Genomic DNA, 56,356 nt, shown 5'->3' on the forward strand with positions numbered 1-56,356 from the left:
GCCCGCACGGTCGGGCTCGCCCAGGCCGCGCAGGGCCGGTCGGCGTCCAACGTTCGCGAGATGTCCGCACTCCAGCGTTTCGGTGACCTGGGCCAGGAAGGTCGCACCCTCGGGATGCTCCTCCTGCGCATGGGCCGCGGCCGCATCGGCCAGTAGGTTCGTAGTAGTTTCACCGACCTTGACGCGGTCGGTGCGTCCGGCCAGACTTCTGGCTCATGCGACGCCCCGCCGCACACGGTCGCCCCGCTCGCATGGAGCAACTCGAGTCGGCTACTTCTGATCTCGAGCCGCCCTTCGCGGTAATCGACCTCGACGCGTTCGACACCAACGCCTCCCGTCTGGTCGCGCGCACCGGCGGTTCGGCCACCATTCGGTTGGCCAGCAAATCAGTCCGCTGTCGCGGCCTCATCGACCGCGCACTGTCCCTGGACGGCTACCGCGGGATTCTCGCGCTCACGCTTCCGGAAGCGATCTGGCTCGCAGACCAGCACGAGGACACTGTCGTCGGATATCCGACCGCGGATCGCGCTGCGTTGACAACGTTGTGCAGTGACGATCGCCTGGCCTCGCGCGTGACGATCATGATCGACTCGACAGACCAGCTCGACTACATCGACGAGGTCGTGCCTTCTGTGCGGTCATCGATTCGCGTCTGCATCGATATGGACGCCTCCCTCGAATTGCTGGGTGGTCGGGTACATCTCGGTCCTCTGCGATCTCCCGTGCACTCGGTTGCTGCTGCCACCGAACTGGCGCGACATCTCGACAAGCGACGCGGCTTCGATCTGGTCGGCGTGATGTCGTACGAGGGACAGATCGCCGGAATCGGAGACGATCAGCCCGGGAATTCTCTTGCTCGCGCAGCACTGCGAGCCGTCCAGGGGACATCCGCCCGTGAACTGCGCACGCGCCGAGCCGAGGCCGTCGCCGCGGTACGAGCGATCGCACCGCTGCAGTTCGTCAACGGAGGCGGTACCGGATCGATCGAGCAGACCGCGTCGGAAGCTGCGATTACCGAGGTCGGCGCCGGGTCGGGTCTCTACGGGCCCGCGCTCTTCGATCACTATCGACGCTTCCGGCCCGAACCCGCCGCATTCTTCGTCAACTCCGTCGTGCGCAAGCCGTCCGCGTCCACCGCCACTGTCCTGGGTGGCGGATGGGTGGCGTCGGGGCCGGTCGGCACGGATCGACTGCCGACGATGGCGTGGCCTCACGGACTGGAGCTGACCAGTCGTGAGGCGGCCGGCGAAGCGCAGACCCCCCTTGTGGGACCGTCGGCCGCGTCGCTTCGGGTAGGAGACCGAGTGTGGTTCCGTCACGCCAAGGCAGGGGAGCTCTGCGAGCGCGTCGATGTCCTGCATCTGGTCTCGGGCGACCGACTGGTCGGCGAGCTACCGACCTACCGTGGGGAAGGCTTCGCGTTTCTCTGAGGGCATTCCTCGATCAGCGGAACGGGCCCACTTTTCCGGCGCGAGACTCGTGCTCGCCGGGGTGCAGGCGGTTCAGAGCAGGCTTCTCGGGCGACGGGATGTCGACCAGGAAGTCGTGCTCGCGCAGTGACGAGGGGCGGTAGGAGCCGCGGAAGGTCACGGTCACCGAGCCGCCACGGACCGACACGATCTCCGAGTTGGCTTCCGGGCCCGTGTTGAACGTTTCGGCGATGTCCCGTCCGTCGCTGCCGACGGTGATGGAGCCGTTGTGCAGGAACTGGATGAAGGTGCCGTTGGTCGCGGCGACGGTGCCGGCGACCTCGGTCTCCCGGTCGGGCGTCAACGCCACGGAGTAGTCGGCAGCAGGCGCCGCAGCGGTGGTGGTCTCGCTCGCAGACAGGGGGCGTCCGACGCCGAGCGTGACGAACTGGCCGAGGGCACTGTGCCTGCCGACCTCGACGATCTCCCAGCGGTGATCCCTCGAGGTGACCTTGATCCGGCCGTCGTGGAAGACGGTGACCGAATCGGCCTCATTGCTCAGTACTGCTCGTTTCGAGTTGGACGCCATGTGGGTCAGTATGAAGCACTGGCGGCCCTCGGACGACCAGCTCCGGCTGTCGATACCTCCGCGAAGACGGCTTTCAGGACGTCATCGCAGCGTTGATCGTGTTCTCGATGCCGCCGGGGTCGTCCACCGTGAGGACGAGTCGGTCGTACTTTCCGGTGCCGTCCAACTCGATGACGACGTTCCGCACGGGGTCGCTGACGTTCCAGAACGTCTTCTCCCCGTCACGGTGGAACGTTCCGGCGTACTTGCCGGGAATCGAGAGGCCGGGGGCGCGGATCCCCTTGGGTTCCCGTTGGACACCGGAATCGGCGGTCGCACCTTTCACCTGCGACAACGGCACGTCGAGTCGGCGAGTGAAGCTCCACAGCTTGTCCAGGCCACGAGGGCTGACGACCAGCCGTCCGCCCTCGATAGTCACGGTGTTCACAGTGTTTCCTCTCGTCTGATGTCGGCGCGGGAGAGCAGTGCGGTGCCGAGTGCGCGCTCGTCGATGCCCCTCTCGGCGAGGGTGGCGGCGAGCTCGCGGCGTAGTGCCGCGTCGGTGGGTGCGAGTTCCATGAGCGCGACGAGGAGAAGGTCCATCGTCGCCCTGTCGGATCGAAGCGCCGTCAGGAACAGTCCGCGCTTGCTCCCGAACGCGTTGTACAGACTGGCCCGCCGGATGTCCGTCGCGGCCAGGATCTGATCGACCGACGCGCCCCGATAGCCGTGCTCGGTGAACACCGCCACGGCAGCGGCCACCACCTCATCGGTGTCGAACGCGCGAGGTCGAGCCATGAGCTCATTTTAGACTGAACAGTCAAGAACGGCTACTCGTGACCGCCGGGACCGGTGCTGGGCTAGTTTCACTGCATGGCCGACGCACCGGGACAGATCGCTTTCATTCAAGCAACATGGCATCGCGCCATCGTCGACAAGGCCCGAGAGGGTTTCACGGACCGGATGCTCGCTCTCGGACACCAGCGCGACAGCCTCGAGTTCTACGAGGTTCCCGGTGCCTTCGAGATTCCGCTGAAGGCCCAGCGACTGGCGCGCACCGGACGTTACGACGCCATCGTCGCGGCAGGTCTGGTGGTGGACGGAGGAATCTACCGACACGAGTTCGTGGCGACGGCCGTGATCGACGGGTTGATGCGCGTGCAGCTCGACACGGACGTGCCGGTCTTCTCGGTGGTGTTGACCCCGCACCATTTCCACGAGCACGAGGAACATCTGACCTATTTCCGCGACCACTTCGTCACGAAGGGTGCCCAAGCGGCCGAGGCCTGCGACGCGATCGTGAAGGTCGAGGCCTGATCCGTCAGTCGGCCACGACGTTTCTCGGCTCCCGCGGGCGTTGTATGTTCCGGCGGGTGGTGCAGTCACCGCGGGAACACGGAACGCCCGCGGGAACGTGAATCACCCGCGACGTAGCGAACGAACGGCGCGGGTGATCACCGCGGCAGTCGCAACCCAGGGTCCGGCGACGATGAACGGGTCCATCCACGCGTGCTTGGTATCCACACGCGTCGTGCCGCGCCGGGCTCCAAGTCCGTTGTGTGTGAACTCCGTTCGCACTCCGGTCTGAGTGATCGGGTTGTCGGGATGCAGGCTGAGGAACGACTGGGCGTGCGATTCGATCGCGTCGACGCGATCGGCTGCAAGGAGCATCAGCCAATGCGCGGCCCTGCCCTCGCTGTATCGATAGGCGAATCGTCGCATGGCTCCGGACGCGCCGCGAAGGGGTGCGGTGGTTCCGAAGACGGGCGTCAGCATCTTGTGCTAGATGGACCGCTCACGCGGGCGGAGCTCCGGTTGCCGTTCGGGGAAGTCCCAGTGCGCACCGGTGCCGGCCGGGTCGATGCGCTCACGGGGGACGGAGGGCCGGTCGGCTGGATCGCGGTCGACGCCCCAGCCGGGGATGCGAGCGCGGAGATCCTCGATATCGGGGGTCGACGGGTGATCGGCGGTGTAGACCATGAGGGCCCTCTCAGCTCGCGTGCGGAAGGATGATCGGCTTGATGCAGTCGTCCAGTTTCGACGAGAAGATGTGATACGCGTCGGCGATGTGTTCGAGCAGAATGCGATGCGTGACAATCTCGCTCGGCTTCAGGTAGCCGTTCTGGATGTGGGAGAACAAGCGTGGCCACTGGCGCTTGACCGGGCACTGGTTCATGCGCAGCGTCAGTCCCTTGTTCATTGCGTCGCCGAACTTGACCGCACTGAACATGGGACCGTACGCGCCCATGACCGATACGGTCCCACCTTTGCGGACGCTGTCGATCGCCCAGTTCAAGGCGATGGGTGAGCCGCCCTGCAGCTTGAACTTCGCGGCGGTGACGTGCTGGAGAAAGTTTCCGTCGGCCTCCGCCCCCACCGCGTCGATGACTCGATCGGCGCCGAGGTGATCCGTCGTCCTCTTCATCGTGACCACGACGTCGTCCTGCTCGGCGAAGTTGATCGTCTCGGCATGCGCGAACGTCCGCGCCTTGGCAAGTCGATTCTCCAGATGATCGATGACGATCACTCGACCGGCTCCCATGAGCCACGCGGACTTCGCCGCGTAGAGGCCGACGGGTCCGGCGCCGAACACTGCGACGGTGTCACCTTCGACGATGTCCGCGAGTTGGGCACCGAAATATCCGGTGGCCAAGGCGTCGGTACAGAGCAGCGCGTCCTCGTCGCTCATCCAGTCGGGAATGATCGAGGGTCCCACGTCCGCGAACGGCACCCGGACGAACTGTGCCTGGCCGCCGTCGTACCCACCGCAGGTATGCGAGTAGCCGTAGATGCCGCCGACGGCAGTCGCGTTCGGGTTCACGTTGTGGCAGTTCGAGTACAGACCGCGTGTGCAGAAGAAACACGAACCGCAGTAGACATTGAACGGCACCATGACTCGATCGCCGCGCTGCAGGTTTTGCACGGACGGACCGACTTCTTCGACGACGCCGATGAACTCATGGCCGAACGTCATCCCGACACGCGTGTCCGGCATCATGCCGTGATAGAGGTGGAGGTCGGATCCGCAGATCGCCGCCATCTCCACGCGCGCGATTGCGTCGTTCGGGTGTTCTACGGTGGGCATGTCCTTGTCCTGGACGCGGACCGTGTACGGGCCGCGGTACGTCATTGCTTTCATGCCGTGCGAACTACCCTGTGATATTGCCCTCAAACAGAACTGCCCCGAAGCATTCATTGGACTCATCGAGATTCGAAAACTTGACACGTCGCCGGACGCGAGGATGGCGCTGCTCCTGCTCAGGTGAGAGCGGTTCGGACCCGCCCCGCCGACGGCGCCGACCGGAAACCGCTGGTCCGCGAGGTGAGCAATGAGTACCGGGAATCTATAACGTCTCATCTCCGAACCGTCGTCGCCGTCCGCGACGGCGTACGAGCGATGTAGGCGGGTCGACGGTGTCACTTCTCGACTACGTGCGGGGGCGCGGGGATTTCCTGGCGTTCCTCACGTACCAACATGCCTCCCTGGCGTTCCAGACAGTCGTCGTCGGCACCCTCGTCGCCGTGGTCGTCGCGGTGGCGGTGTACCGACTACCGGTATTCGCCGCGGTGACTCTCACGACCAGCCGAGTGCTGCTGACCATTCCGTCGCTGGCTCTGCTGGCGCTCCTCATCGTGCCCTTCGGCCTCGGGGTGGTTCCGTCGTTCGTCATGCTGGCGTTCTTCGCAGCACTGCCGGTGATCGGCAACGCCATCGTCGGACTCCGCGCTGTCCCGGCGTCGGTGGTGGAGTCGGCACAGGGAATCGGCTTCTCGCGTCGCCGCATCCTCTTCCAGGTGGAACTGCCCATGGCGTGGCCGGTGATCCTGACCGGAATCCGGGTGTCGACGCAGATGATCGTCGGCGTCGCCGCCATCGTGGCCTACGTTCTCGGCCCCGGCCTCGGCTCGTTGATCTTCAACGGTCTGTCCCGGCTCGGCGGTACCAATTCCGTCGAGATGGCCGCGACCGGAACAATTCTCATCGTCGTCATCGCGCTGGCGTTCGACGCACTTCTCGTCCTCCTCGGACGCTTCACCATCGCAAAGGGACTGTCATGACCGACCGCACGATCACCGGCGCATCCATCCGTCTCGACGGGGTGGTGAAGCAGTACCGCGGCCAGTCGACGCCCGCGGTGAAGCGACTGGACCTCGACATCGCGGCCGGCGACATCGTCGCCTTCGTGGGGCCGTCGGGCTGCGGCAAGACGACGACGCTCAAGATGATCAACCGTCTCATCGAACCGACCGAGGGCCGCATCCTCATCGGTGACCGCGACGTCACCGGCGAGAACCCGGACACGCTGCGTCAGTCCGTCGGGTACGTCATCCAATCGGGAGGATTGTTCCCGCACTGGTCGGTGTCCAAGAACATCGGTGCCATCCCGCGCGTGCTGGGGTGGGACAAGAAACGTATCGACGAGCGCACGGAGTACCTCCTCGATCTGGTGGGCCTGGACGCGGACACCTTCCGAGACAGGTTGCCCAAGGACATGTCCGGCGGCCAGCAGCAGCGTGTCGGTGTGGCCCGAGCGCTCGCCGCGGACCCGCCCGTGCTGCTGATGGACGAGCCGTTCGGTGCCGTCGACCCGATCACCCGCGTCCGTCTGCAGGACTCGCTCATCGCCATCCAGCACGAACTGGCCAAGACCATCGTCATCGTCACCCACGACTTCGAGGAGGCGACCAAGCTCGGCGACAAGGTGCTGGTGTTCTCCGAGGGCGGACACATCGAGCAGTACGCCACCCCGGAGGAGATCCTGGCCAACCCGGCGTCCCCGTTCGTCGAGGAGTTCGTCGGATCGGGTGCCACGCTCGCGCACCTGACTCTGTCGAGGGTCAAGGACGTGCCGCACGACCCGGTGGTCACCGTGCGCGTCGGCGACTCGGCCGGCGAGGTCATCGCTCGTGCGAAGGCCGCCGGCGTGACCTGGGTCGTCGTCGTCGACGAGGACGGGAAGGGTCGCGCCTGGCCCTCGCTCGACGAGGTCGCGACGAAGGAGCGCGTGTCCGACTACGTCGACAAGCGTCTGCCCGTGGTCGCACCGTCGTCCACCCTCAACGACGCTCTGGACACGATGCTCGCCGCCAGTCAGGGAGGTGTGCTGGTGACCGACGGTCGCGGCGCGGTGACGGGAGCCCTGACCATCGCGACGGTCATGTCCGTCATCCGAGGCCAGCTTTCCGACGCGCGGGGCGGCGAGGCCGCCCTGTCCTACAGCGCGCACGACGACGGCTCGGCATCGTCGGTTCCGCAGCAGACGGGCGGCGTGGAGCGGTGAACCGCATCAAGCACGCACCTCTGGACGTGTGGCTCGAGCCCCTGGTCATCCTCGTGCTCGGAGTCGGCTACGCGCTCTGGTACCGATCGGCGACGTTCACCTCCACCGAGGGCGCAGCGTTGGGCTGGGAGAATCTGCAAGCCACGATCGGCGACCACATCGTGTTGACGCTGACGGCCGCCGTGATCGTGGTGCTGATCGGCATTCCTCTGGGGATCCTGCTGACCAGGGAGTCGGCGCAGAAGTTCGAGTCGATCGTGGTCAACACCGCCAACGTCGGCCAGGCAGCTCCGGCGGTGGGACTGATCGTGCTGCTCACCATGTGGCTCGGCACCGGATTCCGCACCGCGGTGGTCGGCCTGGTGGTCTACGCCATCCTTCCCATCCTGCAGAACACGATCGTGGGCCTGCGCGGTGTCGACCGACGCACGGTGGAGGCGGCGCGCGGCATCGGATTCTCCGGACTCCGGACCCTCGTCCAGGTCGAACTGCCGTTGGCCGTACCGGTGATCCTGAACGGGGTGCGCACGGCGCTCGTGATCCTGGTCGGGACCGCGACCTTGAGCACGTTCATCGGTGCTACCAGCCTGGGCACCCTGATCACGACCGGTGTGACCCTGTTCCTCCCGAAACTGTTGGTGTCCGGCGCGATCCTGGTGGCGCTGCTCGCCCTGTCGATCGACTGGATCGGTCGGCTCGTCGAGCTGGTCGCGACTCCCCGAGGTGTGCTGTGAGAAGCCTGGCTGCGCTGGCATCGGCGCTCGTCCTGACGACCGTGGCGGGGTGCGGGCTGGTCAGCTCCTCCGGCACCTTCCAGTCCGCGTCCCTCCCGGACGGCGCGACGCCGCTCGAGGGCGTGCCCCTGGTCGTGACGTCGAAAAGCTTCACCGAAGGTGTTCTGCTGGGCAAGATCACGGCCACCTACCTCGCTGCGGCCGGCGCGGACGTCAGCGATCTGACGGGCGCTCCGGGGTCGGCGTCGTCACGCCAGGCGCAGCTCAACGGCGACGCCGACATCCTGTGGGAGTACACCGGAACCGGGTGGGTGAACTACCACGCCGAGACGGAGGTGATCTCCGACCCCGATGAGCTGTGGGAGCGCGTGCGCGACGTCGAGCAGCGTGATCACGACCTGGACTGGCTGCCGCCGGCCAATTTCAACGACACCTACGCGTTCGCGGCGTCCGCGGAGACGGCGAGCAGGCTGGGCGTGCGCACACTGTCGGACGTCGCCGCCCTGCCCGTCGAGGATCGGACGTTCTGCGTGGACGACGAGTTCTTCTCGCGCGCCGACGGATTCGGACCCATGCTCGACACTTACGGCATCCCGCTCAACGGTCCGAACGGGGTTCCCGCGGACAACGTCACCAGCATGGATGCCGGTGTGGTCTACACGTCGACGGCGTCGAGCTCGCCGTGCAACTTCGGTATGGTCTACACCACCGACGGCAGAGTGAAGAATCTGAATCTGACCGTCCTGGAGGACGATCGGAAGTACTTCCTCCCGTACAGCGGCACCGCCGTCGTACGGGGCAGTGTCCTCCGCGAGCACCCCGCCATCGCCGACCTCATCGCCACCGTGTCCTCGAAACTGACGGACGACCTGATGCAGGAACTCAACGGCAAGGTCGACATCGAGGGAGAGGACCCCTCCGACGTCGCCTACGACTGGCTGAAAAGCGAGAACCTGGTCCAGTGACTCGCAGTGCTCGATCCGGAAGGAATGACGTGCCCCGTCCACGGTCGTATCTCGTGCTGGCCTCCCAGCGCAGCGGAAGCACGCTGTTGGTCGAAAGTCTGCGCAGCACCGGTCATGCCGGTGAGCCGCAGGAGTTCTTCCAGTATCTGCCGCAGTCGTCGGCACCCCCTCAGCCCCGGGAATGGTTCGTCGGTGTCGACGACCCCTCGGTGATCGATCTGCTCGATCCCCTCGAGTCAGGGTCGCCGTGGGCGGAGACGTCGAACCAGTGGCGAGACCGCATCCTGACCGAGGGTCGCTCCGCGAACGGTGTGTGGGGTGGCAAGCTCATGTGGAACCAGACACCGCTGCTGATCGAACGGGCGGACGGTCTCCCGACGCGGGAGCACCGCGGTGGAGATCCCCTCGCCGACGCCGTCGCCGACGTCCTGGGCGAGGTCGCGTTCCTGAAGGTGACGCGGCGCGACGTCGTCCCGCAGGCGGTGTCGTTCTGGCGCGCGGTCCAGACACGAGTCTGGAGGGGTCGAGGTGACCCCGTGAAAGATGCTGCTGCGCAGTATAATCCGAACGGCATTGCCCACCTCGTCGGTGTTCTGCGCGATCAGGAGAAAGGCTGGCGGGCCTGGTTCGACATCGCGGGTGTCACGCCCTACGAGGTGGACTTCGATGCACTCACCGCGGACGTCCCCGGTACGCTCGCCGCCGTACTCGAGCACCTCGGACTCGATCCTGCGCTGGCACCCGCGCCGGCGCTGCGCAAGCAGTCCGATGCGAGGTCGGACGACTGGGTCCAGCGATATCGCGCAGACGCAGAATCTCTCGGACTGCCGACATGACCGCCACGGTTCCCCGTCAGCTGCTGCGCATCGCGACAGCAGGATCCGTCGACGACGGCAAGAGCACCCTGATCGGTCGGCTGCTGCACGACACGGACAGTTTGCCGCTCGACCACCTCGACGCGGTGACGGACGAGGACGGCGTCGTCGACCTTGCCGCGCTCTCCGACGGACTGCGGGCCGAACGTGAGCAGGGCATCACCATCGACGTCGCCTACCGGTTCTTCTCCACCGAATCGCGCAACTACATTCTCGCGGATACGCCTGGCCACGAGCGGTACACCCGCAACATGTTCACCGGTGCATCCAATGCGCACGTCGCCCTGCTTCTGGTGGACGCTCGCACAGGAGTCCTGCGGCAGACGCGTCGGCACGCACGCATCGCGTCCCTGCTGGGGATCGAACACATCGTCGCCGTCGTGAACAAGATCGACCTGATCGGCTTCGACGAAACCCGCTTCACCGCGGTCGCCGACGAGATCCGTCTGCTTGCAGACCGACTCGGCATCACCGACACCGTGATCGTGCCCGTGTCGGCACTGCGTGGCGACAACGTCGTCTCGAGGTCGGCGGACACCGACTGGTACACGGGCCCTACCCTGTCGGAGTACTTCGAATCCCTGGATCTGGTCGCCCCGAACGCCGATGCGGAGCATCTGCGTCTGCCGATCCAATGGGTCTCGCGACCCGCAGGGCCGGAGGAGCGCCGGCGCTACACGGGCCGACTGGCCGCCGGAACCGCCGCGGTGGGCGATCCCGTGGTCGCGCTCCCGTCGGGAACCCGCAGTGTCATCACTGCCCTCGACACCCTGGACGACGCACGTGACGTCGCGGTGGCGCCACTGTCCGTGTCGGTCGAACTCGCCGACGACATCGACGTCGGACGCGGCGACGTCCTGGTCTCGGGAGCCGACGGTGCGCATGTTCCGGTACTGGCTCTTGAACTCGACACCACCGTCTGCTGGTTCGCCGACACGCCGTTGCGGGCGGGGGACAGGTTCGCCCTCAAACATGGGACCAGGACGGTCCGAGCCACGGTGTCCGAACTGCACTCGCGCATCGACCCCGAAACGCTGGCGGAGGAACGGTCACCGTTGGCGTTGGCTCTCAACGACATCGGTACCGTGACCATCCATACGAGCTCCGTCGTGTTGGCGGACCCGTACGACACGGTCCGCGACGGCGGATCGTTCATCGTCGTGGACGAGAACACCAACGACACGGTAGGTGCGGGAACGATTCTCACGGCCCGTGCCGCGAAACCGTCGGGTCGCGTGCGTAACGACGTCAAGTGGCACCCGTCCGCACTCGAACGAGGACATCGCTGGTCGGCCATCGGGCAGGGCGGCGCGACGGTGTGGTTGACGGGTCTGCCGGCGTCGGGCAAATCGACGGTCGCCGTCGCCCTCGAACGTGCGCTGGTCGAATCCGGTCGTGCCGCATACCTGCTCGACGGTGACAACGTCCGCCACGGGCTGTCCGACGACCTCGGGTTCTCTCCGGGTGATCGTGCCGAGAACATCCGTCGTGTCGGGCATCTCACTCGGCTCTTCGCCGACTCGGGCGTCATCGCCATCGCATCCCTCGTCTCGCCGCTGGCGTCGGACCGGGAGATAGCCCGCACGCTCAACGCCGCGGCGGACTTGCCGTTCGTCGAGATCCATGTCGCGACGCCCCTCGCGGAGTGCGAGAGACGTGATCCCAAGCGCCTCTACGCGAAGGCTCGTGCAGGAGAACTGAAGGGCCTGACCGGGATCGACGCACCGTACGAGGCGCCGGAGAATCCCGACCTGGTGATCGACACGACTGGTGCCGACATCGATGCTCTGGTCGCCGAGATCCTCGCCGTGCTGACCGCTCGGGGTCTTCTCCGCACCGACGCCTGAGAGACTGTGGGCATGTCCTGCTGTCATCCCGATCGGAGAGCGTCGGCGGCCTCGGACGTCGGCTCGATCAGATCGAGTTCGGGTCCCACGCCCGAACTCGTGACATTGCCGGGCGGCGTGTTCGCCATGGGATCCGACGACCCATGGGCGTATGCGGAGGACGGCGAGGGGCCCGTCCGCGCCGTCCACATCGATCCGTTCGCCATCGGCGTGACGGCGGTGACCGTCGCCCAGTTCGCCGAATTCGTCGAGCACACCGAGTACCGGACGGATGCCGAAACTTTCGGGGACTCACTGGTATTCGTCGATGCGCTGGGGGATACCGCACACCGACAGCCGAGAGTCGCGGTGACACCGTGGTGGTGCGTCGTGAGTGGCGCGACTTGGAGTCGTCCCGCTGGTCCGGACGTCGATCTGGTCGCGACGCGCGACCGCCCGGACCACCCGGTGACCCACGTGTCACGACGCGATGCCGAGGCGTTCTGCGCATGGTCGGGGACAAGCCTGCCGTCGGAGGAGCAGTGGGAGTACGCGGCCCGCGGCGGACTCGACGGTCAGCCGTTCCCGTGGGGGGACGTGCTGGAACCGGAGGGTCGTCACCTGATGAACGTGTGGCAGGGCAGCTTCCCGAACGAGAACACCGCAGCCGACGGGTTCGCCGCCACCGCACCGGTGCGCAGTTTCCCGCCGAACGGCCACGGCCTGTACGAGAGCACGGGCAACGTCTGGGAGTGGACGACCGGCATGATCGATGCCACCCGCGGCGCTACTCGTGGTGGGTCGTACCTGTGTCACGCGAGTTACTGTCGGCGCTACCGAGTGTCGGCTCGATCCGGGTCGACTCCCGACACGTCCAGCGGCCACACAGGTTTCCGGGTGGTCGCTCGCTCCGTGTGAGGCGGGATTGCAATCACCTCGAGTCGAACGCGTAGTGCGATCCGCGGCACGCGCTACGGTCGAGAGTCGACCGCGCGCCGAGAGAGGTCCCTTCGCCATGCCTGCCCCCGTATCACCCGTCCCGAGATCCGACGCCGCGGAGAACATCCTGCTGATCCACTGGCACGATCTCGGGCGGCACCTGGAGCTCTACGGCGCCACGGGAGCCGTCAGTCCGGCACTGGATCGTCTGGCGTCCGAGGGTGTGCTGCTGACCGACGCGCACGCCACGGCGCCGCTCTGCTCGCCGTCGCGGGGAAGCCTCCTGACGGGTCGCTACCCGCACAGCAATGGCGTCGTCGGCCTCGCGCATCACGGATGGGAGTACAAGCCGGAGGTGCGCACCCTGCCCCAGATTCTGGGTGATCACGGATGGCGCAGCGCGTTGTACGGAATGCAGCACGAATCGTCGACACCTGACCGTCTGGGATATGACGAGTACGACGTCACCGATTCCGACTGCGATTACGTCGTCGATCGCGCCACGGACTTCCTGCAGACGGCTGCCTCCGACCGGAACGGCGTCGACACCGCGCCCTTTCTGCTGAACGCAGGGTTCTTCGAGGTACATCGCCCGTACTCGCCGGAGCGCTATCCGGTTCCGGACGCGAATGCGGTCGTGGTGCCGTCGTACCTTCCGGACACCCCGGACGTCCGGGCGGATCTCGCGGCATTCCACGGGTCGATCGAGGTGGCGGACGCTGCGGTGGGACGACTTCTCGGGGTGCTCGAGTCGACCGGCTTCGCGCAGAACACATGGGTGGTGTTCTTCACCGACCACGGTGAAGCGTTCCCGGGAGCGAAGTCGACGCTGTACGCCCGAGGCACCGGGATCTCGTTCATCGTGCGACCACCGCACGCCCGCGGCATCGCTCCGTTCGTGCACCACGACCTGTTCAGTGGTGTCGATCTGGTGCCGACTCTCCTCGACGTCGTCGGTATCGAGATTCCGGACGACGTCGAGGGGGTGTCCCACGCGGCGCGGCTGCTCGATCACGGGTCCGGACGGCCGGCACGCGACGCCGTGTATTCGCAGAAGAACTATCACGACAGTTACGACCCCATCCGGGCTGTACGGACCGAGACCCACAGCTACATCGAGAACTACGCGCCGAGGCCCCGTCTCGAGCTGCCGCTGGATATCGCGGACAGTCTGTCCGGCCGGGCGTTGGACCTCTCGCATACCGAACCGCGTGCTCCCCGCGAGTTGTACGACCTGCGCGCAGATCCCGGTGAGCGGGAGAACGTGGCGGATCGGCCGGAGTACGCCGAGATCCAAGCGCGGCTCGCCGCGATGCTCGCGCAGTGGCGCACCGACACCGGTGACGTCGTCGTCTCCGATGCCGAAGGATCGGCATTGTCGGACCGCGTCGTCACGCGGTATCTGGCGACGCTGACGGGGCAGACCGTTCCACGATCGCCGAAAGGCAAGGATCGGCAGTTCACATCGCAGGAACGGTCCACCACGGCGTGACAGGCGTCAGGCTTCCAGCTTGAACCCGACCTTGACGGTCACCTGGAAGTGCGCGACCGCACCGTTCTCGATGTGGCCCCGAGTCTCGACAACTTCGAACCAGTCCAGTTCTCGGAGACTGCTGCTCGCGCGGGAGATGGCGTTGCGCACGGCGTCGTCGGTGCCCTCGGTGGACGTGCCGACGATTTCGGTGACGCGGTAGACGTTGTCGCTCATGGTGGTGTCCTCGACCCTCTTCTCGGATGTACCTGCGCCGTCATCGTGCGCTCGGTACGGCGCTGCGTCCAGGATTCGGATCAACTCGGTTGCAACGGCTTCGAGGGCCCCGTCGTTTCGGGACAGCGGGGTCCGGGTAGTTGACTGGCGGCGGCGACGTCCGCGTCACCGCCCGGGAGGTTGAGACCACAGCTTCCCGACGGAACTGCCTTCCCGCCCGGACGTATCGCGCGGGGAGGCAGTTTCCAACGACTATTCGATGCGGACGGCTCTGCGGACGAGACCGAGTCCGAAAAACCGGGTCAGTCCTGTACGACGAGGCCGTGCGCGTGGACGTAGGCCAACGCCTGTACCGCGTCGATGCGAGCGCCGTCCAGTGTCGCCGACGTCCAGAACGTCGCGTCGGCCGTACTGCCTCGCAGGTCCGCGTCGTTCAGGCGCAGTCCCGAGGTGCGTGCTCCGCCGAAGTCGGCGTTGCGAAGCACGGACGACCGTAGGTCGGCGCCGACCAGGTTGGACTCCCGGAATCGCGCACCCGTCAGGTCCAGGTTGCGCAGGTCGAGTCCGCCGAGCGAGGCGAGCATGAAGTCGACCTCGTCGAAGGTCGACGGCTTGATCCGAGTGTCGGAGATGGACGATCCGAGAAACGATGTACTGCGGAACGTGCTGTGCCACAACCGGCTACGCCTGAACTCGCAGTTGCGGAACGCCGTGCCGGTGTGCGAGGAGTCGGTCAGGTCGACGCCCGAGAAATCACACCCAGTGAAGACGACGCCGTGGGTCGAGAGCCCGCTCAGGTCTGCGTCGATGAACGAACACGACGTGTAGGTCCTGCCGGTCCACAACTCACCGTGAGCGTCGATCTCGTTGAAGTTCTCGCCCTCGAACGACTGGTCCGCGTTTTCGTCCACCACCGCAGCGACCTTAGACGCCGTCCGTGTCCTCCGGTCGTGCGGTGGGTCCGATGCGCGGAGTGCTCGCGGGCAGAACGGCGCTCACCAGAGCGGCCGCTCGCGGATCGACATCGGCGTCGGTCTGGGCGATGAACGTGGTGGTGCTGGTGCACGCGTCCTCGCCGCGCGAGGTGATGTGATTCTGGACGACGATGATGTCGTTCCCCGCGAACTGGCGCACCGAGATCACCTGGAGTTCCGACACCAGGCGGTCGCCCTGCAGCAGTGGTCGGTGCAGCACGAAACTCTGGTCCGTCTGCAGCACTGCCGTGATCTCGTACTCGACCAGGATGTGCGAGAACAGGTAGTCGATGGCGATCGAGCCGACGACGCTGACGAACGTGGCCGGAGCGATCAGACCGTCGTATCCCAGCTCCGCGGCAGCTGCTTCGTTGTGGTGAGCCGGGTGATTGTTCTGGATGGCCCGCGCGAGCTCGCGAATCTTCTCGCGACCGACCTCGTAGTAGTCAGGGATGACGTATTTGTGCCCGACGAGCGTGGTGGTGCGTTCGAAGCGGTGGTCCACCTCGTGGGGAACGAGGGGGCGCGTCTCCTGCACTGCGTCAGGTGCCATCGACCCGATGTCACCGGTCACGCCGAAATCCTGTTCACGTGGAACCTTCCCCTATGTCGTACGAGCGACGTTGTCTGTGATCACAGCCTACTGAGGGTGTGAGTAACCACAACCGGGAACCCTCAACCGGACCTCGAGGTCTCCCGGCCGCGCCGACTGTCCAGGTAGGCGCGCGCCCGGAGGGATCGCAACCACTCGGGACCCGGGCGAACGCTGCTCGGGGTGCGCCGGACCGGATCGAACGAGACCTGCCCACCGGAGTTGTCGACCGAGGTCAGCGACAGTCTCGCCAGCGGCTGGTAGTCGTCGGTGCCGGGGGACTGCTCGAGCTCGATCACGAGGGGTCGGAAAAGGACGGCGTCGGATATCGACTCCAGCGTGGGCAGTGTCGGAGCGCTGACGACGCCGGCGCGCAGCCACCAGTTGCGACCGTCGTGGCGTAACGGCATCAGCGACGAGTACGACGCGGAGTCGAACGAGCCGACCGGCAGGGGGATGCACCGCGTGACGACGTCGCGGCCGGCGCTCGCGAGCAGGATGTCCCACGCCGAGTCGGCGAGGTCCGTGGGTGGCAGACGCATCGCCAACCCGGCCACGTCCGGAACGGAGCGGGGCAGACCCAGCGCGGACGACAGACGGACCAGCACGTCGTCGGCCGATCCCACCGGCAACCCGGCGCCGTCGGCAGCGATCCGCTCGAGGGTGCCGCGGAGAACGATGCCTTTCGGATGGAACAGCTTCGCGTGCCGCACCGCCGACCCCAGGCCGAACGGGGCCGCCAGGGCGCGGACGAGCAAGGAGTCGGACACGGACGCGGTGTTCCCGCGATACGGCCCGCGAAACCGGGGGAGTGCGTCAGGCCGCGTCGTGAGCTCGCTGCAGATCGGCGATGACGATCTTGCGCATGGACAGCATCGACTGCATGACCCGCTGGGACACCTGCGGATCGGGGTTGCTCATCAGGTGCATCAGCTGGACGGGCACGATCTGCCACGACACTCCGAACCTGTCCTTGCACCACCCGCACTGCGACTCCGCGCCGCCGTCGGACACCAACGCATCCCAGTACCGGTCCACCTCCTCCTGTCCGTCACAACTGACCGACATGGAGATCGCCTCGGTGAAGGTGAACATGGGCCCGCCGTTGAGGCCGTTGAACCGCTGACCGAACAACTCGAAATCCACGATCATCGCGCTGCCGGGGGTGCCCGGGCCGTCGTCGCCGTAGCGGCTGACATTCAGGATCGCGCCGTCGCCGAAGGTGGAGATGTAGAACTCGGCGGCTTCCTCGGCCTTGTCGTCGTACCAGAGCGTGGGGGTGATCTTCTGCATGCGAAGCTCCTGATGTCACAGGTGGACGGTGTACCGACTCTGACTGCGCGACAGGAGGAAACTCATCGCGCGATGCCCTCGGTAAGCAAGGTGGCCAGTTCGCGGTAGGCGTCGGCGTCGTCGAGTCCGGTGCGCCGCGGGAGCGCGCGACTCTGGATCGAGACCATGACCGAGGCGGCGACGTCGGCCACGAATGCTGCGTGCACGTCGCGTACGTCCCCGGCGCGGACTCCGTCGTCGATGATCCGGCGTACGCGTTCGGCGGCGATCGCCGTGTTGCGTTCGTAGACCGACCGGGACGGCTCGAACTCCGCGAGGTCCGTCATGAACTGTTCCGATGCGGGAGCCAGTGCCTCGCCCACCGCGCCGAGGTAGGCGGCGATGCGCGCGCGGGTCCCGTGCGCTCGGGCCGCCGCCGCATCGACCGAGTGGGCCGCCGAGGTGAAGAAGTGCACCGTGGCGGTGCGGACGAGCTCGTCCTTGCTGGGCGCGAGGGTGTACAGGGTCGATTTGGAGCACCGGAGTCGAGCGGCGATGTCCTCGAGCGTGAGGTGCGCGAAGCCTTCGGAGAGGAACAGCGTGACGACGGCGTCGAAGAGCTGTGCGCGCCGCGCCGTCGCGTGAGCTGCTGTCATGACCGCTGATAGTACTGGAGCTGCCGATGCAGTACTGTCGATAGTACTGAGAGGGCCACCGCAGTACTGGTGTGCTCAGGACCACCGACGGAACGAGGACCGGACATGGCTGTCGACCGCCTGCTACCGAACGACGACGCGCGCGATCTGTTGCAGCTGACCCGCGACATCGCGGACAAGGTTCTCGACCCGATCGTCGATCGGCACGAGAAAGAAGAGACCTACCCCGAGGGCGTCTTCGCGACGCTGGGCGAGGCGGGACTGCTGAGCCTTCCGTACCCGGAGGAGTGGGGCGGCGGCGGTCAACCGTACGAGGTGTACCTGCAGGTACTCGAGGAACTGGCATCGCGGTGGGCCGCCGTCGCGGTGGCTGTCAGCGTGCACGGGCTCTCGTGCCACCCGCTGATGGCGTTCGGGACCGAGGGGCAGAAGCAGCGCTGGCTCCCGGACATGTTGAGCGGCAGCACCATCGGCGCCTACAGCCTGTCCGAACCCCAGGCGGGAAGCGACGCGGCCGCCCTGGCCTGCAAGGCAGTTCCCGGACCCGACGGGTACACGGTCACCGGATCGAAAGCGTGGATCACCCACGGCGGGAAGGCCGACTTCTACACCTTGTTCGCCCGGACGGGCGAGGGCTCCAAGGGCATCTCCTGCTTCCTCGTCCCGGCCGATCTCGACGGGCTCTCATTCGGTGCGCCCGAGGAGAAGATGGGGCTGCACGCCGTCCCCACCACGGCGGCGCACTACGACGGGGCGCTGCTGGAGAAGGACCGGCTCGTCGGCGCCGAAGGACAGGGCCTGGGTATTGCGTTCAGCGCATTGGACGCCGGCCGTTTGGGTATCGCCGCCGTCGCGGTCGGGATCGCGCAGGCTGCCCTGGACGACGCCGTGGCCTACGCGCAGGAGCGAACGACGTTCGGCCGCAAGATCATCGACCACCAGGGCCTCGGCTTCGTACTCGCCGACATGGCAGCGGCGGTGGATTCGGCTCGGGCGACCTACATCGATGCTGCGCGACGCAAGGACGCCGGATTGCCGTTCTCCCGCCAGGCGTCGGTGGCAAAGCTCGTCGCGACCGATGCCGCGATGAAGGTGACGACGGACGGCGTGCAGGTCTTCGGCGGCTACGGCTACACCCGCGACTTCCGGGTCGAGCGCTACATGCGCGACGCCAAGATCACGCAGATCTTCGAGGGGACGAACCAGATCCAGCGACTGGTGATCAGTCGGTCGCTGGGGCGATAGCCTGCAGACATGACCTCGTTCACCGGCATCCCGGAAGCCGCCCTCGACTTCTACGAGGACCTCGAGGCCGACAACAGCAAGACGTGGTGGGCCGAGCACAAGCACACCTACGACGAGTCGGTCCGTGCGCCGATGACCGCGCTGACCGAGGTGCTGGCCGACGAGTTCGGCAGCGCCAAGCTGTTCCGCCCGCACCGCGACGTTCGTTTCTCGAAGGACAAGGTGCCGTACAAGACTCACCAGGGCGCCTATGTCCAGGTGGCGCCGTCCACGGGGTACTACGTCCAGGTCGACGCCGCCGGACTGATGGTCGCCGGCGGCTTCTACGCATCGACGTCCGACACGATCGCGCAGTTCCGCGCCGTCGTCGACGACGACGTGAGGGGCGCCGAGCTGCAGAAGATCGTCGCCGACCTGGAAGGGCGAGGGTACGACCGCGGCGGTGATCGCCTGAAGACGTCCCCTCGTGGATACGACGCCGATCATCCGCGGATAGACCTGCTTCGTCACAAATCTCTGACTCTCGGCCGCAGTTTCGGGTGCCCGCCCTGGCTGGACACCGAGGCGTGCGCCGACCACGTCCGAGCGGCGTGGCGCGATTTCACTCCGCTGATGGAATGGTGCCGTCAGGTTCTGGCCTGACGGGCCCACACCGCCAACTGGATCTCCATCAGCAGACGCGCGGCGGGGTCGGACAGATCGGTCCGCGTGATCTCCTCCACCCGGCGCACACGGTAGCGCAACGTGTTCGGGTGGACGTGCAGATCGGCAGCGGCCCTCCGGACGTCACCGAAGTGCGTCAAGTACACCCGGGTGCTCTCGCACATCGACGACGACGTTCTGGCGTCGTACTCGACGAGGGCGCTCATCCGCGGATCCTGCAGAGCGGGGTGAGCCGCCACCATGTCCACGATCTCGCCGAGCAGCACCGACGTGCGCGAATCGGCCAGCGTCGTCACGCGGTCACCGGTGGAACCCGACGTTCCGTCCAGCACACGGTCCACCTCGGTCCGCGCAGCCGCCACCTCGCTCAGGGCGGCGACGGGCGATGCGACCGCTGCGCGGAGGCGGACGGTCGTGCGCGCGTCGATGCGGTCCAGGAGTTGGCGCGTCCACGACTCGACCGACGTCTCGGCGCGTGTTCGCGGTATCAGCACGTAGATCCGGTCGCCGATGGCGGTCACCAACGACAGGCGGTGGAAAGAGCTGGCGTGCAATCGAATCGCCGTCGACAGATCGGACGTCGCGGTGGCGGACGTGGCGCCGGTGGCTGCCAACCCGATCACCGCGGCAGGCCCGTCGGTGGGAATGGACAGTGCGGCGGCGAGTGACGGGACGTCGACGCCGCCGCCGCGGGCACCGAGCAGACGCTGGATCTGCAGTGCCTCGTTCGTCGGGGCTTGGATGATGCGGGTGATCAGCCGTGCCGCCACCGCGGCGGCTCCGCGCAGCACGCTGCCGGCGTCGTCGGCCAGAGGTCGCTGTCCCTCCTGGATCCACAGGGTGCCCAGCAATTTCGGCTCGGACGAGGTCGTCCTGATGCCCGCGACCAGCCGTCGTCGGATGCCGAGATCGGGGTGCGCCGGAACCTCGACGACGTCGTCGGATCGCCGGACACTGTCGTAGACACCCCACTGTTCGAGACGTCGAAGGTACTCGGACGGGCCCTCCCTGCCGAGTATCGACAACGTGCGCAACTCGTCGGCCTGATCGTTCGAGGCTGAGTAGGCCAGCACATGCGACCGCTCGTCCTCGATGCTCACCATGCCCCGGGTGAGAACGGCGACCGTGTGCGCGAGGCCGAAGAGGTCGGTGTCGGCACCGAGTACGCCGCCGAGGTCGGAGGGTCCGGTCGGGACGATGTGCTGGTTCGACTGGTCCAGCACCCCGCGCACCATGGACAGCAACCGGTCCCAGCGCGTCTGCGAATGCACCGCGATCAGCGCAACCCCCGCCACGCGGGCAGCGTGCTGCATCAACGTCGACGACGCGGCGGCCTTGCTCATGACAGCGACCGGTCGTAGGTCCGCGCTGCGCGTCCCCACTTCCTCGAGCCACGTCACCGCGTCCGCCTCGCGGACACCCGCCAGAAGATAGAGATCGGCGGCCGCCGCCGTCGTGTACGCCTCGGCTGACAGGTCGTCCGGATCCACCAGCGTGACGGACGAGATCGGAACCTCGAGACCCGCCGGGGCGACCAGAACCTCGACGAAGGCGGCATGCAGCGCGCGCACCACCGCGTCGAGGGTCGGCGCGTTCCGACGGGACACCATGCCGTCGACTGTACCGAGGCTTTGTTCGGTCGGACAGAGCATCGGGCGAACTCTCGTCGGATCGGCCGAATATCCGGGGGGTGGTCATGGGATTGAGTGATCACACCCCGATCGACGAGAACACCCGGAGGACCCGAGATGGACGCCGTCACCGCCGTACCCACCCCGACGAACGAACCCGTGCACACCTACGCACCGGGAAGCGCCGAACGAACCAGGCTGACCACCGAACTCGATCGACTGGCCGGCACACCCACCGAGATCAAGCAGGTGATCGGCGGGGTGCACCGTGATGCGAGCGGCCCGCGCGAGAACGTCGTCCAGCCCCATCGTCACTCGTCGGTCGTCGGATCGTTCACCGGCGCCACGCACCAGGACGTGCGCGACGCGATCGATGCTGCGGCCGCCGCGGCACCCGCCTGGCGATCGCTCCCGTTCGACGAGCGTGCCGCGGTGTTCCTCCGCGCCGCCGATCTGCTGTCCGGCCCGTGGCGCGAAACGATCGCTGCGGCCACCATGCTCGGACAGTCCAAGAGTGCCTACCAGGCCGAGATCGACTCCCCGTGCGAACTGATCGACTTCTGGCGTTTCAACGTCTCCTTCGCCCGCCAGATCCTCAGCGAGCAGCCGATGTCGTCGGCCGGCGTGTGGAACCGAGTCGAGTACCGCCCCCTCGAGGGATTCGTCTACGCCATCACCCCCTTCAACTTCACCGCCATCGCCGGCAATCTGCCCACCGCTCCCGCCCTCATGGGCAACACGGTGCTGTGGAAGCCGTCGCCGACGCAGGCCGTGGCCGCGTACCTGACGCTGCAACTGCTCGAAGCCGCTGGGCTGCCCGCCGGAGTGATCAACCTGGTCCTCGGCGACGGGCCGCTGGTCTCGGAGGTCGCACTGGCCGACCGTCGATTGGCAGGAATCCACTTCACCGGATCGACGCCGACCTTCCAGCGACTGTGGCGCGAGGTCGGCGAGAACATCGCGAACTACGACAGCTACCCGCGACTCGTCGGCGAAACGGGCGGCAAGGACTTCGTCGTCGCCCACAGCTCTGCCGACCCCGACGTCCTCACCACCGCCCTGATCCGAGGCGCCTTCGACTACCAGGGCCAGAAGTGCTCGGCCGCATCACGGGCGTTCGTGCCGAAGTCGGTCTGGGCGAAGATGGGGGACACCCTCGTCGACACCGCGTCGTCCCTGACCTACGGCGACGTCACCGACCTGTCGAACTTCGGGGGAGCGGTGATCGACCGGAAGGCGTTCGACCGCAATGCCGCAGCTCTCGACCGGGCGAAGTCCGCCCCCGGCCTGACGATCGCCGCCGGTGGTACCTGCGACGACTCCGAGGGCTGGTTCGTCGACCCGACGGTGCTGCTCGGCGACGACCCGAGCGACGACGCGTTCCACACCGAGTACTTCGGGCCGATCCTCGCCGTCCACGTGTACGACGATTCGGCACCCGGGGCCTTCGCCGACACCCTCGCCATGGTCGACAAGGCCTCCAGGTATGCGCTCACCGGATCGATCATCGCGACCGACCGCGTCGCCGTGGCGCAGGCGACCGATGCCCTCCGCTTCGCCGCCGGGAACTTCTACGTCAACGACAAGCCCTCCGGAGCCGTCGTCGGACAGCAACCGTTCGGTGGAGCCCGAGCCTCGGGGACCAACGACAAAGCCGGGTCACCGCAGAACCTGCTGCGGTGGGCGTCGGCACGCACCATCAAGGAAACCTTCGTTCCCGCAACCGATCACACCTACCCGCACCAGGGAGTCTGACGATGCCGACCAATCCGCTCCGTCCCGTCCTGCTGGCCGCCGGGCGCTCGCACCGACTCGAACGCGTCGTCGCGAAGTCGGCGCTGACCCGTTCACTGGTCCAGAGGTTCATCGCCGGAAGCACCGAACCGGAAGTCCTGGCATCGGTCGGCGACCTGCTCGCCTCCGGTCGCGCCATCAGCGTCGACTACCTCGGCGAGGACACCACCGACGCCGCGCAGGCCACGGCCACCGTCGACGCCTACCTGTCGCTGCTCCATTCCTACGCCGCACTGCGAGCACCCGGTGAGCACGCGCTCGAGGTGTCTCTCAAGTTGTCGGCGCTGGGGCAGTCGCTGCCGGGGGACGGCCACGACGTCGCGCTGGCCAACGCACACAAGGTCTGCGCCGCCGCGGACGCCGCGGGCGTCTGGGTCACCGTCGATGCGGAAGACCACACCACCACCGACTCGACGCTGTCCATCGTGCGGGAGCTGCGCAAGGACTTCCCGTCGCTGGGCACCGTCCTGCAGGCGTACCTTCACCGCACGGAGCAGGACTGCCGCGACCTGTCCGGCCCCGGATCGCGAATTCGCCTGTGCAAGGGCGCGTATCGCGAGCCGGAGGCGGTCGCATTCCAGAAGAAGGAGGACGTCGACGCCTCCTACGAACGGTGCCTCAGGGTGCTCATGGAGGGCGACGGCTACCCCATGGTCGCCTCCCACGACCCACGGATGATCGACGCTGCACTCCGCGACGCTGCCGAGCTCGGCCGCGGTGCCGGCAACATGGAGTTCCAGATGCTGTACGGAATCCGCGACGGCGAACAGGTCCGGCTGGCGTCCGAAGGTCACCGCGTCCGCGTCTACGTACCGTTCGGCACCCAGTGGTACGGCTACTTCATGCGTCGGTTGGCGGAGCGTCCGGCGAACATGACGTTCTTCCTCCGCTCACTTCTCTCCCGCTCCTGAGCCGGTTCGCGCGTCCTATCCACCGACCGGCCTCCGGCCTGCCCGACCGTCGAAGCTTCCGTCCCGGCACGACTCACCGAGGGCGGGAGTGAAGATGGTGTCACCGCACGTGCGGCAATAGTGCGTGCGGTGATGGCCGATGCCGCACGAGCATGCCCGCGCGCCGACCAGAACCGAACGGGCCTGCAGCGCATGGCCGTTGGTGCAGGTAGCGGGCGCTTCCTCGTGCCACACCCCGTTCATGAGATGCAGCTGCCGACGGCGGTTCATCACGGACGTCTCCTCGGGAATCACACGTCACGAGGGAAGGTCTGACGTCGGGCGGTGCAGTGACATCACCCTACAACACATCGAACAGGTGTTCGACAGGGATGTCTCAGGCGAGATCGACGCGCGCGACGGCACCCGAGGTGGGGAACGGCGAACCGCCCGCAGGTTCGACGGTGACCGACAAGGCGGTGGCGTCGTCGACAGGGACGGAGGCCGGCACCGCCAGGGCATCGGCGTCCATTGTGCCGACGGACACGGGTGTGCCTTCGATGAGCCAGACCTGGTAGACCGAGCCGGCGGGAGGCGCGTCCACTCCCGTCATGTGCACGATCGCGCGATCCTGGCCGGGTACGTAGTCGACGGTCATCGTTCCGCCGCCGACGACGGGTGATTCGAGCGGAGCGGCCACCGCTACGACGGGCGCGTCCGCAGTCGTGTTCTGCTGGAACGTGACTGCGCCTCCGACGGCGACCACGGCGGCCGCAGCAGCGACCAGGGCCGCGGTGCGTCGACCGCGACGGCGAGACGGGCGGAGCGGAACGACGGTGGCTCCGGCGACCGGCACCTGGTGCGTGTCCTCGACGGCACCGAGAATGCGATCGCGCAGTTCGGCCGGTGCGGGCACTCGTGTCGACTCGGACGCGACGGCCATGGTCTCGCGGACGTCGCGCACGATGGCGTCGAACCGGCGCCGGGTCGATGTGTCGGAATTGTCGAGTCGGGTCATGGTCTCGAACTGCTCGGACGCTGCCATCGCATCCAGAGCGCACACGTACGCGAGCTCGAGGAGATCTCTGTCAGGCATCCTGAGAGGCTGATCGGGCGAACCGTGGTCGCTCATCTCGAAGTGCCTCCATGTGTCGAATAGGGCTCAGGCAGAGAGTGGGCGACACAGAACCCCCGTTACATCCACGGCCGTCTCTCCTGGCAAGTACACCGGGTATTCGGTGCGCTCGACCGGCCGGATGGGCACCCCCTCCTCCGGCGGTCACCCGCCGTCCACCAGGCGCGGCCGTAGGTGTTCGAAGATGAGGATCGTCTCCGTCGAGGCCACGGAGGGATGAGCGCTGAGGTTCTGGACGACGAAGTCGCGGAGATGTGCGGAATCCTGCATCGCCACGTGGATCAGATAGTCGTCCGCCCCGGCGATGAAGTAGACGTCGAGTACCTCCGAGTGCGCGGTGAACGATTCCGCAAATTCGCCGAGGTGGCGCCGCGCTCCGGCGAGCAGGCGGACGGCGATCATGGCTTGGAGACCCTGCCCCAGGGCGGCAGGGTCGACGTCGGCGTGGAATCCGCGAATGACGCCGCGGTCGACCAGTGACCGCACGCGGCCGAGGCACGTGTACGGGGCGATGCCCGCTCTGCCGGCCAGTGTGTTGTTGGGTATGCGGGCATCGACGGCCAGTTCCCGCAGGATGACGCGGTCGACACGGTCCAGCGTCGAGGGCCGAAGATTGTTCGACGTGACCGGGTCCGATAGGCCGATGTCCGACGATTCGATGTCCATGACGGCATCTTAGAGAATTATCTTCACTCGGATCGCGGAGATGGCGAACAAAGTTCACGATATGGGGACGTATTCCGACTGGAAAGGACCCGTCATGAAGATCGGCATCCCCCGTGAGCTGAAGAACCACGAATACCGGGTGGCGGCGGGCCCGGCCGGTGTCCACGAGATGGTGGGTCGCGGGCACCGGGTCCTGATCGAGACCGGCGCGGGCGAGGGTTCCTCGTTCTCGGACGCCGACTTCAAGGCGGCCGGTGCGGACGTCAGGCGCTCCGCGGACGAGGTCTGGGACGAGGCCGACCTGCTGCTCAAGGTCAAGGAACCGATCGCGGCCGAGTACTCGCGGCTCCGGGCCGGTCAGACCCTGTTCACCTATCTGCACCTCGCCGCGTCGCCCGAGTGCACCGACGCCCTCCTCGCGTCGGGAACGACGGCCATCGCCTACGAAACGGTGACCGGGCGCGGCGGCGGACTCCCGTTGCTCGCGCCGATGAGCGAGGTCGCCGGCCGTTTGGCGACGCAGGCCGGCGCCTACCACCTGATGAAGCAGGCCGGTGGCCGCGGAGTGCTGATGGGAGGAGTGCCCGGAGTGAGTCCGGCGTCGGTGGTCGTCATCGGCGCAGGGGTGTCCGGCTCGCACGCCGTCTCGATGGCACACGGTCTCGGAGCGGACGTCACCGTGTTCGATCTCGACGTCGACAAGTTGCGAGTGATCGACGCGAGATACCGCGGCCAGGTCCGGACCCTGGTGTCCACCTCATGGGAGCTCGAGCAGGCGATCGTGAACGCCGACCTCGTCATCGGCGCGGTCCTGGTGCCCGGGGCGAAGGCCCCCACGCTCGTGTCGGACGCATTGGTGGCGCGGATGAAGCCGGGATCCGTCCTCGTCGACATTGCCATCGATCAAGGTGGCTGCTTCGAGAGCTCACACCCCACCACTCACGACGATCCGACGTTCGCGGTGCACGACTCGCTGTTCTACTGCGTCGCCAACATGCCGGGGTCGGTTCCGCGCACGTCGACGCAAGCGCTGATCAACGCGACCCTGCCCTATGTGCTCACGCTGGCGGACCAGGGATGGGAGCAGGCGTGCCGAACGATGCCCGGTCTGGCCGACGGTCTGAGTGTTCACGACGGCGACCTGCTCTCGGAGACCGTGAGAACGGCCCTGGGTCGCTAGAGTCGGCCGGTATGACTGTCATCCAGGTCGACACCGGTACCGATCGCATCGACGCGACACTCGCGACACCGTCGGGAGAAGGGCCGTGGCCGGCGGTCGTGATCGTGCACGACGTGTTCGGCATGTCGGACGACGTCCGCAACATCGCACAACGATTCGCGGACAAGGGTTACCTGGCACTGGTGCCCGACCTGTACGCACGAGGTGGCCGGGCCAAGTGCGTCGTCGGGGTGTTCCGGTCGCTGTTCGCCCGCCAGGGGCAGGCCGTCGACGATCTGATGGCGTGTCGCGACGCGCTGGTCGCGCGGGACGACACGACGGACTCCGTGGCCATCGTGGGATTCTGCATGGGCGGCGGATTCGCCCTGGCCCTGGCGCCTCGTGGATTCGACGCCAGCGCGCCCTTCTACGGTGTGCTCCCCAAGAACATCGAGGAGGCACTGGAGGGCGCGTGCCCCATCGTCGCCAGCTTCGGCAAGCACGACCCGGTTCTGCAGGGAGCCGGCAAGAAGGTGGAGAAGGTGTTGCAGGACAAGGGGATCGAGCACGACGTGAAGACGTACCCGGGTGCCGGCCACAGCTTCGCGAACGACTCGGCACGAGGTCCCGCCGCACTACTGCTCCGCATCACCGGGTTCGGCTACAAGCACGAGCAGTCGGAGGATGCGTTCGCCCGCGTCTTCGACTTCTTCGGGCGCCACGTGAAGAACTAGCGTCCGACTCCCGGCCCCTGCAGCGCACCGCGCACCTCGCCGGTCTTGGGCTCGATGGCGCCGCGACTCTTGACCCATCGGCTGGGCAGCTTGCCCACCAGCTCGCCCAGCGGGTTCACCGCCGCCGCGAGAACGTCGACGGTGTCCTGCAGGATCTCCACGCTGGCGCTCATGCGTTCGAGGTTGGGCGCCAGCGAGCTGAGCGACTCGGCGACGGTGACCAGCTGATCCAGCGGGCCGTTCTTCGCCGTGAGTCGTTTGATGGCGCCGTCGTCTCCGAGAAGCGTCTCCACCAGGCCGCCCTCGGCGATGGCCGTGTCGATCACGCCGTTCTTCTTGGTCAGCGCCTCGATGACGCCGCCCTCCATGGTCAGCAGCTCGATCGGACCGTCCTTCGCCGTCAACCGCTCGATGGGACCGTCGACGGCGGTGAGCCGGTCGAGCAGTCCTCCCTCGGCCAGCAGTCGATCCAAGGCACCGTCCTCGGCGAGGACTCGGGTGAGGGGACCGTCGTCGGCGAGGATGCGTTCGAGCGGACCGCCGGGTTCGAGCAACCTGTCGAGGGTGCCGCCCTTGCTGGTGAGTCGGTCGACGGCGCCACCCGGCTCGAGCAGGCGATCCAGCGGTCCACCGGGTCGCAGAGCGTGGCCGAACGCCCGGTCGTCCGAGGTGAGTTCGGCGAGTTGACCCAGAAGGGCCAGCGGTCCGCCGCGCGGATTGGCCAGCGCGAAGGCGTCGATCGAGCCGGACGCTCCGGCGGCCAGAGCCATCCTCGTCGTCGCGACGGCGGATTCGGCGACGCCGACTGCAGACTCGGCGACCGCCAGCCCGACGCGCACCGGCAATGTGACTGCGGACACCCAGTTCATGGGGTCACTGTAACCCTGCATCCGACGTCGCGGATCAGTGCGCGAGCTTCAATCCGATCACGCAGCCGACCAGGCCCGCGATGAGCGCGATCTTGATCGGGGTGGCGGACTCGGTGCCCGACACCATCGCGTAGACGACGGTGAGGGACGCGCCGATCCCGACCCACACGGCATAGGCCGTGCCGGTGGGAATCGTGCGCATCGCGTAGGCCAGCCCGCCCATGCTCATCACCAGCGCCGTGCCGAAGACGATGGTGGGGACAGGTCGAGTGAAGCCCTCGGACTTCCCCAGTGCGGTCGCCCAGACGGCCTCGAGGACGCCGGACAGTACGAGAACGATCCAAGCCATGTGTCGTCGACTCTCCTGGCACCGTCTTGTCGCTGGCCGGGTACGGTGCGCTCGTCCGGGTCTGTGTCAGCAGTCTGTCCTCGACCGTAGCAAAGTCGCCGCGGCTCACAGCAAGCTCACAGCGACGCCCCGGGTAGATGTCAGCACCGACGGACACGATGGCAGTCGTGAGCGAGAATTCCACCATGACGACGTCGCGCCCCTCCACCACTGCCGAGGCCAAGGTGCTCGTCGTCGACGACGAGCCGACCATCGTCGAACTGCTGTCGGTGAGTCTCAAATTCCAGGGGTTCGAGGTGCGCACCGCGTCGGGAGGCCCGGCGGCGCTCGACGTCGCGCGAACCTTCAAGCCGGACGCCCTCATCCTCGACGTCATGATGCCGGACATGGACGGCTTCGGGTTGCTACGACGACTGCGCGCCGACGGTATCGACGCACCGGCCCTGTTCCTCACCGCACGAGATTCGGTGGAGGACAAGGTGACCGGGTTGACGATGGGCGCCGACGACTACGTCACCAAGCCGTTCAGTCTCGAGGAAGTCGTCGCACGGCTCCGCGTGATCCTTCGCCGGTCGGCACCCGGGCCGCTGACGCAGCCGTCGCGACTCGTGTTCGCGGACATCGAACTCGACGACGACACCCACGAGGTGTGGAAGGCCGGCGAACCGGTGGCGCTGTCGCCGACCGAGTTCACGCTGCTGCGTTACCTGATGGTCAACGCCGGAACCGTGCTGTCCAAGCCGCGCATCCTCGACCACGTCTGGCACTACGACTTCGGCGGCGAGGTGGGCGTCGTGGAGTCGTACGTCTCCTACCTGCGCCGGAAGGTGGACACGACGGAACCCCGGTTGATCCACACGCTGCGCGGAGTCGGGTACGTCCTGCGGGAACCGCGCCGGTGAGGCGTCGTCTCCAGGCCGTCCCGCTCCGCGTCACGCTGGTGGCGGTTCTGTTGCTGCTCGTGGCGTTCGGCCTCGCGGGCTCGGGTGTGGCGGTCACGAGTGCTCTGCAGAACACGCTGACCCAGCGTGTCGACGAGCAGTTGATGGATGCTGCATCGGGATGGGCCAAGCCGCGTGGTGACCGTTTCCTCGGTCCGCCTCCGTCCGAAGCGAATCCGCTGCGACCGCCCGCAGCGTTCTACGTGCGCGCCGTCGGGGCGGACGGGTCCGTTCGCGAGCCGGTGAGCGACCTCGGCGACGTCCAACCGGATCTCAGTGGCGCGGTGTCGGCGACACCCCGAACGGTCGGGTCTCTGGGCGGTGTCGATCAGCAGTGGCGGACGGTGACCGTGACCAACTCCGACGGCGAGACCACGGTCGCCATTCCGCTGACGGGAAATCAGGCCATCGTCTCGAGCCTGGTGAGGCTGCAGATCTTCATCGGGCTCGGGGTCATGCTGGTCCTGGGTGTCCTGGCGTACTTCGTGGTCAGGCGCAGCCTGCGGCCGCTGCGCGAAGTGGAAACCACGGCTGCTGCCATCGCCGCCGGAGATCTGCACCGTCGCGTCCCGGAATGGAATCAGCGGACCGAGGTGGGGCGACTGTCGGCCGCATTGAACGGGATGCTCGCCCAGATCCAGCAGGCGTTCGCGGCCACCGAGGCGTCGGAGAACGCGGCCCGTGAATCGGAGGACCGGATGCGTCGCTTCGTCGCCGACGCGTCCCATGAACTGCGGACACCGCTGACGACGATCCGCGGATTCGCCGAGCTCTACCGTCAAGGCGCTATGACCGACACCGAGATGTTGATGACCCGCATCGGCGGTGAGGCTGCTCGGATGGGGCTGCTTGTCGAGGATCTGCTGATGCTCGCGCGTCTCGACGCGCAGCGCCCGGTCGAGCAGAAACCCGTCGACCTGCTCATGATCGCGGCCGATGCCGTGCACGACGCGTCGGCGACCGCGCCCGAGCGGGCCGTGCGCCTCGAGGTGATCGAGGCCAGCGACGTACCCGAGGTGCTCGGCGACGACGCGCGGCTACGCCAGGTTCTGAGCAACCTGGTGAGCAACGCGTTGCGGCACACCCCGGTCACCGCGTCGGTCACCGTCGCCGTCGGAACCGTGGGCGAGAAAGCGGTTCTCGAAGTACGCGACACCGGGCCGGGCCTGAGCGAGGACGATGCGGACCGGGTGTTCGAGCGCTTCTACCGCACCGACAGGTCACGCACGCGCGAGAGCGGCGGCAGCGGATTGGGGCTGTCGATCGTGTCGGCTCTGGTCGCGGCGCACGGCGGCCACGTGTCCTTGCACAGCGTGCCGGGGGAGGGGGCGACGTTCCGCGTCGAGCTGCCCCGGCTCTCACCACTCGCCGACTCAGCCGGCTACCAGTCCCTCGACCAGGACGACGGCGATGAGGAGCATGACGACACCGATCACGACGTCGAGGACTCGCCAGGCGACGGGCTTGGCGAAGATGGGCGTCGCGAAGCGGGCGCCGAAACCGAGAGCCGTGAACCACACCACGCTGCCCAGGACAGCGCCGGCAGCGAACCACCAACGCGCTGAACCGGTTTCACGATTGGCCACCGATCCCAGGAACACCACGGTGTCCAGATACACGTGCGGGTTGAGCCAGGTCAGAGCCACACTCGTCAGAATCACCGATCGCAGGGACGCGCCGGTTGCAGTCTTCTCGACCGTCAGCGCGGACGGGTGCAGGGCGCGTCGGAAAGCGGTGAGGCCGTACACGGTCAGGAAGACGACGCCGGCGACGGTCACGACGGTGACGGCCGTCGGGTAGGTCTCGACCACGACGCCGATGCCGGACACACCGGCAAGAATCAGGATCGCGTCGGACAGCGCGCACACCAGCACTACCGCGAGGACGTGCTGCCGGGCGATTCCTTGGCGCAGCACGAATGCGTTCTGTGCGCCGATGGCGACGATGAGTGAGAGGCCGACACCGAAGCCGACCAGCATGGATGACATGCGACGAACGCTAGGGCGTGGTCGTGATGCAGTCCAGCTCATGTTTTTCAGCAGTCATGAGCGTAGCTTCATATCATGCAGTCCGACCAGCTCGAAGCCCTGCGCGCCGTGGTCGACGACGGCACGTTCGAGGCTGCCGCTCGCTCGCTTCACATCACGCCCTCGGCCGTGAGTCAACGCATCAAGGCGCTGGAGGTGAGTGTCGGCGCCGTCCTGGTCACGCGAACGAAGCCGGTGGCGCCCACCGAGTCCGGGGCCGTGTTGTTGCGTCTCGCCCGTCAGATCCAGACGTTGACCGACGGCGCCGTGCACGAGTTGCGGGCGACCGACGGCGTCGCGCGCGTGTCCCTGGCCGTCAACTCCGATTCGCTGGCCACCTGGGTACTGCCGGCGTTGGCGCCGCTCGCGGGTTCGGTGATCCTGGACATCCACCGCGACGACCAGGACTACACCGCGGACCTTCTCCGGGGAGGAACCGTCACCGCTGCGGTGACCTCGGTGGATTCCGCCGTGCGGGGATGCTCGTCCACCGCGCTCGGCTCGATGCTCTACCGACCTTGCGCGACACGGGATTTCGTGGATCGATTCTTTGCCGACGGCATCACGCCCGCGGCGCTGTCGCACGCCCACGTGATCGCATTCGACGAGAAGGATTCGCTGCAGGACCGCTACCTGTCGCTCCACGGTGTCGGCGCGCACACCCCGCCGCGACATCTGGTGCCGTCATCGACCGAGTACGCGCGGGCGGTGGGCCTGGGCTTCGGATGGGGGATGGTGCCGGATCAACAGCGAGACGATCTGGACGTCGTCGAACTGGACGACACTGTCATCGACGTGGCGCTGTTCTGGCAACAGTGGTCGCTCGCATCACCGGCCCTCGACGCCGTCGCCCACGCCGTCATCGGAGCGGCGCGGACGATGTTGGCCCGGGTCAGCGCGTCGGAACGTGCTGACCGTGACCGAACGAGGTGAGGGCGGCCGTGATCTTCTCCTGCGCCTCGTCCAACGACTCGGGCGACGGTGAAGTGTCGGCCTTCGTGATGTCGAAGTCGGCCATGTCGAACGCCGGGAAGACGTGCAGGTGCAGGTGCGGCACCTCGAGACCGGCGATCAACAGCCCGGCACGCGGCGCCCCGAATGCTGTGCGCACCGCCTTGCCCACCGTCTGCGCGACGGACGTGAGAGCGCCGAACGTGGCGGGATCGATGTCCTGCCACTGATCGATCTCCGCTCGGGGAACGATCAACGTGTGGCCCTGCGTGACCGGGGCGATGGTGAGGAACCCGACCACGTCGTCGTCCTCCCAGACGAAGCGACCGGGGATGTCGCCGGCGATGATTGCGCTGAACACGGATGCCATGATGCGACTGTAATGGTCGGGCGCGGTCCTGCGCGGTGGCCTGACGCTCCCGGGTAACTCCCGGGTCGAGCCCGGGGCGGTCCCGGGGCGCGGAGCGAGTGTTCAGGTCATGACAACTGATTCCATCGAACGGCCGGAGTTCCGGGCGCGGCGGCGCGGGGGTGTGGCCACCGTCGAGGTCGTCGTTCCCGTCTACAACGAGCAGGACGGCATCGAGGCGTGTGTGCGCCGGCTGCACGCCTACCTCGCCGTCGATGTCCCCTATTCCACGCGCATCACCGTCGCCGACAACGCGAGTACCGACGAGACGCGCGTCATCGCCGAGCGGCTCGCCGCGGAACTCGACGGGGTCGCAGTCCGTCATCTCGACGAGAAGGGGCGCGGCCGAGCACTCAAGGCGGTGTGGCTCGAGTCGGACGCCGACATCGTGGCCTACATGGACGTGGACCTGTCCACCGATCTACGAGCGCTCATGCCGCTCCTGGCACCGCTTGCGTCCGGCCACTCGGACCTGGCCATCGGGTCCCGCCTGGCGACGTCGTCGCGGGTCGTCCGAGGAGCCAAGCGAGAGTTCATCTCTCGCAGCTACAACGTCATCCTCCGCACGTCGTTGCGCGCGAAGTTCTCCGACGCCCAGTGCGGATTCAAGGCGATCCGCACCGACGTCGCCCGGAAGATCCTGCCGCTCGTCGAGGACGCCGGATGGTTCTTCGACACGGAGTTGCTGGTGATCGCCGAACGTGTCGGGCTGCGGATCCACGAGGTGCCCGTGGACTGGATCGACGATCCCCGCTCGAGCGTCGACATCGTCGACACGGCCGTCGCCGATCTCAGAGGGTGTTGGCGCGTCGGTCGAGCACTCGCGACGGGCGTACTCCCGGTGGCAGACCTGCGTCGCAGCCTGGGGCGGGAGCCGATCGGTCCGGTGACAGGAGTTCCCGTGGGCATGGTCGGACAACTGGTCCGGTTCGGTCTCGTCGGAGTCGCCAGCACCGTCGCCTACGCGGTGCTGTATCTGATGTTGCACACCGTGCTCGGCGCCCAGGGCGCCAACTTCGTTGCACTGCTCGTGACGGCCGTGCTGAACACAGCGGCCAACCGCGCCTTCACCTTCGGCGTCCGCGGTTCCGACAGCGCAGCGACCCATCACCTCCAGGGACTCGCGGTTTTCGTCGTCGGCTGGCTCATCACCGCCGGCTCCCTGTTCGCGCTGCACGACTGGCTCCCGGACGCGTCGAAGCACCTCGAGCTGGCGGTCCTCGTCCTCGCCAACCTGGTTGCCACCGTCACCCGCTTCATCGCCCTGCGATGGGTCTTCCGTACTTCGACGACCGATACTTCTACGACAGATATGGACACGAACCGATGACCACTCTCGTCACCGCTCCCGAAGATCATGCGCGCGGCTACACGCCGCCGTCCCGCCATCGCCGGTGGGAGCCCATCGCCGCAACCGTCCTGATCGTCGGTACGGCCGTCGCCTACCTGCTGAACCTGAGCAGCAACGGGTGGGCCAACTCGTTCTACTCCGCTGCGGTACAGGCAGGTTCGCAATCCTGGGAGGCCTTCTTCTTCGGCTCGTCCGACGCGGCCAATTCCATCACCGTCGACAAGCCCCCGATGTCGCTGTGGCTGATGGAACTGTCGGTCCGAGTCTTCGGCCTGAACTCCTGGGCGATCCTGGTGCCACAGGTCCTGCTCGGTGCGGCGTCCGTGGCGCTGATGTGGCGCACGGTCCGTCGCCAGTTCGGTCCGGCGGCCGGTCTGCTCGCCGGACTGGTTCTAGCGGTGACTCCGGTTGCGGCCCTGATGTTCCGGTTCAACAATCCGGACGCTCTGCTCGTCTTCCTGATGATCGCCGCGGTATGGGCGATGCTGCGCGCGGTGGAGGACGGCCGCACCCGATGGTTGGTTCTCGTCGGAGTGTTCGTCGGCTTCGGCTTCCTGACCAAACAACTCCAGGTCATGCTCGTCGTGCCACCGATCGCCGCGACCTACCTGTTCGCGGGACCGGTATCGGTACGCGCCCGCATCGGGCAGTTGTTCGTCTCACTCGGCGCGATGATCGTCGCCGCAGGCTGGTGGATCGCGATCGTCGAACTCTGGCCCGCGTCGTCACGCCCTTGGATCGGTGGCTCGCAGAACAACTCGATCCTCGAACTCACGCTCGGCTACAACGGCCTCGGTCGCCTCAACGGTGAAGAGACCGGTTCGGTCACGCCGGGTGGCGGCATCGGCGGCGGGAGCATGTGGGGTGAAACCGGAATCACCAGGATGTTCGACTCGTCCCAGGGCGGCCAGATCGCCTGGCTGATCCCGGCCGCGTTGATACTCGGAGTGGCCGCGATCGTTCTGCGGGGCAGGGCTCCTCGTGCCGACGCCCGCCGTGCCGCGCTGGTGGTGTGGGGACTGTGGCTGTTGGTGACCGGACTGACGTTCAGCTTCATGGCCGGCATCTTCCACTCGTACTACACCGTGGCGCTGGCACCTGCTGTCGCCGCCGTCGTGGGCATGGGCAGCGTCGCGTTGTGGCGGGCACGTGAGCAGTACTGGACCCGTCTCCTTCTTGCTGCGGCAATGGGGGCAACCGTCGTCATCGAGTGGGTGTTGCTCTCGCGCAGTGCGACATTCGTGCCGTGGCTGAAGGTCGTCGTCGCCGTGGTCGGGGTATTCGCGATCGTGGCCCTGCTGATTCCCCGCCTCACCCGTGGTCGCCTCGCGACGGTGGCTGTGCTGGCCGCTCTGTTCGCCGGACTTGCCGGACCCACGGCCTACGCGGTGGACACCATCGCGACCGCTCACCAAGGTTCCATCGTCACCGCGGGCCCGAACAGCGGCGGCATGGGCTTCGGCCGCGGAGGCGGTAGGGACGACGGCCGCGGAATGCGTGCCGGTCAGGCTCCGGGTGGTCAGGCTCCGGGTGGTCAGGCTCCTGCAGGTCAGGTTCCGGGAGCCCAAACTCCGACCGGTGCGATGCCCGGCGGCGCGGACGGCGGCGGTATGGGCGGACTGCTCAGCGGCAGCACGCCGAGCGCGGAACTGACCGAGCTGCTCGCGGAGGACGCGGACAGCTACACCTGGGTTGCTGCGGCGATCGGGTCGAACTCGGCGTCCGGGTACCAGTTGGCGACGCAGGACCCGGTCATGCCGATCGGTGGGTTCAACGGCAGCGATCCGTCACCGACGCTGGCGCAGTTCCAGGCCTACGTGCAGCAGGGCGAGATCCACTGGTTCATCGCCGGCGGCGGCATGGGTGGCCGCGACTCCGGAACCTCCGCGGAGATCAGCGAGTGGGTGACAGCGAACTTCACCGCACAGACGGTGGACAACGTGACGCTGTACGACCTGACCGCCTGAGGACCTGGCCGGCAATCCGGTGCGGAAACGTTCGCGTGACGAACATTTCCGCACCGGATTCTCATCGTGTCAGCTCGCCGGCGACGTCCGCGGACGCCAGCATCAACACCAGCGCCGGAACGACGGTCTTCGGTGCCAGGCGGTAGTCCCCGCGGCCGTGCTGCTCGACGACGCGGGCGGACGTCAGTGTCTTCAGGTGGTGGTAGAGCTGGCCCACCGAGGACAACCCGACCGCGGACTGCAGGTCGGTTGCGGTGGCAGGGCCGTGCAGCAGCGCGCGGACGACGGCGAAACGCACAGGGTGCCCCAGCGCGGCCAGGACCTCGACCGACCGATCCGGCGGCAGGTTCAGCACGCCGTCGGGGGAGTAGCCGATGGACCAGGAGACGTCGCCGAACAGGTGAACGTCCCCCGCGTAGGAGATCGAGCCGCCGGTGCCGGGTGATGCCTCACCACCGGATCCCTCCAGCGCGGCGACACGGGCCTCCAGGGCCGCCACCCTCTCGGCGAGATCCGGTTCGTCGTTCACGACACGCAGGCTATCCGTTCCAGTGTCGCGGGATCCGAGACCGCCTGCAGCAGCAGTCCCTGCTGGGCCGCGAGATTCGACACGGCGGCGGTGTACTCGGCGGTGTCCATCCTGCTGGTGAGCCACACGGCAACGGCGTCGGAACCGTCGGACCTGCGGAACTCGAATGCCTGCGTCAGCACTCCGGGGAGGCTGCCGCCCTTGAATCCCATGGCCGTGAACCCGTCCGGCGGCTCCTGATACTCGAGCTGACGCCGCACGTCGTCCACGCCAGGCCCGAACGAGCCGTCGGCAATGGCGCCGTAGAAGCGGGCCAGGTCGGCGGCCGAGCCCCGTGGCCCGACGCGGTCGAAGTAGTCGACCAGGTCGGACTCGGTCGTGGGCGCCGAGTCCTGGCCGTACGTCGCTCGGAAGTCCGTGTCGAAGGCGAACCGCTGGGCGAGCGGCCACAGCTGGTCGGCAGGGACATCGCGATCGAAGACGCCGATCGTCGTGCCCACGAGGGTCGGTGGCTCGAAGTCGGTCCACCCACCCGCTGCGGCGGCATCCCGCAGGGCGTCGTCTCCGAGGCGGTAACGGAGATAGTCGGGGACGGTGTTGTCGCTCTCGCGGACCATCGCGGAGACCATGTCGTCCAGGCGAACGGTTGCAGCGGGGTCCAGCGCAACCGTCGAGTCGTGGGCGATGCCCAGGCGATCCAGCGCGGCGATATGTGCTCCGCCGTCCGTTCCCGGGGCGTACCAGCGCTGCCATTCGGACACCGGCACCTGCTCGTCCGGATCGAGTACCCCGGAGGCGACGGCACGGGCGTACGCGCCGAGGTGCACCACCTTCACCGCCGACGCCAACGGTTGATCGCGGTCCGCCGCGTGCACGGCGGTGGTGCCGCGGCCGTCGTCGACGGAAAATGACACCGTGTCGGGATTCTCGGCGGCCAGGCCGATCCACCCGTCCAGCGTCGTGACGTCGGCGGCAGGGGCTGCCGAACACACCGTGGTGTCCGATGCGCTGTCGGAGTCGGGGGTCGCGGCGGTGCATCCCGCAAGAACGGCGGACAGGGCGGTGAGCACTGTGACGGTCCTGATCATCGACGTCCTCCATGTGTTCGACTATTGCGATATTCCGGAATAACGACAATAACAGCATGCCGGTCGCGGAGTCGAGGTCGCAGTGCGCGTGCCAGTACGCTGCTCTCGTGCGAGTACTCGTCATCGGTTCCGGAGCCCGTGAACATGCCCTGCTCATCGCCCTCGCGGCCGATCCCGACGTCAGCGCGGTGATGTGCGCCCCCGGCAATGCGGGGATCGCGACGATCGCGCCGACCTTCGCGGTGGACGTGGCGTCCTCGGAGGCTGTCGTCGCGCTCGCCCGCGAGCGTGCCGCCGACCTGGTCGTCATCGGTCCCGAGGTTCCGCTCGTCCTGGGGGTTGCCGACGCGGTCCGCGAGGCCGGCATCGCGTGCTTCGGCCCGTCCGCCGCAGCAGCACGCATCGAGGGATCGAAGGCCTTCGCCAAGGACGTCATGGCGTCGGCGGGAGTCCGCACCGCGCACAGCGAGATAGTGGACACCCCCGCGCTTCTCGACGCGGCGCTCAACCGCTTCGGCCCCACCTGGGTGGTCAAGGACGACGGGTTGGCCGCCGGCAAGGGCGTCGTCGTCACCGACGATCGGATGAAGGCTCGCGCCCACGCTGCGGAGCTGCTCGAGCTGGGCCATCCCGTGCTGCTCGAGTCGTTCCTGTCGGGTCCCGAGGTCTCGCTCTTCTGCTTCGTCGACGGAGAGACGGTGGTTCCGTTGCTGCCCGCACAGGATCACAAGCGGGTCGGCGACGGTGACGTCGGCCCCAACACCGGCGGTATGGGCGCGTACACGCCGCTGCCGTGGCTGCCGCAGGAGATGGTGACGCGCATCGTCGACGAGGTGGTCGTACCCGTCGCTGCCGAGATGGTGGCGCGCGGCTGCCCGTTCACCGGACTGCTGTACGCGGGTCTGGCCGTCGACGCCGAGGGCCCCGCTGTCATCGAATTCAACTGTCGCTTCGGCGATCCCGAGACACAGGCGGTGCTCGCCCTGCTCGAGTCGCCGATCGGGGCTGCTCTGAAGGCGACCGCGACGGGAACGTTGGCGGACCTCCCTGCGCTGCAGTGGAAGCCGGGGTCGGCCGTCACGGTCGTCGTGGCCGCCGAGAACTACCCGGGCCGCCCGCGGACGGGGGATGTCATCACGGGCGCCGACCGTTCCGGAGTGCTGCACGCCGGCACCGCACTGGGCAAGGACGGGGCGTTGGTCTCGGCCGGCGGCCGGGTGCTCAGCGTGGTCGGAACGGGTGCCGATCTGGCCGAGGCCCGCGCCGACGCCTACGACGTGTTGTCCCACGTGTCGTTGACCGGCAGCCATTTCCGCACCGACATCGGGCTGGCGGCCGAGCGGGGCGACATCGCGATCCCGTCCTGACATGAGGTCGGACAGCCGGCGCTCCCGTATCGAACCGTTCCACGTCATGGACGTGTTCGCCGCCGCCGCGCGTCGGCAGGAGACGCACGGCGACGTGGTGTCCCTGGCGGCCGGTCAGCCGTCGACGCGAGCGCCGCGCCCGGTACTCGACGCGATGCGGCGGGCGCTGGACGAGGACGTGATCGGGTACTCGGAGTCGCTCGGCAAGGCAGTGTTGCGTCGAACCATCGCCGAGTACCTGACCGGCCGTTCCGGCGTGGCGATCGAGACCGAGGACATCGTGGTCACCACCGGATCCTCGGGTGCGTTCACGCTGCTGTTCCTCGCGGCCTTCGATCCCGGAGACACGGTGGTGATGGCCCGTCCCGGGTACCCCGCCTATCGAAACACGTTGTCGGCGTTGGGTGCACGCGTGATCGAGCTGGACTGCGGCGAGGACGTGCGCTTCCAACCGACCGTCGCGATGCTCGATGCCCTGGACGAGCCTCCGGCGGGACTGATCGTCGCGAGTCCGGCCAATCCGACGGGCACCATCATCGATCCCGCCGAACTGGAGGCGCTCGCGCGCTGGTGCGACGCGCACGGAACGCTGCTGATCTCCGACGAGATCTACCACGGCATCTCCTACGGGGACCTAGACACACGGAGTGCGCGCGAGTTCTCCGATCAGGCGGTCTCCATCGGGTCGGTGTCCAAGTACTTCTCCATGACGGGATGGCGACTCGGCTGGATGGTGTTGCCGCGCAGTCTCACTCGTGCGGTGGAGCGACTGGCGTCGAACATGACCGTGTGCCCACCGACGGTGTCGCAACTGGCGGCCGTCGCGGCGTTCTCGGACGAGTCGATCGCAGAGCTCGACGGGCACGTGCGCCGCTACGCCGACAACCGGGACGTGCTACTCGGCGGGCTCCGCGCGGCCGGCATCACGCGGCTGGCTCCGGCGGACGGCGCCTTCTACGCCTACGCCGACATCGCACATCTGACCGACGACTCGATGCAGTGGTGCGCGCAGGTGCTCGGGGAGACAGGAGTCGCGGTGGTACCCGGCGCGGACTTCGACATCGTCGACGGTCATCACACGGTGCGGTTCTCCTTCGCCGGGTCGACGGAGGACATGTCGGAGGCACTGCGTCGACTGGCGCCCCGCCTCCGAGGCTGACCGGCATCCCGCCGTTTCCCCTCGACGGCCGTCGAGTCGGTGGCAGCATGTGTAGCCATGTCGACCGGCTCCGCTTCGCGCTCGACGCCCAAGGGTCGGCGTCGGCGGGAAGCCCTCATCTCCGCAGCAGCCGACCTGCTGCTCGCAGGGGGGTACGACGCCGTCCGGCACCGCAGCGTCGCCGCGAAAGCTCGGCTTCCGCTGGCGTCGACTACCTACTATTTCGACTCCCTCGACGACCTCGTGACCCATGCGTCCGAACTGAACGGCGCTCGAGAGCACGAGTTGATCCGTCAGCAGATGGACGGCTTCTCACCGACGGCGCTGGACACCGCCGGGACCGTGAACCTGATGGTCGACCTGCTGATCGGACCCGTCGACAGCGACATCGACCGCCACGATCTGCTGGTCGCGCGGTACGAGCGAGTGCTGGCCGCGGCGCGTCATCCGCAACTGCAGGAACTGCACTGCCGGTTGCGTGCGGACCTCGAGGACATGCTCCTCGACGCACTGTCCTGCGCCGGGCGACCCACCGACCGGGACCATGTGCGACCGTTGTTGGCGCTGGTCGACGGCGTGGTGATGGCCGCGTTGGGTGAGGGCGGAGGCGATCCGCGGGCGCGTGCGCGCGAGGTGCTGCTCGACGCGGTGGACCGTCACGCACCCCTGACTGCCGGGCCGTAAACTGGCCGCTCGTGAGCCGTATCCCGAATGTCCTTGCCAACCGTTACGCCAGCCCCGACATGGCACAGCTGTGGTCGCCCGAACACAAGATCGTGCTCGAACGCCAGCTGTGGATCGCCGTGTTGCGCGCGCAGGCGGAGTTGGGTGTCGACGTTCCGGCCGAGGCCATCGTCGACTACGAGCGAGTTCTCCACCAGGTCGATCTCGGATCCATCGCCGATCGTGAACGCGTCACCCGACACGACGTCAAGGCGCGCATCGAGGAGTTCAACGCCCTCGCCGGCCACGAGCATGTCCACAAGGGTCTGACCAGCCGCGATCTGACGGAGAACGTCGAGCAGCTGCAGATCCTGCGGTCGTTGGAATACGTCTACGACCACGGCATCGCGGTGGCGGCGCGGCTGGCAGAGCGCGCGGCCGAGTACACCGAGATCGTCATGGCCGGCCGCAGCCACAACGTCGCGGCGCAGGCCACGACACTCGGCAAGCGGTTCGCGTCGGCGGCCGACGAACTTCTGGTCGGTCTCACTCGTCTGCGTGAGCTGATCGCGCGGTACCCGTTGCGCGGGATCAAGGGCCCGATGGGCACGGCCCAGGACATGCTCGACCTCCTCGGGGGCGACGAGGAGAAGCTCGCGACACTCGAGAACGCCGTGGCCCAGCATCTCGGATTCGCCACCGTCTTCACCAGCGTCGGTCAGGTGTACCCGCGCTCGCTCGACCACGACGTCGTCTCGGCTCTGGTGCAGGTCGGCGCCGCGCAGTCCTCGTTCGCGCACACGGTGCGGTTGATGGCGGGCCACGAGCTGGTCACCGAGGGCTTCCAGCCCGGCCAGGTCGGATCCTCCGCGATGCCGCACAAGATGAACACCCGGTCCTGCGAACGCGTCAACGGCCTGCAGGTGATCCTGCGCGGATACGGGTCCATGGCCGCCGAGTTGGCGGGGGCGCAGTGGAACGAGGGTGACGTGTTCTGCTCGGTGGTCCGCCGCGTCGCACTGCAGGACGCCTTCTTCGCCATCGACGGGATGATGGAGACCTTCCTGACCGTGCTCGCGGAATTCGGTGCGTACCCGGCCGTGATCGCCCGCGAACTCGACCGCTACCTTCCGTTCCTGGCGACGACCAAGGTGCTCATGGCCGCGGTCCGCGCGGGCGTCGGTCGGGAGACCGCCCACGAGGCGATCAAAGAGCATGCCGTCGCGGTGGCGCTGGCCATGCGGGAACAGGGCAAGGAGCCCGACCTCCTCGACCGACTCGCTGCGGACGAGCGGTTGCCGCTCGACCGCGCAGCGCTCGATGTGGCGCTGGCGGACCGGTCGGCGTTCATCGGGGCGGCGCACGCTCAGGTGGCCGCTGTCGTCGCCGCGGTGCAGGCACTCGTCGACACCCGGCCGGGCGCTGCCGCCTACAGTCCGGCACCGATTCTGTGACTGTCCGCCGTGAGCGCGGCGCTCCGATGTGACCCGTGACGGTCGGCAGGTCCTCCGGTGGAACTGTCGGCCGTCAGACCTTACGGTTCGACTGTGAGCAAAGTAGTCGTGATCGGAACCGGATACCTGGGGGCAACCCACGCGGCGTGCATGGCCGACATCGGCCACGAGGTGCTGGGTGTGGACGTCGACCCGAGCAAGCTGGCCAAACTGGAGGCAGGAGAGGTCCCCTTCTGGGAGCCGGGCCTCGGTGAGGTGCTCCAGCGCAACATCGCCGCAGGTCGGCTCCGATTCACCGCGTCGTACGAGGACGCAGCGGCGTTCGGTGACATCTTCTTCCTCGCTGTCGGTACGCCCCAGAAGAAGGGCGAGTACGCCGCGGACGTCACGTACGTGAATTCGGTCGTCCAGAACCTGGCGCCGTTGATCACCGGCCCCGCCGTCATCTTCGGCAAGTCGACGGTTCCGGTGGGCACTGCCGAGCGGCTCGGCGCCATGGCGCACGAGCTCTCTCCTGCGGGCGACGACCTCGAGGTGGCGTGGAACCCCGAGTTCCTCCGCGAAGGTCACGCGGTGGAGGACACGCTGCACCCCGATCGCCTGGTACTCGGCGTCGACAGGAACCGTCCCGGTCGGGCCGAGGAGGTGGCATGCGAGGTCTACGCCTCGCTGCTCGCCGAGGGCACACCGTTCATCGTGACGGATCTGGCTACCGCCGAATTGGTGAAGACGTCGGCCAATGCTTTTCTTGCGACCAAGATCTCCTTCATCAATGCGATATCGGAGGTATGCGACGCCGCGGGCGCCGATATCACCGTTCTTGCCGACGCAATCGGTCACGACGACCGTATCGGGCGCAAATTCTTGAACGCCGGTATCGGATTCGGCGGTGGCTGCCTGCCGAAGGATATCCGTGCTTTCATGGCACGCGCCGGTGAATTGGGCGCCGATCAGGCGCTCACGTTCCTGCGCGAGGTGGACAACATCAACATGCGCCGACGCACCGGAATGGTGGACGTCGTCCGCGACACGGTCGGAACGCTCCTCGGCACCCAGGTGGCCGTACTCGGCGCTGCGTTCAAGCCCGACTCCGACGACGTCCGGGACTCTCCCGCCCTGAATGTTGCTGGGCAGCTGCAACTTCAGGGTGCGGGCGTCACCGTCTACGATCCCAAGGCGAACGACAACTCGCGCGCGCTGTTCCCCACACTCGGGTACGCGTCGTCGGCGCTCGAAGCGTGCGACAAAGCCGATGTGGTGTTGGTGCTGACCGAATGGCGCGAATTCCGAGATCTCGTTCCCGCGGATCTGGACGGCGTCGTGCGGGAGCGGCGCATCATCGACGGGCGCAACTGCCTGGATCTCGACATGTGGCGATCTGCCGGCTGGGTCTATCGCGGACTCGGTCGTCCCTGAGTCGATTTCGAGAACTCTCGACCGGTCGAACCGATTGGTACACTTCCGGCCGATCGTGAATTCGTGACGAGCAAAGGAATTACGTGTCGGCTGAGCTCGGTGGTACCGCAACGAACAGACACCGTTCCACGGGCCGCGGCAGACGCGTTCCGGTCTGGGTCCGGGTCGTACTCCTCGTCCTGCTCGCCCTGGTGGCCTGGTTCGGGTGGACGGCCTACTCCGCGTACCAGGGATTGAGCTCCGCACGCGACGACGCCCTCGCCGCGCGATCCGCCATCCTCGCCGGTGACGCCGAGGCCGGTCGCTCTCATGTCGACGATGCGACCTCGTCCTCCGCAGATGCGTTGGATGCCACCGAGTCGCCCATCTGGAAGGCCGTCGCGGCGATCCCGGGAGTGGGGTCGCCGCTGGAGGTCGTCGGTCCGCTGACCGGACTCGTGCACGACCTGACGGTCGACGTGCTCCGCCCCGCGGTCGACGTCGGGGCGGTGCTGAACCCGAGCGAGCTCCGCGCGGACGACGGCACCATCGACCTTGCGGCGCTCCGCCAGGCGGCGCCCACACTCGACGAGGTCTCCGTGTCCGCCGATGCGCTGAACGCCCGCGCGGAGGCCGTCGACACCGACACCTACGTTCCTCAGGTCACGGAGGCCGGCGACTCGCTGAAGGCCCAGCTGGACGATCTGTCGAACCTGCTGACGAACACGAGTCTCGCGGCGAAGATCCTGCCGGACATGTTGGGGGAGAACTCGCCCCAGAGCTACTTCCTGGCGTTCCAGACCAACTCGGAATCGCGCGGAACCGGTGGACTGATGGGCGGTTTCGCCATCATCGACGCCGACCGCGGCAAGATCGGCCTCGACGCGCTGGCCAAGAACAGTGAACTCGGTGCGACGTACGACCCGATCGATCTGGGCCCGGACTTCGCCAAGAACTACGGCAATCTGTACAACGCGACGGCGAACTGGCAGAACGCCAATGTCAGCCCGCACTTCCCGTACACGGGCGAGATCCTGCGCTCGATCTGGCAGCAGGAATCCGGTCAGGACGTCGACGGTGTCCTGGCGACGGATCCGGTCGCCCTGAGCTACATCCTGGGTGTCGTCGGACCGGTGACACTCGCCGACGGTGAGCAGGTGACCGCCGACAACGTGGTGAACCTGACGCAGTCCGAGGCGTACTTCCGCTTCGCCGACGACAACACCGCCCGCAAGGACTACCTCCAGCAGATCGCCGCTCGGGTGTTCTCGAAGGTCGAAGGCAAGATCAGCAACCCCACCCAGCTGCTCGATGCGATCGGCAAGGGTGTCAGCGAGGGCCACACCGCAGTGTGGAGCGCGGACCCCGCGATCCAGAGTGTGCTGTCGGGAACCAAGATCGCTCACGAGGTGCCCGACGACCCCGCGCCGTACGCCTCGCTCGTCGTCAACAACGGTGCGGGCGGCAAACTCGACTACTACCTGAAGCGGGACATCACCTACACCGCGTCGTCCTGCACGGGCGGCACGAGAACCTCGCAGATCACCGCCAGCGTCACCAATACCGCACCGGCGCAGGACTATCCGGTCTACATCGCAGGTCGTCAGAACGAGACCACGGCGTACGAGGGTCCTCCGGGCACCAATCGCTCCGTCGTCGGAATCTTCACCACCACCGGGTCGACGCTGACCAAGGCGACCGTCGACGGCAAGCAGGCACTGCTGCTGACCGGTCAGGAACGCAACCATCCACTCTTCTACACGCCCCTCGTCGTCGAACCCGGACAGACCAAGACCATCGTTCTGGACCTGGTGGAGCCCGCTGTTCCGGGTGCTGCCCGCGTGCCGATCCAGCCGCAGACGCTGGAGGGCACCGCGACCGTCGACGTGCCGGACTGTTCGGGATCGTGAGCTGGTCGGCTCGGTGAGACCATTGCGCTCTCGCTGAACGATGGTTAGGCTCGCCTTACAGATCGATTCCGCAGGGATCGGAGTCCAGGCGAGGGGGTTGCGATGTCCACGGCGTTCGAGATCGACGCGGACTCCATCGTCGAGCCGGGCTTCTACGCCGCGACTGTCCAGTCGGTGGGCAAGTTGTCCCCCAACCTCGTGCGCGTGGTGTTCGGCGGACCTTCTCTCCGCTACTACGCCGGGCTGGACGCACCGGACGAATGCGTGACCATCCACTTTCCCTCCTCGGTCGACGCGACACTTCCTCCGATGACCCTGGTCGGTGGGACCTGGGGCTACCACGACGTGGCGACGCGTCCCGAGTGCCGCAACTACACGGTGCGTACCCGCGACGACTCCACGGTGACCGTCGACTTCGTGCTGCACGAGACCGGAGTGGCCTCGTCCTGGGCACGGTCGGTGCAGCCGGGTCACAGCGTGGTGCTCTCGCGTCCGCGGAGTTGGTACTGCTGCCCCGAGAACACCGACTGGCAGGTGCTCGTCGCCGACCAGACAGGGCTGCCCGCCGTCGCGCGTGCGCTCGAGACCCGTCGGCCGGGGCTGCGTACTCACGTGATCCTCGAAGTTCTGGACGGAGCCGACGTCCAGGAACTCGCCGTCGACAGCGACGTCACGGTCGAGTGGCGGATCGGCACCGGCAACGGGCTGACCCCCAGCGTTCTCCCCGACGCGGTGGCGTCCTTCGATCGTCCCGACGGCGTCGGATACCTGTGGTTCGCCGGTGAGGCACGCTCGTCCCGCTCGGTGCGCTCGCACGTCCGCAAGCAGTGGGGATTCACGACCCGCCAGTGTTCGGTCATCGGTTACTGGCGGGAAAAGGCCGAGGAATGGCTGGCCTCCTACCGCCGCTACGAGGCAATGGCTCTGGCCGGCTACCGCCGCGCGCTCCGCGAGGGCAAGACCGAGGCGCAGGCTCAGGAAGAATTCGAAGCACTGCTCGAGCGCGTCGGACTCTGACCGGACATCGGCGGCATCGCGAACGCGGCCACCAGCATCAGGACGGCGCCCGCGACGACGGTGTAGAAGACCAGGTGGATGGCGTCGGCAAGATCTGCCGGTGACGGTTCTGCACCCACGTTGGCATTGACGATGGCGCCGCACACCGCGATTCCGACAGCGCTCCCGATCGACCGCGCGAACGTGTTGGTCGAGGTGACGACGCCCCTGTCGGACCAGTCGACGCTCGACTGCGCCGCGATCAGCGCGGGGCTGGCCACCAGGCCCATCCCGGCTCCGATCACCAATGCGCCGAGGCAGATCTGCCAGATGGGCGACGTCTCGGTCCACCCCAGTGTCAGGACCGCCCCCACCACGACGATGCACGCGCCGATCACGGCGGTGCGACGGAAGCCGATGCGTAGGTAGAGCCGGCCGGACTGCGACGACATCAACGGCCAGGACAACAGCAGCGGCGCCAGCGTGAAACCACCGGCCAACGCTCCGAAGCCGAGGACGCCCTGGACGAACGTCGGAACGTACGTGGTCAGGGTCAGGACGATGGAACCGATCACCGCGCCGACCGCGCTGGTGGCGACCAGGACGCGGCGCGTCAGCACCCACAGGGGCAGGATCGGTGTCTCGACGCGGCGTTCCACCATGACGAATACCCCGAGGCAGGCGGCACCGAGGACGAACACCGCCACGGACGCCGGGGAGTTCCACGCCCACGACTGGCCACCCTCGAGCAACCCCAGGATCACGGCGCCGGCGCCGACCGTCAGCAGAGCCGCACCCGTGTAGTCGATGCCTCCTCGTGTGCGCGCCTCCGTGGGCTTCTCGTCGAACTTGCGCATCAACATCACGGCCGCGACGGCGCACAGCGGAATGTTGACGAAGAAGATCCACCGCCACGACAGGTACTCGGAGAACAGTCCGCCGAGCGTCGGACCGACGATGGAGGACATCGCCCACACGCTGGCGAGATAGCCCTGGGCCTTGGCGCGCTCGCGCACCGTGTAGATGTCGCCGGCGATCGTCTGGACCATCGGCTGGATCGCGCCGGCACCTATTCCCTGGATCGCGCGGGCGACGATCAGCGCGGGCATGCTCCAGGCCAGACCGCACAGCACCGATCCGACGGCGAAGACCGCGATCCCGAACAACACCAGCCGCTTGCGGCCGAACAGGTCGGCCAGCTTGCCGTAGATCGGAACGGTGACCGCCTGCGCGAGCAGATACACCGAGAACAGCCACGGGAACTGCGAGAAGCCGCCCAGGTCGTCGACGATCGTCAGAACCGACGTCGCGATGATCGTCGAGTCCAGCGCGACCAGCGAGTTGCACAGCATGAGGGCAGCGAGGATCGGCCCGCGTTCGGACCGGAATCCGACCTGCACCCTGTCCGTCGTCGTCACCGCCACACTCCTTCGTTCGCCTCGCTACCGAGGCTCCCTTCGCAGACTGCCAGATACCGCCACCACGGCGGATCCCGGCACGACTACGCTCGATCGACGTGCGCCCTTCTCTTTCCCAGTACCCACACCTGGCCGCCGGTAAGGTTCGCGATCTGTTCCGGATCGACGACGAGCACCTTCTCCTGGTGGCCAGCGACCGGATCTCCGCCTACGACCACGTGTTGTCGACGCCGATTCCCGACAAGGGGCGGGTGTTGACCGCCATGAGCGTGTTCTTCTTCGCGCAGCTCGACGTTCGAGATCACCTCGCGGGCGACGCAGACGACCCCCGCATTCCGCAGGAAGTCCTGGGCCGGGCACTCGTCGTCCGAGCCCTGACCATGGCGCCCGTCGAATGCGTGGCCCGTGGGTATCTGACGGGATCGGGATTGATCGACTACCGCGCCACCGGATCCGTGTGCGGAGTCGCATTGCCCGACGGTCTGACCGAGGCGAGCAAGCTTTCCGAGCCCATCTTCACGCCGGCCAGCAAGGCCGAGATCGGTGACCACGACGAGAACATCGACTTCGATGCGGTGGTCCGGACGGTCGGAGCCGGCACCGCGGAGAAGCTGCGCAGCGCGACACTCGAGATCTACTCGCGCGCCGCCGAATTCGCGGCCGGTCGAGGAATCATCCTCGCCGACACGAAGTTCGAGTTCGGTCTCGACTCCGACGGCGAACTCGTGCTCGCCGACGAGGTCCTCACTCCGGACTCCTCCCGGTACTGGCCGCTCGACGGCTACACCGAGGGCCGGGTCCAGCCCAGCTTCGACAAGCAGTTCGTCCGCGACTGGCTCACGGGGGAGTCGGGGTGGGACCGGCACGGTGACGACGCTCCGCCGCCACTGCCGCCGAGCATCGTGGACCGTACTCGTGCCCGCTACATCGATGCGTACGAACGCATCTCGGGACTTTCCTTCGACGATTGGGTGACCCCGTGACCGACTCGATTTCCCTGAACGGCTCGACCTCCCCCAACGGGCCCATGGCACCGATCGCGAAGACGGTGCCCACGACGCGCACGCATCACGGCGATGTGGTCGTCGACGAGTACGAGTGGCTGCGCGAGAAGACCGATCCCGAGGTCGTCGCGTACCTCGAGGCCGAGAACGCCTACACCGAGGCGCAGACCGCCCACCTGAAGCCGTTGCGCGAGAAGATCTTCGACGAGATCAAGTCGCGGACGCAAGAAACCGATCTCTCGGTACCGACGCGTCGCGGGCAGTGGTGGTACTACGGTCGCACGCTCGAGGGCAAGAGCTACGGCATGCAGTGCCGGTGCCCGGTCACCTCGCCCGACGACTGGACGCCTCCGTCGCTCGATGCCGGCGTCGACGTGCCGGGCGAGGAAGTCGTGCTCGACGCGAACATCCTGGCCGAGGGTCACGAGTTCTTCTCCATCGGTGCGTTCTCGCTGAGCGAGGACGGGCATCTGCTCGCCTACTCCGTCGACACCGAGGGGGACGAGCGGTACACGCTGCGCATCAAGGATCTCCGCACCGGTGACCTGTTCCCGGACGAGATCGCACAGACGGCGCCCGGCGCCACCTGGTCCGCCGATCAGCAGTACCTCTTCTATCAGACGGTCGACGAGTCGTGGCGCCCCGACAAGGTGTGGCGTCACCGGATCGGCACCCCGACGACCGAGGACGTGGTGATCTTCCACGAGCCCGACGAGTCGTACTGGGTCAGCTTCGGTGAGACGCGCAGCGAGAAGTACCTGATGATATGGGTGGGGTCGAAGGTCACCACGGAGGGCTGGTACCTCGATGCTCACGACCCCACCGGTGAGTTCACGGTGATCCTGCCGCGTCGTGACGGTGTCGAGTACAGCGCCGAGCACGCGGTGGTCGGCGGACAGGACCGCTTCCTGATCCTGCACAACGACGTCGTCGACGGGGTGAAGGCCGAGAACTTCGTTCTCGCCGACGCGCCTGTCGAGGACCCGTCCGCGATGACGATCCTGATCGAGCACCGCGACGATGTCCGACTCGAGGACGTGGACGCGTTCGGGCGACACCTCGTGCTCTCCTACCGTCGGGACGCCGTGCCGCGCATGGCGTTGTGGCACCTCGACGACGACGGGTTCGGTGAGCGCCACGAACTCGAATTCGACGAGGAACTGTTCTCCGTGGGTCTCGGGTCGAATCCGGAGTGGGACGCACCGCTGCTACGCTTCGGGTACACGTCCTTCATCACGCCGTCGCGGGTGTACGACTACGACCTCGCGACGGGCGAGCGGATCCTGCGCAAGTCGCAGCCGGTCCTCGGAGACTTCGATCCGGCCCGGTACACGCAGTCGCGGGAATGGGCGACGGCCGAGGACGGCACCGAGGTGCCGCTGTCGGTGATCAAGCGTGTCGACGTCGAGGGACCGGCACCCACCCTGCTGTACGGCTACGGATCCTACGAAGCCAGTATGGATCCCGGGTTCTCGGTGTCGAGGCTGTCCCTGCTCGATCGGGGCATCGTCTTCGTCATCGCCCACGTCCGCGGCGGCGGTGAGATGGGTCGTCTGTGGTACGAGGACGGCAAGATGCTGAACAAGAAGAACACGTTCACCGACTTCGTCGCGTGCGCACGCCATCTCGTCGACACCGGCGTCACCACAGCCGATCGGATGGTGGCCGACGGTGGCAGCGCGGGCGGTCTGCTGATGGGTGCCGTCGCCAATCTGGCGCCCGAACTCTTTGCCGGGATCCTGGCCAACGTGCCGTTCGTGGATCCGCTGACGTCCATTCTCGATCCGTCGCTGCCGCTCACCGTCATCGAGTGGGACGAGTGGGGAAACCCGTTGGAGAACAAGGACGTCTACGACTACATGAAGTCGTACAGCCCCTACGAGAACGTGGAGGAGAAGGCCTACCCGGCGATCCTGGCGATCACGTCGATCAACGACACCCGTGTCCTCTACGTCGAGCCGGCGAAGTGGATCGCGGCGCTGCGCGTGAAGAACACCGGGTCCGAGCCCATCCTGTTGAAGACGGAGATGAGTGCGGGTCACGGAGGCGTGAGCGGCCGGTACGAAAAATGGAAAGAAATCGCCTTCGAGTACGCCTGGGTTGTGGAACGTACAGGAGCCATTGCGCCCGCGGAGGTCGGTGCGGCAGGGTAAGCCGCCGGGGTTTCGCGCCGCGTCCGGCGTGCCGATCCCGAGGAGAACCGCCGTGAGCAGTCGTAGTGATGTCGAGTTCTCGTCCGACGGGACCACGTGCGCCGCATGGTTGTACCGGCCCGAGAACGCATCACCGAACCAACCGATCATCGTTCTCGGTCACGGTCTGGGCGGAGTCCGCGAGATGCGACTCGACGCGTTCGCGGAGCGTTTCACCGAGGCGGGCTACGCATGCCTGGTCTTCGACTACCGGCACTTCGGAGGAAGCGGCGGCGAGCCGCGCCAGCTGCTCGACATCGGCCGGCAGCTGGACGACTGGGCGGCCGCGATCGCGTATGCCCGTTCCCTCGATCGGATCGATCCCGCGCGGATCATCCTGTGGGGCTCGTCGTTCGGAGGCGGGCACGTCCTCGAGGCGGCGGCGCGCGACGGCGGGATCGCCGCGGTCGTCTCGCAGTGCCCGTTCACGGACGGTCTGGCATCCGCGAGGGCGACACCTCTGGTCACCACTCTCAAGATCACCCCGCTCGCCCTGCGCGACGTCCTGGGCTCGCTCCGCGGCAAGCCACCGGTGATGGTGGCGTTGGCCGCGGAGCACCGCGGAACCGCTCTGATGGCCAGTCCCGATGCGCTGAGCGGCTACCTCGCTCTACAGCCGGACGGGTCCACCTTCTCCAACGAGGTCGCGGCGCGGTTCGCGCTCGCCATCACCCGCTACTTCCCGGGGCGTGCGGCGAAGCGCATCACCGCGCCGGTGCTGTTCTGCGTGTGCGATCCCGACACGGTGGCGCCCACGAAAGCGACTCTGCGACATGCGGCGAAGGCACCCCGGGGGCAGATCGAGGTGTACCCGTACGGGCACTTCGACATCTACGTCGGGGAGGGGTTCGAGCGGGTCGTGGCCGACCAGGTGGCGTTCCTGACGCGCACGGTTCCCGTCTCGACCGGCTAGCGCCAGCGGTACCGCACCTGGGGCCGGCCGGCCTTGCCGTACTCGGTGTGCCGGTCCACCAGACCGTCGTCGGCGAGGCGCTCGAGGTAGCGCCACGCCGTCACGCGGGACACACCGACGGCCTTGGCGGCCTCGGAGGCTCCCAGCCCGTCGGGCTGCGCCCGTACGCTGTTCGAGATCTCGGTGAGAGTCTGGGGAGCAATGCCTTTGGGGGAGGCCGCGCGTTCGTCGGCAGTGCGGAGCGACGCCATCGCACGGTCGATGTCGCGCTGACTGACCGCGGATTCACCGTCCCGCAGAGCGGTGCGGAACTCGCTGTACCGTTCGAGCTTGTCGCGGAACGCCGCGAAGGTGAACGGCTTGAGCAGGTACAGCACCACGCCGTGCGCGACCGCGCTCCGGACGATCGCGAGATCGCGTTCGGAGGTGATGGCGATGACGTCGGGACCGGGCCGGAGCCCGCCGAGAGCGGCCGCGACGTCGATCCCGTTGGCGTCCGGCAGCCCGATGTCGAGGAGGACCAGGTCGAACGGGGAGCCGTCGGCGATGGCTTTGGCCGCCGCACGCATCGCCGCGGCGGCGGTGTGTGCGACCCCGGCCGCGACGAAACCGGGAACTCTGCCCACGTAGCTCGCGTGCGCTTCGGCGATGAGTGGCTCGTCCTCGACGATGAGAACGCGGATCATGTTCTCACTCATGCGGTGTCGACGCCTCGCGGACCGCATGGAGCGGGATGGTGGCGGTGACCACCGAACCGTACGTCCTCTCCGACGTCAGGGTTCCGTGGTGGCGATGGATGACCTGGGAGACCAGCGCGAGCCCGAGCCCGCGGGATCCGGACTTCGTGGAGTAGCCACGCGTGCGGGCCTTGGCCAGCGCCTCGGCGTCCATTCCGGGTCCGCTGTCCGCCACCTGGATCACGAGGTCCGTCTCGCTCTCGCGCACGGTCACCTCCACCCACGGGTCGTCCGATTGTTTTGCAGCATCGATGGCATTGTCCATCAGATTTCCGGCGAGAGTGACCAATTCGCGTCGGTCGAACGCCGCGGTGTCGGTCAGCGCAGTGTCCTCCGTGACGGTCAGTTCGACGCCCTGCTCGGCTGCCTGGCTCACCTTGCCCAGCAGCAGTGCCGCGACTGCCGGCTCCTGCACCGTGCTCATGAGCCGGTCGATGAGGTTCTGCGACAAGGCGAGTTCCTGCGTCGCGAACTCGACGGCCTGCTCGGTGCGGCCCAGCTCGACCATCGTGATGACGGTGTGCAGACGGTTCGCCGACTCGTGCGCCTGCGAGCGGAGCGATTCCGCGAACGACGTCATCGAGTCGAGTTCGCCGAGCACCCGTTGGAGTTCGGTGTGATCACGCATCACCGTGACCGTGCCGAGGCGACGCGACCCGCGCAGCACGGGATCCTGCGCCACCACCAGCACTCGGGTCGACGTGAGGTGCATCTCGTCGCGCACCGTGTCCTCGCCGAGGCGACGCAACGACTCGGGAAGCATGTCGCGGGTCACGGCTCCGTCGGGGAGATCGAGCAGCCGCCGGGCCTCGTCGTTGACGAGCTCCGCTTCGGGGCCGTCGCCCCACACCACCAGGCCCTCGCCGATGGAGTGCAGAACGGCATCGTGGTGGTCGTACATGCTCCGCAGCTCGTCGGGGGCCAATCCGAGCGTCTGGCTGTTCAGGCGCCGATTGAGGAGGTAGCTGGCCGCGATCGCCACGGCCAGCGCCGCCGCGATGATGCCGCCGACCGCGGGAAGCCCGGCGACGAACTGGTCGGAGATCTTCGCTCGCGTGACGCCGGCCGAGACCAGCCCCACGACGCGGTCACCGTCGAGGACCGGAGTCACCGCCCGGATAGACGGCCCCAGAGAGCCCCGATAGGTCTCGGTGAACGTGGCGCCCGCGAGCGCCTCGTCGATGTTGCCGGTGAACTTCCCGCCGATCAGTTCCGTGGTCGTGTGGGTGAAGCGGGTGCGGTCGGGCGCCATGACGACGATGAAATCCATGCCCGTCGATCGGCGCACGCGTTCGGTGACCGGCTGCAGCATCGCCGTCGGATCGGCGGACTCGAGCGCGTCGACGGTCGAGGGTGCGGTGGCGACGGAGACGGCGATGTCGACGACCTCGCGGCGGATCCCGTCGTCGCTGTCTCGGCGCGCGTCGACCAGGGCCGCGGCGCCGCCGAGCGTCACCAGCAGCACCACCACGGCGAGCTGTCCGAGAAACAGCTGGCGAGCGACGCTGCGGCCGCGACGGGTGTTCGTGCTGGTCAACGATGCCTCCGGGATCGACTGTTCTGCCCGCGTGATGTGCGTGACTGCACTACACATGAACGAAACGAACTAATACGTGACTCGAGTCACGATCATGGACCACCATTCCAGTCAGACAAGCGTGATCCACCTCACGCCACGATCGTAAGGACAACCATGACCGCCAGCATCGACGCTGAACCGTACGACTCCACACCGCCGCCCAAGAAGAAGCGCGACAAGACCCACTGGCTCTACATCGCCGTGATCATCGCCGTCGTCGGCGGCGTGATCGTCGGCCTCGTGGCTCCGGATCTCGGATCCAGCCTCGGCGTTCTCGGGACGATGTTCGTCTCGCTGATCAAGATGATGATCAGCCCGGTCATCTTCTGCACCATCGTGCTGGGCATCGGATCGGTCAAGGCAGCCGCCAGCGTCGGCAAGGTCGGTGGCCTGGCCCTCGGCTACTTCATCGCGATGTCGACCTTCGCTCTCGCCATCGGCATGGTCGTCGGCAACCTCATCCAGCCGGGATCGGGACTGAACATCCCGGCCGATTCCGATGCCGGTGCCAAGTACGCCGACCAGGCCCACGCGGGCGGCGGAACATTGGAGTTCTTCCAGGGCATCATCCCGACGTCGCTGCTGTCCTCGCTGACCGCGGGCAGCGTCCTGCAGACCCTGTTCGTCGCACTGCTCGTCGGCTTCGCCGTGCAGGCCATGGGCAAGACGGGCGAACCGATCCTCCGCGGCATCGGCCTGATCCAGAAGCTGGTCTTCCGCATCCTCGCCGGCATCCTGTGGCTCGCCCCGATCGGTGCCTTCGGCGCCATCGCCAAGGTCGTCGGTGACACCGGCTTCGACGCCGTCATCCAGCTCGCCACCCTGATGCTGGCCTTCTACCTGACCTGCACCATCTTCGTCTTCGGCGTCCTCGGCACGATCCTGCGCTTCGTCTCCGGCGTCTCGATCTTCAAGCTGGTCAAGTACCTGGCCCGCGAGTACCTGCTCATCGTCGCCACCTCGTCCTCCGAGTCGGCTCTGCCCCGCCTCATCGCCAAGATGGAGCACGTGGGAGTCGAGCGCACCACGGTCGGCGTCGTCGTCCCCACCGGTTACTCGTTCAACCTCGACGGCACTGCGATCTACCTGACGATGGCCTCGATCTTCATCGCCGACGCCATGGGCAACCCGCTCGGAATCGGCGAGCAGGTCTCGCTCCTGCTGTTCATGATCGTCGCCTCCAAGGGTGCGGCCGGCGTCTCCGGTGCAGGCCTGGCCACCCTGGCCGGCGGACTGCAGAGCCACCGCCCCGAACTGCTCGACGGCATCGGCCTCATCGTCGGCATCGACCGGTTCATGTCCGAAGCCCGCGCGGTGACCAACTTCTCCGGTAACGCCGTCGCCACGATGCTGGTCGGCACCTGGACCAAG

The 56,356-nt window shown here is 67.2% G+C and carries 54 protein-coding genes, 3 pseudogenes and 1 riboswitch (1 of these 58 running past the window's edge); of the genes and pseudogenes, 33 read left to right on the forward strand and 24 right to left on the reverse strand.

Annotation, left to right across the window (positions count from 1 at the left end; genetic code table 11):
* Nucleotides 1-156 (forward strand): annotated as a pseudogene (locus AC0IX4_RS05105) (chorismate mutase); the annotation flags it as partial.
* A 59-nt stretch (nt 157-215) separates the two neighbouring features.
* Entirely contained in the window at nt 216-1,430 is a 1,215-nt protein-coding gene (locus AC0IX4_RS05110; RefSeq protein ID WP_471828270.1) for an alanine racemase, read from the forward strand.
* Between the two features lie 13 nt (nt 1,431-1,443).
* On the opposite strand, the gene AC0IX4_RS05115 is transcribed toward AC0IX4_RS05110, so the two are convergent.
* The 3 genes from AC0IX4_RS05115 to AC0IX4_RS05125 all read right to left on the reverse strand — a co-directional run bounded on the left by AC0IX4_RS05115 (nt 1,444) and on the right by AC0IX4_RS05125 (nt 2,775).
* On the reverse strand, nt 1,444-1,998 hold the full coding sequence (locus tag AC0IX4_RS05115; protein ID WP_042574464.1) for a hypothetical protein: 555 nt from the start codon (nt 1,996-1,998) through the stop codon (nt 1,444-1,446).
* 73 nt (nt 1,999-2,071) lie between these two features.
* Nucleotides 2,072-2,425, reverse strand: coding sequence for a hypothetical protein (locus AC0IX4_RS05120; RefSeq protein ID WP_042574465.1), 354 nt, complete (start codon nt 2,423-2,425; stop codon nt 2,072-2,074).
* A complete protein-coding gene (locus AC0IX4_RS05125; RefSeq protein ID WP_471828271.1) occupies nt 2,422-2,775 on the reverse strand; it encodes a TetR family transcriptional regulator in 354 nt (117 codons plus the stop codon). Before AC0IX4_RS05125 ends, AC0IX4_RS05120 begins: the two co-directional genes overlap by 4 nt.
* A 75-nt stretch (nt 2,776-2,850) precedes the next feature.
* Here AC0IX4_RS05125 and AC0IX4_RS05130 point away from each other — a divergent pair, with 75 nt between their 5' ends.
* On the forward strand, nt 2,851-3,294 hold the full coding sequence (locus tag AC0IX4_RS05130; RefSeq protein WP_471828272.1) for a 6,7-dimethyl-8-ribityllumazine synthase: 444 nt from the start codon (nt 2,851-2,853) through the stop codon (nt 3,292-3,294).
* A 102-nt stretch (nt 3,295-3,396) separates the two neighbouring features.
* Here AC0IX4_RS05130 and AC0IX4_RS05135 read toward each other — a convergent pair.
* Nucleotides 3,397-3,957: pseudogene (locus AC0IX4_RS05135) on the reverse strand (hypothetical protein).
* Nucleotides 3,958-3,967: 10 nt separating this feature from the next.
* Entirely contained in the window at nt 3,968-5,116 is a 1,149-nt protein-coding gene (locus tag AC0IX4_RS05140) for a zinc-dependent alcohol dehydrogenase (protein ID WP_471828273.1), read from the reverse strand.
* Nucleotides 5,117-5,391: 275 nt separating this feature from the next.
* On the opposite strand from AC0IX4_RS05140, the gene AC0IX4_RS05145 reads away from it, so the two are divergent.
* The 8 genes from AC0IX4_RS05145 to AC0IX4_RS05180 all read left to right on the forward strand — a co-directional run bounded on the left by AC0IX4_RS05145 (nt 5,392) and on the right by AC0IX4_RS05180 (nt 14,090).
* Nucleotides 5,392-6,036, forward strand: a complete 645-nt coding sequence (locus AC0IX4_RS05145; protein ID WP_471828274.1) for an ABC transporter permease — start codon at nt 5,392-5,394, stop codon at nt 6,034-6,036.
* Nucleotides 6,033-7,259, forward strand: a complete 1,227-nt coding sequence (locus tag AC0IX4_RS05150; protein WP_471828275.1) for an ATP-binding cassette domain-containing protein — start codon at nt 6,033-6,035, stop codon at nt 7,257-7,259. Before AC0IX4_RS05145 ends, AC0IX4_RS05150 begins: the two co-directional genes overlap by 4 nt.
* A complete protein-coding gene (locus AC0IX4_RS05155; RefSeq protein ID WP_471828276.1) occupies nt 7,256-7,993 on the forward strand; it encodes an ABC transporter permease in 738 nt (245 codons plus the stop codon). The genes AC0IX4_RS05150 and AC0IX4_RS05155 overlap by 4 nt, the downstream gene beginning before the upstream one ends.
* Nucleotides 7,990-8,958: a glycine betaine ABC transporter substrate-binding protein gene (locus AC0IX4_RS05160; RefSeq protein WP_471828277.1), complete on the forward strand. Its 969-nt coding sequence runs from the start codon at nt 7,990-7,992 to the stop codon at nt 8,956-8,958. The genes AC0IX4_RS05155 and AC0IX4_RS05160 overlap by 4 nt, the downstream gene beginning before the upstream one ends.
* Before the next feature lie 29 nt (nt 8,959-8,987).
* A complete protein-coding gene (gene stf0 / locus AC0IX4_RS05165; RefSeq protein ID WP_471828278.1) occupies nt 8,988-9,794 on the forward strand; it encodes a trehalose 2-sulfotransferase in 807 nt (268 codons plus the stop codon).
* Nucleotides 9,791-11,680, forward strand: a complete 1,890-nt coding sequence (gene cysC / locus AC0IX4_RS05170; protein WP_471828279.1) for an adenylyl-sulfate kinase — start codon at nt 9,791-9,793, stop codon at nt 11,678-11,680. Before stf0 ends, cysC begins: the two co-directional genes overlap by 4 nt.
* Before the next feature lie 12 nt (nt 11,681-11,692).
* Complete coding sequence (locus AC0IX4_RS05175) at nt 11,693-12,577, forward strand: formylglycine-generating enzyme family protein (protein WP_471828280.1); 885 nt, start codon at nt 11,693-11,695, stop codon at nt 12,575-12,577.
* Between the two features lie 97 nt (nt 12,578-12,674).
* Nucleotides 12,675-14,090 carry a sulfatase family protein gene (locus AC0IX4_RS05180; protein WP_471828281.1) on the forward strand — a complete coding sequence of 472 codons (1,416 nt, stop codon included), beginning with the start codon at nt 12,675-12,677 and terminating at the stop codon, nt 14,088-14,090.
* A 6-nt stretch (nt 14,091-14,096) separates the two neighbouring features.
* Here AC0IX4_RS05180 and AC0IX4_RS05185 read toward each other — a convergent pair whose 3' ends face one another.
* The 6 genes from AC0IX4_RS05185 to AC0IX4_RS05210 form a co-directional block, all read right to left on the reverse strand.
* Entirely contained in the window at nt 14,097-14,306 is a 210-nt protein-coding gene (locus AC0IX4_RS05185) for a dodecin (protein ID WP_042574554.1), read from the reverse strand.
* Nucleotides 14,307-14,608: 302 nt separating this feature from the next.
* The gene (locus tag AC0IX4_RS05190) at nt 14,609-15,220 is read right to left on the reverse strand and encodes a pentapeptide repeat-containing protein (protein WP_471828282.1); all 612 of its coding nucleotides are present in this window, start codon (nt 15,218-15,220) and stop codon (nt 14,609-14,611) included.
* 10 nt (nt 15,221-15,230) lie between these two features.
* Entirely contained in the window at nt 15,231-15,833 is a 603-nt protein-coding gene (locus AC0IX4_RS05195) for an FAS1-like dehydratase domain-containing protein (RefSeq protein ID WP_471828283.1), read from the reverse strand.
* Nucleotides 15,834-15,955: 122 nt separating this feature from the next.
* Nucleotides 15,956-16,642: a hypothetical protein gene (locus AC0IX4_RS05200; protein WP_052493224.1), complete on the reverse strand. Its 687-nt coding sequence runs from the start codon at nt 16,640-16,642 to the stop codon at nt 15,956-15,958.
* A gap of 46 nt (nt 16,643-16,688) precedes the next feature.
* Nucleotides 16,689-17,165 carry a VOC family protein gene (locus AC0IX4_RS05205; RefSeq protein WP_042574471.1) on the reverse strand — a complete coding sequence of 159 codons (477 nt, stop codon included), beginning with the start codon at nt 17,163-17,165 and terminating at the stop codon, nt 16,689-16,691.
* Nucleotides 17,166-17,227: 62 nt separating this feature from the next.
* Nucleotides 17,228-17,800, reverse strand: coding sequence for a TetR/AcrR family transcriptional regulator (locus tag AC0IX4_RS05210; protein WP_056070547.1), 573 nt, complete (start codon nt 17,798-17,800; stop codon nt 17,228-17,230).
* Nucleotides 17,801-17,905: 105 nt separating this feature from the next.
* Between AC0IX4_RS05210 and AC0IX4_RS05215 the strand changes: the two genes are divergently transcribed.
* Nucleotides 17,906-19,045 carry an acyl-CoA dehydrogenase family protein gene (locus AC0IX4_RS05215; protein ID WP_471828284.1) on the forward strand — a complete coding sequence of 380 codons (1,140 nt, stop codon included), beginning with the start codon at nt 17,906-17,908 and terminating at the stop codon, nt 19,043-19,045.
* A gap of 9 nt (nt 19,046-19,054) precedes the next feature.
* A complete protein-coding gene (locus AC0IX4_RS05220; protein WP_471828285.1) occupies nt 19,055-19,687 on the forward strand; it encodes a DUF2461 domain-containing protein in 633 nt (210 codons plus the stop codon).
* On the opposite strand, the gene AC0IX4_RS05225 is transcribed toward AC0IX4_RS05220, so the two are convergent.
* A complete protein-coding gene (locus AC0IX4_RS05225; protein ID WP_471828286.1) occupies nt 19,672-21,318 on the reverse strand; it encodes a PucR family transcriptional regulator in 1,647 nt (548 codons plus the stop codon). The two genes, AC0IX4_RS05220 and AC0IX4_RS05225, sit on opposite strands and share 16 nt — an antisense overlap.
* 138 nt (nt 21,319-21,456) lie before the next feature.
* Here AC0IX4_RS05225 and pruA point away from each other — a divergent pair, with 138 nt between their 5' ends.
* Together pruA and AC0IX4_RS05235 are read left to right on the forward strand one after the other, a co-directional pair.
* Nucleotides 21,457-23,094 (forward strand): L-glutamate gamma-semialdehyde dehydrogenase, encoded by a 1,638-nt coding sequence (gene pruA / locus AC0IX4_RS05230; protein WP_471828287.1) that lies wholly within the window; start codon nt 21,457-21,459, stop codon nt 23,092-23,094.
* A gap of 2 nt (nt 23,095-23,096) precedes the next feature.
* Nucleotides 23,097-24,044, forward strand: a complete 948-nt coding sequence (locus tag AC0IX4_RS05235) for a proline dehydrogenase family protein (RefSeq protein WP_471828288.1) — start codon at nt 23,097-23,099, stop codon at nt 24,042-24,044.
* A 15-nt stretch (nt 24,045-24,059) separates the two neighbouring features.
* Here the strand turns inward: AC0IX4_RS05235 and AC0IX4_RS05240 are convergent, their stop codons facing one another.
* The 3 genes from AC0IX4_RS05240 to AC0IX4_RS05250 all read right to left on the reverse strand — a co-directional run bounded on the left by AC0IX4_RS05240 (nt 24,060) and on the right by AC0IX4_RS05250 (nt 25,824).
* On the reverse strand, nt 24,060-24,317 hold the full coding sequence (locus AC0IX4_RS05240) for a hypothetical protein (protein WP_471828289.1): 258 nt from the start codon (nt 24,315-24,317) through the stop codon (nt 24,060-24,062).
* Nucleotides 24,318-24,420: 103 nt separating this feature from the next.
* Entirely contained in the window at nt 24,421-25,119 is a 699-nt protein-coding gene (locus tag AC0IX4_RS05245) for an anti-sigma factor (protein WP_471828290.1), read from the reverse strand.
* Between the two features lie 183 nt (nt 25,120-25,302).
* On the reverse strand, nt 25,303-25,824 hold the full coding sequence (locus tag AC0IX4_RS05250; RefSeq protein WP_471828291.1) for an Lrp/AsnC family transcriptional regulator: 522 nt from the start codon (nt 25,822-25,824) through the stop codon (nt 25,303-25,305).
* Between the two features lie 94 nt (nt 25,825-25,918).
* Between AC0IX4_RS05250 and ald the strand changes: the two genes are divergently transcribed.
* Both ald and AC0IX4_RS05260 read left to right on the forward strand, forming a co-directional pair.
* Nucleotides 25,919-27,004 carry an alanine dehydrogenase gene (ald, locus tag AC0IX4_RS05255; RefSeq protein ID WP_471828292.1) on the forward strand — a complete coding sequence of 362 codons (1,086 nt, stop codon included), beginning with the start codon at nt 25,919-25,921 and terminating at the stop codon, nt 27,002-27,004.
* 11 nt (nt 27,005-27,015) lie between these two features.
* The gene (locus AC0IX4_RS05260; protein WP_471828293.1) at nt 27,016-27,717 is read left to right on the forward strand and encodes a dienelactone hydrolase family protein; all 702 of its coding nucleotides are present in this window, start codon (nt 27,016-27,018) and stop codon (nt 27,715-27,717) included.
* Here the strand turns inward: AC0IX4_RS05260 and AC0IX4_RS05265 are convergent.
* Together AC0IX4_RS05265 and AC0IX4_RS05270 are read right to left on the reverse strand one after the other, a co-directional pair.
* Nucleotides 27,714-28,586, reverse strand: a complete 873-nt coding sequence (locus AC0IX4_RS05265) for an ABC transporter (RefSeq protein WP_235579486.1) — start codon at nt 28,584-28,586, stop codon at nt 27,714-27,716. The two genes, AC0IX4_RS05260 and AC0IX4_RS05265, sit on opposite strands and share 4 nt — an antisense overlap.
* Before the next feature lie 34 nt (nt 28,587-28,620).
* The gene (locus AC0IX4_RS05270; RefSeq protein WP_042574479.1) at nt 28,621-28,935 is read right to left on the reverse strand and encodes a DMT family transporter; all 315 of its coding nucleotides are present in this window, start codon (nt 28,933-28,935) and stop codon (nt 28,621-28,623) included.
* Between the two features lie 15 nt (nt 28,936-28,950).
* A riboswitch (guanidine-III (ykkC-III) riboswitch) is annotated at nt 28,951-29,013 on the reverse strand.
* 107 nt (nt 29,014-29,120) lie between these two features.
* Between AC0IX4_RS05270 and AC0IX4_RS05275 the strand changes: the two genes are divergently transcribed.
* The gene (locus AC0IX4_RS05275) at nt 29,121-29,837 is read left to right on the forward strand and encodes a response regulator transcription factor (RefSeq protein WP_056072715.1); all 717 of its coding nucleotides are present in this window, start codon (nt 29,121-29,123) and stop codon (nt 29,835-29,837) included.
* Nucleotides 29,834-31,441, forward strand: a complete 1,608-nt coding sequence (locus AC0IX4_RS05280) for a sensor histidine kinase (RefSeq protein ID WP_471828294.1) — start codon at nt 29,834-29,836, stop codon at nt 31,439-31,441. Before AC0IX4_RS05275 ends, AC0IX4_RS05280 begins: the two co-directional genes overlap by 4 nt.
* Here AC0IX4_RS05280 and AC0IX4_RS05285 read toward each other — a convergent pair.
* A pseudogene (locus tag AC0IX4_RS05285) lies at nt 31,331-31,906 on the reverse strand (LysE/ArgO family amino acid transporter); the annotation flags it as partial. The gene AC0IX4_RS05280 and the pseudogene AC0IX4_RS05285 sit on opposite strands and share 111 nt — an antisense overlap.
* A 33-nt stretch (nt 31,907-31,939) precedes the next feature.
* Between AC0IX4_RS05285 and AC0IX4_RS05290 the strand changes: the two are divergent.
* A complete protein-coding gene (locus AC0IX4_RS05290; RefSeq protein ID WP_471828295.1) occupies nt 31,940-32,836 on the forward strand; it encodes a LysR family transcriptional regulator ArgP in 897 nt (298 codons plus the stop codon).
* Here the strand turns inward: AC0IX4_RS05290 and AC0IX4_RS05295 are convergent.
* Nucleotides 32,796-33,224, reverse strand: a complete 429-nt coding sequence (locus tag AC0IX4_RS05295; protein WP_042574482.1) for an HIT family protein — start codon at nt 33,222-33,224, stop codon at nt 32,796-32,798. The genes AC0IX4_RS05290 and AC0IX4_RS05295 overlap by 41 nt on opposite strands.
* 109 nt (nt 33,225-33,333) lie before the next feature.
* Here AC0IX4_RS05295 and AC0IX4_RS05300 point away from each other — a divergent pair, with 109 nt between their 5' ends.
* A complete protein-coding gene (locus AC0IX4_RS05300; protein WP_471828296.1) occupies nt 33,334-34,593 on the forward strand; it encodes a bifunctional glycosyltransferase family 2/GtrA family protein in 1,260 nt (419 codons plus the stop codon).
* Nucleotides 34,590-36,581 (forward strand): glycosyltransferase family 39 protein, encoded by a 1,992-nt coding sequence (locus AC0IX4_RS05305; RefSeq protein WP_471828297.1) that lies wholly within the window; start codon nt 34,590-34,592, stop codon nt 36,579-36,581. Before AC0IX4_RS05300 ends, AC0IX4_RS05305 begins: the two co-directional genes overlap by 4 nt.
* A 61-nt stretch (nt 36,582-36,642) precedes the next feature.
* Here AC0IX4_RS05305 and AC0IX4_RS05310 read toward each other — a convergent pair whose 3' ends face one another.
* Nucleotides 36,643-37,110, reverse strand: coding sequence for an ArsR/SmtB family transcription factor (locus tag AC0IX4_RS05310; RefSeq protein ID WP_042574485.1), 468 nt, complete (start codon nt 37,108-37,110; stop codon nt 36,643-36,645).
* A complete protein-coding gene (locus tag AC0IX4_RS05315) occupies nt 37,107-38,198 on the reverse strand; it encodes a serine hydrolase (protein WP_042574486.1) in 1,092 nt (363 codons plus the stop codon). The genes AC0IX4_RS05310 and AC0IX4_RS05315 overlap by 4 nt, the downstream gene beginning before the upstream one ends.
* 107 nt (nt 38,199-38,305) lie before the next feature.
* Between AC0IX4_RS05315 and purD the strand changes: the two genes are divergently transcribed.
* The 7 genes from purD (at nt 38,306) to AC0IX4_RS05350 (ending at nt 47,163) form a co-directional block, all read left to right on the forward strand.
* Nucleotides 38,306-39,565 (forward strand): phosphoribosylamine--glycine ligase, encoded by a 1,260-nt coding sequence (gene purD, locus AC0IX4_RS05320; protein ID WP_471828298.1) that lies wholly within the window; start codon nt 38,306-38,308, stop codon nt 39,563-39,565.
* 1 nt (nt 39,566) lies between these two features.
* On the forward strand, nt 39,567-40,724 hold the full coding sequence (locus AC0IX4_RS05325; protein ID WP_471828299.1) for a pyridoxal phosphate-dependent aminotransferase: 1,158 nt from the start codon (nt 39,567-39,569) through the stop codon (nt 40,722-40,724).
* 57 nt (nt 40,725-40,781) lie between these two features.
* Nucleotides 40,782-41,408, forward strand: coding sequence for a TetR/AcrR family transcriptional regulator (locus tag AC0IX4_RS05330; RefSeq protein WP_056070502.1), 627 nt, complete (start codon nt 40,782-40,784; stop codon nt 41,406-41,408).
* A gap of 11 nt (nt 41,409-41,419) precedes the next feature.
* Nucleotides 41,420-42,841, forward strand: a complete 1,422-nt coding sequence (purB, locus tag AC0IX4_RS05335; RefSeq protein ID WP_471828300.1) for an adenylosuccinate lyase — start codon at nt 41,420-41,422, stop codon at nt 42,839-42,841.
* 93 nt (nt 42,842-42,934) lie between these two features.
* Complete coding sequence (locus AC0IX4_RS05340; protein WP_471828301.1) at nt 42,935-44,257, forward strand: UDP-glucose dehydrogenase family protein; 1,323 nt, start codon at nt 42,935-42,937, stop codon at nt 44,255-44,257.
* An 83-nt stretch (nt 44,258-44,340) separates the two neighbouring features.
* Nucleotides 44,341-46,146, forward strand: a complete 1,806-nt coding sequence (locus tag AC0IX4_RS05345) for a DUF4012 domain-containing protein (RefSeq protein WP_471828302.1) — start codon at nt 44,341-44,343, stop codon at nt 46,144-46,146.
* A 102-nt stretch (nt 46,147-46,248) separates the two neighbouring features.
* Nucleotides 46,249-47,163 carry a siderophore-interacting protein gene (locus AC0IX4_RS05350; protein WP_471828303.1) on the forward strand — a complete coding sequence of 305 codons (915 nt, stop codon included), beginning with the start codon at nt 46,249-46,251 and terminating at the stop codon, nt 47,161-47,163.
* On the opposite strand, the gene AC0IX4_RS05355 is transcribed toward AC0IX4_RS05350, so the two are convergent.
* Nucleotides 47,121-48,560 carry an MDR family MFS transporter gene (locus AC0IX4_RS05355; protein WP_471828304.1) on the reverse strand — a complete coding sequence of 480 codons (1,440 nt, stop codon included), beginning with the start codon at nt 48,558-48,560 and terminating at the stop codon, nt 47,121-47,123. The two genes, AC0IX4_RS05350 and AC0IX4_RS05355, sit on opposite strands and share 43 nt — an antisense overlap.
* Nucleotides 48,561-48,658: 98 nt before the next feature.
* Between AC0IX4_RS05355 and AC0IX4_RS05360 the strand changes: the two genes are divergently transcribed.
* Genes AC0IX4_RS05360 through AC0IX4_RS05370 form a run of 3 tightly spaced genes read left to right on the forward strand, consistent with a single transcriptional unit; the run spans nt 48,659 to nt 52,669 of the window.
* Complete coding sequence (locus AC0IX4_RS05360; RefSeq protein ID WP_471828305.1) at nt 48,659-49,543, forward strand: phosphoribosylaminoimidazolesuccinocarboxamide synthase; 885 nt, start codon at nt 48,659-48,661, stop codon at nt 49,541-49,543.
* 44 nt (nt 49,544-49,587) lie between these two features.
* Entirely contained in the window at nt 49,588-51,717 is a 2,130-nt protein-coding gene (locus AC0IX4_RS05365) for a S9 family peptidase (RefSeq protein ID WP_471828350.1), read from the forward strand.
* Nucleotides 51,718-51,769: 52 nt separating this feature from the next.
* Entirely contained in the window at nt 51,770-52,669 is a 900-nt protein-coding gene (locus tag AC0IX4_RS05370; protein WP_235579485.1) for an alpha/beta hydrolase, read from the forward strand.
* Here the strand turns inward: AC0IX4_RS05370 and AC0IX4_RS05375 are convergent.
* Together AC0IX4_RS05375 and AC0IX4_RS05380 are read right to left on the reverse strand one after the other, a co-directional pair.
* On the reverse strand, nt 52,666-53,355 hold the full coding sequence (locus AC0IX4_RS05375) for a response regulator (protein WP_056072697.1): 690 nt from the start codon (nt 53,353-53,355) through the stop codon (nt 52,666-52,668). The two genes, AC0IX4_RS05370 and AC0IX4_RS05375, sit on opposite strands and share 4 nt — an antisense overlap.
* Before the next feature lie 4 nt (nt 53,356-53,359).
* On the reverse strand, nt 53,360-54,943 hold the full coding sequence (locus tag AC0IX4_RS05380) for a sensor histidine kinase (protein ID WP_056072694.1): 1,584 nt from the start codon (nt 54,941-54,943) through the stop codon (nt 53,360-53,362).
* A gap of 156 nt (nt 54,944-55,099) precedes the next feature.
* Here AC0IX4_RS05380 and AC0IX4_RS05385 point away from each other — a divergent pair, with 156 nt between their 5' ends.
* A protein-coding gene (locus AC0IX4_RS05385) for a cation:dicarboxylate symporter family transporter (RefSeq protein WP_042574498.1) crosses the window boundary here: on the forward strand, nt 55,100-56,356 show its 5' portion. Its footprint extends 135 nt past the window's final position; the window shows 1,257 of its 1,392 coding nt (coding positions 1-1,257); it begins with the start codon at nt 55,100-55,102; the stop codon falls past the right edge of the window.

Source organism: Rhodococcus sp. AC861 (genome assembly GCF_979256035.1).

Excerpts from the sequence above, each read along its gene's own strand:
- AC0IX4_RS05110 (WP_471828270.1), top strand. The coding sequence starts at position 216 with ATGCGACGCCCCGCCGCACACGGTCGCCCCGCTCGCATGGAGCAACTC.
- AC0IX4_RS05115 (WP_042574464.1), bottom strand. The coding sequence starts at position 1,998 with ATGGCGTCCAACTCGAAACGAGCAGTACTGAGCAATGAGGCCGATTCG.
- AC0IX4_RS05125 (WP_471828271.1), bottom strand. The coding sequence starts at position 2,775 with ATGGCTCGACCTCGCGCGTTCGACACCGATGAGGTGGTGGCCGCTGCC.
- AC0IX4_RS05130 (WP_471828272.1), top strand. The coding sequence starts at position 2,851 with ATGGCCGACGCACCGGGACAGATCGCTTTCATTCAAGCAACATGGCAT.
- AC0IX4_RS05140 (WP_471828273.1), bottom strand. The coding sequence starts at position 5,116 with ATGAAAGCAATGACGTACCGCGGCCCGTACACGGTCCGCGTCCAGGAC.
- AC0IX4_RS05150 (WP_471828275.1), top strand. The coding sequence starts at position 6,033 with ATGACCGACCGCACGATCACCGGCGCATCCATCCGTCTCGACGGGGTG.
- cysC (WP_471828279.1), top strand. The coding sequence starts at position 9,791 with ATGACCGCCACGGTTCCCCGTCAGCTGCTGCGCATCGCGACAGCAGGA.
- AC0IX4_RS05175 (WP_471828280.1), top strand. The coding sequence starts at position 11,693 with ATGTCCTGCTGTCATCCCGATCGGAGAGCGTCGGCGGCCTCGGACGTC.
- AC0IX4_RS05180 (WP_471828281.1), top strand. The coding sequence starts at position 12,675 with ATGCCTGCCCCCGTATCACCCGTCCCGAGATCCGACGCCGCGGAGAAC.
- AC0IX4_RS05185 (WP_042574554.1), bottom strand. The coding sequence starts at position 14,306 with ATGAGCGACAACGTCTACCGCGTCACCGAAATCGTCGGCACGTCCACC.
- AC0IX4_RS05195 (WP_471828283.1), bottom strand. The coding sequence starts at position 15,833 with ATGGCACCTGACGCAGTGCAGGAGACGCGCCCCCTCGTTCCCCACGAG.
- AC0IX4_RS05205 (WP_042574471.1), bottom strand. The coding sequence starts at position 17,165 with ATGCAGAAGATCACCCCCACGCTCTGGTACGACGACAAGGCCGAGGAA.
- AC0IX4_RS05210 (WP_056070547.1), bottom strand. The coding sequence starts at position 17,800 with ATGACAGCAGCTCACGCGACGGCGCGGCGCGCACAGCTCTTCGACGCC.
- AC0IX4_RS05215 (WP_471828284.1), top strand. The coding sequence starts at position 17,906 with ATGGCTGTCGACCGCCTGCTACCGAACGACGACGCGCGCGATCTGTTG.
- AC0IX4_RS05220 (WP_471828285.1), top strand. The coding sequence starts at position 19,055 with ATGACCTCGTTCACCGGCATCCCGGAAGCCGCCCTCGACTTCTACGAG.
- AC0IX4_RS05225 (WP_471828286.1), bottom strand. The coding sequence starts at position 21,318 with ATGGTGTCCCGTCGGAACGCGCCGACCCTCGACGCGGTGGTGCGCGCG.
- pruA (WP_471828287.1), top strand. The coding sequence starts at position 21,457 with ATGGACGCCGTCACCGCCGTACCCACCCCGACGAACGAACCCGTGCAC.
- AC0IX4_RS05235 (WP_471828288.1), top strand. The coding sequence starts at position 23,097 with ATGCCGACCAATCCGCTCCGTCCCGTCCTGCTGGCCGCCGGGCGCTCG.
- AC0IX4_RS05245 (WP_471828290.1), bottom strand. The coding sequence starts at position 25,119 with ATGCCTGACAGAGATCTCCTCGAGCTCGCGTACGTGTGCGCTCTGGAT.
- AC0IX4_RS05250 (WP_471828291.1), bottom strand. The coding sequence starts at position 25,824 with ATGGACATCGAATCGTCGGACATCGGCCTATCGGACCCGGTCACGTCG.
- ald (WP_471828292.1), top strand. The coding sequence starts at position 25,919 with ATGAAGATCGGCATCCCCCGTGAGCTGAAGAACCACGAATACCGGGTG.
- AC0IX4_RS05260 (WP_471828293.1), top strand. The coding sequence starts at position 27,016 with ATGACTGTCATCCAGGTCGACACCGGTACCGATCGCATCGACGCGACA.
- AC0IX4_RS05265 (WP_235579486.1), bottom strand. The coding sequence starts at position 28,586 with ATGAACTGGGTGTCCGCAGTCACATTGCCGGTGCGCGTCGGGCTGGCG.
- AC0IX4_RS05270 (WP_042574479.1), bottom strand. The coding sequence starts at position 28,935 with ATGGCTTGGATCGTTCTCGTACTGTCCGGCGTCCTCGAGGCCGTCTGG.
- AC0IX4_RS05275 (WP_056072715.1), top strand. The coding sequence starts at position 29,121 with ATGACGACGTCGCGCCCCTCCACCACTGCCGAGGCCAAGGTGCTCGTC.
- AC0IX4_RS05290 (WP_471828295.1), top strand. The coding sequence starts at position 31,940 with ATGCAGTCCGACCAGCTCGAAGCCCTGCGCGCCGTGGTCGACGACGGC.
- AC0IX4_RS05295 (WP_042574482.1), bottom strand. The coding sequence starts at position 33,224 with ATGGCATCCGTGTTCAGCGCAATCATCGCCGGCGACATCCCCGGTCGC.
- AC0IX4_RS05300 (WP_471828296.1), top strand. The coding sequence starts at position 33,334 with ATGACAACTGATTCCATCGAACGGCCGGAGTTCCGGGCGCGGCGGCGC.
- AC0IX4_RS05305 (WP_471828297.1), top strand. The coding sequence starts at position 34,590 with ATGACCACTCTCGTCACCGCTCCCGAAGATCATGCGCGCGGCTACACG.
- AC0IX4_RS05315 (WP_042574486.1), bottom strand. The coding sequence starts at position 38,198 with ATGATCAGGACCGTCACAGTGCTCACCGCCCTGTCCGCCGTTCTTGCG.
- AC0IX4_RS05325 (WP_471828299.1), top strand. The coding sequence starts at position 39,567 with ATGAGGTCGGACAGCCGGCGCTCCCGTATCGAACCGTTCCACGTCATG.
- AC0IX4_RS05330 (WP_056070502.1), top strand. The coding sequence starts at position 40,782 with ATGTCGACCGGCTCCGCTTCGCGCTCGACGCCCAAGGGTCGGCGTCGG.
- AC0IX4_RS05350 (WP_471828303.1), top strand. The coding sequence starts at position 46,249 with ATGTCCACGGCGTTCGAGATCGACGCGGACTCCATCGTCGAGCCGGGC.
- AC0IX4_RS05365 (WP_471828350.1), top strand. The coding sequence starts at position 49,588 with ATGGCACCGATCGCGAAGACGGTGCCCACGACGCGCACGCATCACGGC.
- AC0IX4_RS05375 (WP_056072697.1), bottom strand. The coding sequence starts at position 53,355 with ATGATCCGCGTTCTCATCGTCGAGGACGAGCCACTCATCGCCGAAGCG.